General features: G+C 42.0%; 49 protein-coding genes and 1 pseudogene (2 of these 50 running past the window's edge). 30 read left to right on the top strand and 20 right to left on the bottom strand.

Going from position 1 to position 57,671, the window contains the following annotated elements; all coding sequences use genetic code 11:
- On the bottom strand, window positions 1–1,204 hold the 5' portion of the coding sequence (gene recJ / locus DXC10_RS07290) for a single-stranded-DNA-specific exonuclease RecJ (protein WP_117737604.1). It extends 512 nt beyond the left edge of the window; only the first 1,204 of its 1,716 coding nucleotides appear in the window; it begins with the start codon at window positions 1,202–1,204; the stop codon falls past the left edge of the window.
- A gap of 233 nt (window positions 1,205–1,437) precedes the next feature.
- Between recJ and DXC10_RS07295 the strand changes: the two genes are divergently transcribed.
- From DXC10_RS07295 to DXC10_RS07315, 5 genes and pseudogenes are all read left to right on the top strand, one after another.
- A complete protein-coding gene (locus DXC10_RS07295; protein WP_101543724.1) occupies window positions 1,438–2,205 on the top strand; it encodes a YaaA family protein in 768 nt (255 codons plus the stop codon).
- Window positions 2,206–2,309: 104 nt separating this feature from the next.
- Window positions 2,310–2,640 (top strand): annotated as a pseudogene (locus DXC10_RS07300) (ADP-ribosylglycohydrolase family protein); the annotation flags it as partial.
- 190 nt (window positions 2,641–2,830) lie between these two features.
- Window positions 2,831–3,670, top strand: a complete 840-nt coding sequence (locus DXC10_RS07305) for an ROK family protein (RefSeq protein WP_117737605.1) — start codon at window positions 2,831–2,833, stop codon at window positions 3,668–3,670.
- 26 nt (window positions 3,671–3,696) lie between these two features.
- The gene (locus DXC10_RS07310; RefSeq protein WP_117737606.1) at window positions 3,697–6,330 is read left to right on the top strand and encodes a sugar-binding domain-containing protein; all 2,634 of its coding nucleotides are present in this window, start codon (window positions 3,697–3,699) and stop codon (window positions 6,328–6,330) included.
- Window positions 6,331–6,350: 20 nt separating this feature from the next.
- Window positions 6,351–7,511, top strand: coding sequence for a DNA-binding transcriptional regulator (locus tag DXC10_RS07315; protein ID WP_117737607.1), 1,161 nt, complete (start codon window positions 6,351–6,353; stop codon window positions 7,509–7,511).
- A gap of 32 nt (window positions 7,512–7,543) precedes the next feature.
- Here DXC10_RS07315 and DXC10_RS07320 read toward each other — a convergent pair whose 3' ends face one another.
- From DXC10_RS07320 to DXC10_RS07330, 3 genes are read right to left on the bottom strand one after another with little or no spacing between them, the layout of a single operon-like run.
- Window positions 7,544–7,774 (bottom strand): hypothetical protein, encoded by a 231-nt coding sequence (locus tag DXC10_RS07320; RefSeq protein ID WP_101543733.1) that lies wholly within the window; start codon window positions 7,772–7,774, stop codon window positions 7,544–7,546.
- Complete coding sequence (locus DXC10_RS07325) at window positions 7,765–7,971, bottom strand: hypothetical protein (protein ID WP_101543735.1); 207 nt, start codon at window positions 7,969–7,971, stop codon at window positions 7,765–7,767. The genes DXC10_RS07320 and DXC10_RS07325 overlap by 10 nt, the downstream gene beginning before the upstream one ends.
- Before the next feature lie 43 nt (window positions 7,972–8,014).
- On the bottom strand, window positions 8,015–8,452 hold the full coding sequence (locus DXC10_RS07330) for a thioesterase family protein (RefSeq protein WP_101543737.1): 438 nt from the start codon (window positions 8,450–8,452) through the stop codon (window positions 8,015–8,017).
- A 79-nt stretch (window positions 8,453–8,531) separates the two neighbouring features.
- On the opposite strand from DXC10_RS07330, the gene DXC10_RS07335 reads away from it, so the two are divergent.
- From DXC10_RS07335 to glmM, 8 genes are all read left to right on the top strand, one after another.
- On the top strand, window positions 8,532–9,095 hold the full coding sequence (locus tag DXC10_RS07335; RefSeq protein WP_101543740.1) for an L-threonylcarbamoyladenylate synthase: 564 nt from the start codon (window positions 8,532–8,534) through the stop codon (window positions 9,093–9,095).
- A 7-nt stretch (window positions 9,096–9,102) separates the two neighbouring features.
- Complete coding sequence (locus DXC10_RS07340; protein WP_101543743.1) at window positions 9,103–10,893, top strand: chloride channel protein; 1,791 nt, start codon at window positions 9,103–9,105, stop codon at window positions 10,891–10,893.
- A 2-nt stretch (window positions 10,894–10,895) separates the two neighbouring features.
- The gene (gene fmt / locus DXC10_RS07345) at window positions 10,896–11,870 is read left to right on the top strand and encodes a methionyl-tRNA formyltransferase (protein ID WP_187120674.1); all 975 of its coding nucleotides are present in this window, start codon (window positions 10,896–10,898) and stop codon (window positions 11,868–11,870) included.
- A 73-nt stretch (window positions 11,871–11,943) separates the two neighbouring features.
- Window positions 11,944–12,594 (top strand): ribulose-phosphate 3-epimerase, encoded by a 651-nt coding sequence (rpe, locus tag DXC10_RS07350; protein WP_101543746.1) that lies wholly within the window; start codon window positions 11,944–11,946, stop codon window positions 12,592–12,594.
- Window positions 12,595–12,648: 54 nt separating this feature from the next.
- A complete protein-coding gene (locus tag DXC10_RS07355; RefSeq protein WP_117737608.1) occupies window positions 12,649–14,691 on the top strand; it encodes a ComEC/Rec2 family competence protein in 2,043 nt (680 codons plus the stop codon).
- 147 nt (window positions 14,692–14,838) lie between these two features.
- Complete coding sequence (locus DXC10_RS07360) at window positions 14,839–15,876, top strand: bifunctional oligoribonuclease/PAP phosphatase NrnA (protein ID WP_117737609.1); 1,038 nt, start codon at window positions 14,839–14,841, stop codon at window positions 15,874–15,876.
- Between the two features lie 103 nt (window positions 15,877–15,979).
- Window positions 15,980–16,594: a DUF4827 domain-containing protein gene (locus tag DXC10_RS07365; protein WP_101543753.1), complete on the top strand. Its 615-nt coding sequence runs from the start codon at window positions 15,980–15,982 to the stop codon at window positions 16,592–16,594.
- Window positions 16,595–16,618: 24 nt separating this feature from the next.
- On the top strand, window positions 16,619–18,007 hold the full coding sequence (gene glmM, locus DXC10_RS07370) for a phosphoglucosamine mutase (protein WP_101543756.1): 1,389 nt from the start codon (window positions 16,619–16,621) through the stop codon (window positions 18,005–18,007).
- Between the two features lie 106 nt (window positions 18,008–18,113).
- Here glmM and DXC10_RS07375 read toward each other — a convergent pair whose 3' ends face one another.
- Entirely contained in the window at window positions 18,114–18,617 is a 504-nt protein-coding gene (locus DXC10_RS07375; protein WP_117737610.1) for an NUDIX domain-containing protein, read from the bottom strand.
- A 4-nt stretch (window positions 18,618–18,621) separates the two neighbouring features.
- Window positions 18,622–19,851: an S-adenosylmethionine:tRNA ribosyltransferase-isomerase gene (locus DXC10_RS07380; RefSeq protein ID WP_101543762.1), complete on the bottom strand. Its 1,230-nt coding sequence runs from the start codon at window positions 19,849–19,851 to the stop codon at window positions 18,622–18,624.
- Window positions 19,852–20,001: 150 nt separating this feature from the next.
- On the opposite strand from DXC10_RS07380, the gene DXC10_RS07385 reads away from it, so the two are divergent.
- The 3 genes from DXC10_RS07385 (at window position 20,002) to DXC10_RS07395 (ending at window position 24,066) form a co-directional block, all read left to right on the top strand.
- The gene (locus DXC10_RS07385) at window positions 20,002–21,138 is read left to right on the top strand and encodes a DUF2027 domain-containing protein (protein ID WP_101543765.1); all 1,137 of its coding nucleotides are present in this window, start codon (window positions 20,002–20,004) and stop codon (window positions 21,136–21,138) included.
- A gap of 125 nt (window positions 21,139–21,263) precedes the next feature.
- Window positions 21,264–23,186: a histidine kinase gene (locus DXC10_RS07390; protein ID WP_370448207.1), complete on the top strand. Its 1,923-nt coding sequence runs from the start codon at window positions 21,264–21,266 to the stop codon at window positions 23,184–23,186.
- Window positions 23,187–23,313: 127 nt separating this feature from the next.
- Window positions 23,314–24,066 carry a LytTR family DNA-binding domain-containing protein gene (locus DXC10_RS07395; protein ID WP_101544223.1) on the top strand — a complete coding sequence of 251 codons (753 nt, stop codon included), beginning with the start codon at window positions 23,314–23,316 and terminating at the stop codon, window positions 24,064–24,066.
- Window positions 24,067–24,200: 134 nt separating this feature from the next.
- Here the strand turns inward: DXC10_RS07395 and DXC10_RS07400 are convergent, their stop codons facing one another.
- The 6 genes from DXC10_RS07400 to hemW form a co-directional block, all read right to left on the bottom strand.
- Window positions 24,201–24,554: a hypothetical protein gene (locus tag DXC10_RS07400; protein ID WP_101543771.1), complete on the bottom strand. Its 354-nt coding sequence runs from the start codon at window positions 24,552–24,554 to the stop codon at window positions 24,201–24,203.
- A gap of 317 nt (window positions 24,555–24,871) precedes the next feature.
- On the bottom strand, window positions 24,872–25,963 hold the full coding sequence (locus tag DXC10_RS07405) for a DUF4249 domain-containing protein (protein ID WP_101543773.1): 1,092 nt from the start codon (window positions 25,961–25,963) through the stop codon (window positions 24,872–24,874).
- Between the two features lie 12 nt (window positions 25,964–25,975).
- Complete coding sequence (locus tag DXC10_RS07410; protein WP_117737612.1) at window positions 25,976–28,666, bottom strand: TonB-dependent receptor; 2,691 nt, start codon at window positions 28,664–28,666, stop codon at window positions 25,976–25,978.
- A gap of 56 nt (window positions 28,667–28,722) precedes the next feature.
- Window positions 28,723–29,238, bottom strand: a complete 516-nt coding sequence (locus DXC10_RS07415) for a DUF4974 domain-containing protein (protein WP_117737613.1) — start codon at window positions 29,236–29,238, stop codon at window positions 28,723–28,725.
- A gap of 84 nt (window positions 29,239–29,322) precedes the next feature.
- Window positions 29,323–29,871: an RNA polymerase sigma-70 factor gene (locus DXC10_RS07420; RefSeq protein WP_117737614.1), complete on the bottom strand. Its 549-nt coding sequence runs from the start codon at window positions 29,869–29,871 to the stop codon at window positions 29,323–29,325.
- 36 nt (window positions 29,872–29,907) lie between these two features.
- Window positions 29,908–31,041 carry a radical SAM family heme chaperone HemW gene (gene hemW / locus DXC10_RS07425; RefSeq protein ID WP_117737615.1) on the bottom strand — a complete coding sequence of 378 codons (1,134 nt, stop codon included), beginning with the start codon at window positions 31,039–31,041 and terminating at the stop codon, window positions 29,908–29,910.
- Between the two features lie 229 nt (window positions 31,042–31,270).
- Between hemW and DXC10_RS07430 the strand changes: the two genes are divergently transcribed.
- A complete protein-coding gene (locus DXC10_RS07430; RefSeq protein WP_117737616.1) occupies window positions 31,271–34,366 on the top strand; it encodes a glycoside hydrolase family 2 TIM barrel-domain containing protein in 3,096 nt (1,031 codons plus the stop codon).
- A gap of 72 nt (window positions 34,367–34,438) precedes the next feature.
- Here DXC10_RS07430 and DXC10_RS07435 read toward each other — a convergent pair whose 3' ends face one another.
- A complete protein-coding gene (locus DXC10_RS07435; RefSeq protein WP_101543791.1) occupies window positions 34,439–35,068 on the bottom strand; it encodes an HU family DNA-binding protein in 630 nt (209 codons plus the stop codon).
- 728 nt (window positions 35,069–35,796) lie between these two features.
- Here DXC10_RS07435 and DXC10_RS07440 point away from each other — a divergent pair.
- The 3 genes from DXC10_RS07440 to DXC10_RS07450 all read left to right on the top strand — a co-directional run bounded on the left by DXC10_RS07440 (window position 35,797) and on the right by DXC10_RS07450 (window position 40,487).
- Complete coding sequence (locus tag DXC10_RS07440) at window positions 35,797–37,953, top strand: translation factor GTPase family protein (RefSeq protein ID WP_101543793.1); 2,157 nt, start codon at window positions 35,797–35,799, stop codon at window positions 37,951–37,953.
- Window positions 37,954–38,238: 285 nt separating this feature from the next.
- Entirely contained in the window at window positions 38,239–39,780 is a 1,542-nt protein-coding gene (locus tag DXC10_RS07445) for a sensor histidine kinase KdpD (protein WP_101543795.1), read from the top strand.
- Window positions 39,781–39,785: 5 nt separating this feature from the next.
- Window positions 39,786–40,487 (top strand): response regulator transcription factor, encoded by a 702-nt coding sequence (locus DXC10_RS07450; RefSeq protein ID WP_101544225.1) that lies wholly within the window; start codon window positions 39,786–39,788, stop codon window positions 40,485–40,487.
- An 81-nt stretch (window positions 40,488–40,568) separates the two neighbouring features.
- Here the strand turns inward: DXC10_RS07450 and DXC10_RS16400 are convergent, their stop codons facing one another.
- A complete protein-coding gene (locus DXC10_RS16400; protein ID WP_180949210.1) occupies window positions 40,569–40,745 on the bottom strand; it encodes a hypothetical protein in 177 nt (58 codons plus the stop codon).
- Window positions 40,746–40,957: 212 nt separating this feature from the next.
- Window positions 40,958–41,404 carry a MarR family winged helix-turn-helix transcriptional regulator gene (locus DXC10_RS07455; protein WP_101543797.1) on the bottom strand — a complete coding sequence of 149 codons (447 nt, stop codon included), beginning with the start codon at window positions 41,402–41,404 and terminating at the stop codon, window positions 40,958–40,960.
- Window positions 41,405–41,562: 158 nt separating this feature from the next.
- Between DXC10_RS07455 and rpsF the strand changes: the two genes are divergently transcribed.
- Genes rpsF through rplI form a run of 3 tightly spaced genes read left to right on the top strand, consistent with a single transcriptional unit; the run spans window position 41,563 to window position 42,647 of the window.
- Complete coding sequence (gene rpsF, locus DXC10_RS07460; RefSeq protein WP_101543800.1) at window positions 41,563–41,907, top strand: 30S ribosomal protein S6; 345 nt, start codon at window positions 41,563–41,565, stop codon at window positions 41,905–41,907.
- 2 nt (window positions 41,908–41,909) lie between these two features.
- Entirely contained in the window at window positions 41,910–42,182 is a 273-nt protein-coding gene (rpsR, locus tag DXC10_RS07465; RefSeq protein WP_004288442.1) for a 30S ribosomal protein S18, read from the top strand.
- Between the two features lie 15 nt (window positions 42,183–42,197).
- Complete coding sequence (rplI, locus tag DXC10_RS07470; RefSeq protein ID WP_117737617.1) at window positions 42,198–42,647, top strand: 50S ribosomal protein L9; 450 nt, start codon at window positions 42,198–42,200, stop codon at window positions 42,645–42,647.
- 177 nt (window positions 42,648–42,824) lie between these two features.
- Here rplI and DXC10_RS07475 read toward each other — a convergent pair whose 3' ends face one another.
- The 3 genes from DXC10_RS07475 to DXC10_RS07490 all read right to left on the bottom strand — a co-directional run bounded on the left by DXC10_RS07475 (window position 42,825) and on the right by DXC10_RS07490 (window position 45,442).
- Window positions 42,825–43,070, bottom strand: coding sequence for an RNA-binding protein (locus tag DXC10_RS07475; protein ID WP_101543806.1), 246 nt, complete (start codon window positions 43,068–43,070; stop codon window positions 42,825–42,827).
- A gap of 331 nt (window positions 43,071–43,401) precedes the next feature.
- Window positions 43,402–43,611: a hypothetical protein gene (locus DXC10_RS07480; RefSeq protein ID WP_101543809.1), complete on the bottom strand. Its 210-nt coding sequence runs from the start codon at window positions 43,609–43,611 to the stop codon at window positions 43,402–43,404.
- Between the two features lie 157 nt (window positions 43,612–43,768).
- A complete protein-coding gene (locus DXC10_RS07490) occupies window positions 43,769–45,442 on the bottom strand; it encodes a long-chain fatty acid--CoA ligase (protein WP_101543812.1) in 1,674 nt (557 codons plus the stop codon).
- 83 nt (window positions 45,443–45,525) lie between these two features.
- Between DXC10_RS07490 and mtaB the strand changes: the two genes are divergently transcribed.
- The 4 genes from mtaB to DXC10_RS07510 are packed head-to-tail and all read left to right on the top strand — an operon-like array spanning window position 45,526 to window position 49,345.
- On the top strand, window positions 45,526–46,842 hold the full coding sequence (gene mtaB, locus DXC10_RS07495; protein ID WP_117737675.1) for a tRNA (N(6)-L-threonylcarbamoyladenosine(37)-C(2))-methylthiotransferase MtaB: 1,317 nt from the start codon (window positions 45,526–45,528) through the stop codon (window positions 46,840–46,842).
- A 29-nt stretch (window positions 46,843–46,871) separates the two neighbouring features.
- Complete coding sequence (locus DXC10_RS07500) at window positions 46,872–47,771, top strand: lysophospholipid acyltransferase family protein (RefSeq protein WP_117737618.1); 900 nt, start codon at window positions 46,872–46,874, stop codon at window positions 47,769–47,771.
- Window positions 47,764–48,780, top strand: coding sequence for a glycosyltransferase family 2 protein (locus DXC10_RS07505; protein ID WP_117737619.1), 1,017 nt, complete (start codon window positions 47,764–47,766; stop codon window positions 48,778–48,780). Before DXC10_RS07500 ends, DXC10_RS07505 begins: the two co-directional genes overlap by 8 nt.
- Window positions 48,781–48,826: 46 nt before the next feature.
- Entirely contained in the window at window positions 48,827–49,345 is a 519-nt protein-coding gene (locus DXC10_RS07510) for a methylglyoxal synthase (RefSeq protein ID WP_101543818.1), read from the top strand.
- 66 nt (window positions 49,346–49,411) lie between these two features.
- On the opposite strand, the gene folB is transcribed toward DXC10_RS07510, so the two are convergent.
- On the bottom strand, window positions 49,412–49,774 hold the full coding sequence (gene folB / locus DXC10_RS07515; protein WP_117737620.1) for a dihydroneopterin aldolase: 363 nt from the start codon (window positions 49,772–49,774) through the stop codon (window positions 49,412–49,414).
- A 471-nt stretch (window positions 49,775–50,245) separates the two neighbouring features.
- Between folB and DXC10_RS07520 the strand changes: the two genes are divergently transcribed.
- From DXC10_RS07520 to DXC10_RS16505, 3 genes are read left to right on the top strand one after another with little or no spacing between them, the layout of a single operon-like run.
- Window positions 50,246–50,899, top strand: coding sequence for a DUF3575 domain-containing protein (locus DXC10_RS07520; protein ID WP_233519889.1), 654 nt, complete (start codon window positions 50,246–50,248; stop codon window positions 50,897–50,899).
- Complete coding sequence (locus tag DXC10_RS07525; protein WP_117737622.1) at window positions 50,896–51,894, top strand: DUF6562 domain-containing protein; 999 nt, start codon at window positions 50,896–50,898, stop codon at window positions 51,892–51,894. Before DXC10_RS07520 ends, DXC10_RS07525 begins: the two co-directional genes overlap by 4 nt.
- 50 nt (window positions 51,895–51,944) lie before the next feature.
- Window positions 51,945–54,998 (top strand): DUF6562 domain-containing protein, encoded by a 3,054-nt coding sequence (locus DXC10_RS16505; protein WP_233519890.1) that lies wholly within the window; start codon window positions 51,945–51,947, stop codon window positions 54,996–54,998.
- A gap of 601 nt (window positions 54,999–55,599) precedes the next feature.
- Here the strand turns inward: DXC10_RS16505 and DXC10_RS07535 are convergent.
- Window positions 55,600–57,671, bottom strand: the 3' portion of a protein-coding gene (locus tag DXC10_RS07535; RefSeq protein WP_117737623.1) for a 4-alpha-glucanotransferase. Its footprint extends 619 nt past the window's final position; only the last 2,072 of its 2,691 coding nucleotides appear in the window; its start codon lies beyond the right edge, outside the window; it ends in the stop codon at window positions 55,600–55,602.

Here is a 57,671-nt window from a genome sequence, read left to right on the forward strand (position 1 = left end):
CGAAACCAGAAACCGAACGGGCAGACCCCGTCGCCATATTATCCGTCCGCGTCAATACAACGGCAGGGCGATAATATACCTCTGTCAGACGGGAAGCGACGATACCAATGACACCTTTATGCCAGTCTTCGTTATACAGAACAATGGAACGACGGTCTGCTAGTCCATCTAATTCCTCTACAATCCGATTAGCTTCTTCAGTCATGGTTTTGTCAAGGTCTTTACGGGTTTCATTGTATTGGTTTATTTGGCTGGCCTTTTCCAAAGCAAGGGAAAAATCTTTCTCAGTCAGCAGGTCTACAGCTTCTTTCCCATTCTGTATACGTCCGGAAGCATTGATACGCGGACCTATTTTGAATACGATATCACTGACGGTAATATCCTTTTCAGCCAATCCGCAAACGTCGATGATGGCTTTCAGACCTACACTGGGGTTACTGTTCAGTTGTTTCAAACCATGATAAGCCAAGATACGGTTTTCTCCCATGATAGGTACAATATCCGAAGCAATACTGACAGCACAAAGGTCTAACAGCGGAATTAAATGATGAAACTCAATACCATTGCTGATGGCAAATGCCTGCATGAATTTGAAACCGACACCACAACCTGAAAGATGTTCGTAGGGATAAGTATTATCCTCGCGTTTAGCATTCAGGATGGCTACGGCAGGCGGCAGTACTTCATCGGGTACATGATGGTCACAGATGATGAAATCTATACCTTTTTCTTTTGCATATTTAATCTCATCTATGGCTTTGATACCACAATCCAATACAATAATCAATCCTACACCTGTTTCAGAAGCATAATCTACACCTTTAACAGAAACTCCGTACCCTTCGTTGTAGCGATCGGGAATGTAATAATCTATGTTCGAATAGAACTGTTGAATAAACTTGTAGACTAGTGCTACGGCTGTGGTACCATCTACGTCATAATCTCCATAAATCAGAATGCGCTCTTTCTTTCCCATCGCCTTGTTCAGGCGTTCTACAGCTACGTCCATGTCCTTCATTAGGAATGGGTCGTATAAATCCGGCAATTGCGGGCGGAAGAACTTCTTGACAGCTGCTGCTGTTGTTATTCCCCGCTCTATCAGCAGTCTACTAAGTATCGGGCTAATCCCCAATTCTTGGGCTAGTTGTTGGCTAGCTTCTGCTTGTTCGGATGTAATGGGTAGATAATTCCATTTGTGAGTCATTTTATATATTATTTTTCTTTTTTCTATCTCAGAACGTTGGAGAAGGGGAGCTTTCTGCTATCTTAATGCGTACTTTTCTCCAACAAGCTGTAAAGGTATGAAAAACTCTTGAAACGGAGGTGAATTCTATAGAAAATATTCATAACGTCGTATATTCTATAATAAAATCATCTTATTTTTGTATTGTCTAAATAAGTAGGCAACTTTTGAAGTTATTAAAGCGAGGACTAATTATGTTGACTTTTATCTCTTGTGCTAAGACGATGGCATCACGTTACACCTTAACCGTGCCCAAAGTTACTGTTCCATTCTTTGAAACGGAGGCTGTGAGTAATGTATTGGAAATGTCACAATATTCGGTTGGAGAGCTGGAAAAACTATTGCGGGTGAATACCAAGATTGCTACTGAGAATTGGTTTCGGTTTCATGATTTCTGTTCTGAAACTAATCGCCCTATGCCTGCTATCTGTGCCTACACGGGGATTGTATATAAACACATTATGCTGGAAGATTTTACAGTAGATGATTTCCTATATGCTCAGGAACATCTTCGTATTACCTCTTTTCTGTACGGATTACTTTGTCCTCTGGATGGCATTAAACCTTATCGTCTTGAAGGGGATGTGCGTTTGTCGGAGAAAGGTGGTGACTCCATGTTTGATTATTGGAAACTGTTATTGACAGACCTTTTTATTACAACCATCAAAAAACAAGGTGGTATACTCATCAATTTGGCAAGTAGCGAGATGAAAGGCTTGTTCGATTGGAAGCATGTAGAGTCGGAAGTACGTGTCATTACACCTGAGTTCCAGATATGGAAAGGTGGTAAATTAAAAACGATTGTTGTATATACTAAAATGTGCCGTGGTGAAATGCTACGTTATATTATTAAGAATCGGATAGAGCGTCCCGAAGACCTGAAAGCTTTTTCGTGGGAGGGTTTTACCTTTGACGGAAATCATAGTATGGATAATCATTTGCAGTTTACATTGATTTCCTGAAACTTACTTTTGGCTTTCATATTTCTTTTTAGCAACTTTGCAAAGTGAACCATGTATTTGTATCTAACAATCAATGACTTCGAAAATAATGAATATATTAAACGACCTTTGGCTATAACTTTAGTAAGACATGTGATGAAATACGTCCAACTTATCGTATGGATTCAAGTTGCCAAGGAAGCTATAATTGCATTCTTGGAAAGTACGGATTTCGAGGATGCCATTCGTTTGGCAATATCTTTGGGAGGGGATGCGGATACAATGGGAGCCATTACTGGTGGAATATCAGAAGCCTACTATAAGAATGTTCCTATAGGGATAAAACAGGAGGTTATAAAAAGACTGCCGGATGAGTTTATAAATGTCATGTGGCATTTTTCCCGGAAATTTAATAAAGAATCTTATTTATGCCTTTTTGATTCTTCTCGTGTTTGATTTTCATAGTTCTTAGCTTTGCGTAAAATGAAGATTATATTGCGCGAAAAGAGCATGGAAAAAGTAAATGAACACTTATTTTTGTCTCCATAATAATTATTAACTTTAATGCAATAAGGAAGCAAGTGTAAGTGGAAGAAATCCCCCTTGATATTCTTCTACTGGACTTCTTCTGAAATTAATTAAGAAAATGGAGATAGGCATTGATTTAGGTGGAACTAATATAAGGGCCGGTTTGGTAAAAGATGGGGTTATCATCAAGAAAGAAATAGTTCCATGTCCCTCCCAGGCTATTGAACAAGACGTACTGCTTTGTCTGGAAAGTTTGGTTGATCGTATGATGTGTCCCGAAGTAAAGGGAATTGGTGTGGGGGTACCTTCGGTGGTAGATGTTAAAGAAGGTATTGTGTATAACGTGATGAATATTCCTTCGTGGAAGGAAGTACCTTTAAAAGGTTTACTTGAAAAACGCTTTTCGATACCAGTATACATCAATAATGATTCTAACTGTTTTTCTTTAGGAGTGAAACAATTTGGCGAGGGACAGCCCTATCATAATGTGGTAGGTGTAACTCTCGGAACAGGAGTAGGTACAGGTATCATCATTAATGACAAACTGTACGGAGGACAAAATACGGGAGCCGGAGAAATAGGCTCATTACCTTATTTAATCCATGACTTTGAACATTATTGTAGTAGTGCTTTTTTTGTACGCTATTATAATACTACCGGAAAGGAAGTGGCTGCGAAGGCTACGGCTGGTGATGTACATGCGTTGGAGATATGGAAAGAGTTTGGTTCTCATTTGGGAGAATTGATGAAGGCTATATTGTTTACTTACGATCCTGAAGCCATTATCATAGGAGGAAGTATAGCGTCGGCTTTTACTTTTTATGAAACTTCTATGTGGAAAACGATATCTACGTTTCCATATATGGAAACGGTGAAACGGATAAGGATTATTGTTTCGCAGATAAAAGACGTTGCATTGTTGGGAGCTTCTGCTTTGGTGAATAACGCGATGATATAAACATTAATACATAAAAAATAGAAACCATGAAAACTAACTTGATGAGATCGTTGATTTTGTGTGGCTGTATTGGAATGGCTCTGGTATCTTGCCAAAAACAAGGTTTATTGGCGGATGACCTGTTACTCTCTGATGATTGGAAAGTACAATCTTCTGCTAAAACTACTTTGTTGGGAGAGCAACTCTCTATGCCCGAAGCTGAGGTAAAGGGTTGGTATGATGCAGTAGTACCTTCTACTGTAATGGGAGTGTTGACCGATAATGGTGTGTATTCCGATGTTTTGGAGGGTGGAAATTATAAAAATATAGATAAATCTCTTTTTGATACTACTTGGTGGTATCGGAAAGATTTTGAAATTCCTCATCTTGAAGAAGGACAACATGTTGCGTTGATGTTCGATGGAATTAGTTATGCAGCAAATGTTTGGTTGAATGGCAGGCAGATAGTAAATCGCGGTTCTTTGTATGGCCCTTTTCGCCGTTTTAAACTGGATGTAACCGATGATGTTCAGAAAAAAAATGTTTTGGCAATTGAAGTGTATCGTGCCCGGCCTGGAGAACCGAATATAGGTTTTGTAGATTGGAATCCACGTCCTGCGGATGAAAATATGGGTATTTTCCGAGAAGTACGGTTGGTTACCAGTAATGAAGTTGCTATGGAACATTCTGTAGTACATTCAAAAGTGAATACAGAAACATTAGATGAGGCTTGGCTAACAGTGGAAACTGAATTAACAAATCAGTCTGACAAGGCAGTTAGTGGTGAGCTGAAAGGTGAATTAGAAGGAAAAGCTTTCTGTATTCCAGTGTCATTGGCTGCTAATGAAACGTACGTTGTAAAAGTAACATCGGAACAAACGGATGTTTTATATCTGAAAAAACCTCGTCTTTGGTGGTGTCACAATATGGGAAATCCCGAAATGTATAAATTGGATTTGCAGTTTGTGGTAAACAACAAGGTTTCAGATCGGGAGACAGTTGATTTCGGGGTTCGCGAGATAAAAGATTATCTTACGGAAGAGAATGCTCGCGGCTTCCTCTTGAATGGTAAAAAAGTTCTTGTCCGGAGTGCCGGATGGACAGATGATATTTTTCTTCGCGACACTCCGGAAAGCAATGAAACCCAAGTGCAATACGTTTGTGATATGAACCTGAATTCCATCCGTTTTGAGAATATCTGGGGTACTTCGCAGAATGTTTATGACCTTTGCGACCGCTACGGACTGTTGGTACTCGTTGGCTGGAGCTGTCATTGGGAATGGGACAGTTACCTCGGTTCGCCTTGCGACGAATACGGCGGTATCAAGACCGAGCACGACATGGACCTGATAGCCCGTTCGCTGAACGACCAGGTATTGTGGTTGCGCAATCATCCCAGTATCATCGCCTGGTTTGTGGGCAGTGACGTAATGCCGCGTCCCGAACTTGAAAGACGCTACAAGGCATGTCTTGACGAGATAGACGACCGCCCTTATATCACTGCCGCCAAAGAAATGACGAGTGAGATTAGCGGTCCGAGCGGAACGAAGATGGCAGGTCCTTATGAGTATGTAGCGCCTAATTATTGGTATGCCTCAGAAGCTCCCGGCGGTGCTTTCGGCTTTAATACCGAAACCGGTATCGGTGCGCAACTTCCTGTTATCGAGTCTATTCGCAAGATGATACCCGAAGATAAACTCTGGCCGCTGAATGATGTATGGAATTATCATTGTACGGCATCTACCACCGCTATGAATAATCTGGATGTGCTGACGGAGAATATCACCGCCCGTTATGGCGAAGCCAAAGACCTGAATGATTACCTTCGTAAAGCCGATTTATTGAATTATGAGGGCACACGTGCCATGTTTGAAGCTTTCCGTGTTAACGTGCCCCGTACAACGGGTATCGTGCAGTGGATGCTTAATTCTGCCTGGCCTTCTTTCTACTGGCAACTGTACGACCATTATCTGGTGCCTACTGCTGCCTACTATTCCGTGAAGAAAGCAAACCGGACGCAACAGTTGATGTATGATTATGGCAAGAAAGCCGTCTTTGCAGTCAATGAAGGTGTGGAACCTCAACATCTGAAAGGGAAAATGGCTGTTTATGATTTGAACGGTAAGTTGTTGGCAGAGGAAGAAAAAGACTTGGAAGTATTGCCTTACGAGCCGGTTGAGGCATTCAAAGTTCCTGTTCTTGGTGATAATGCTTTCCTTATGTTACAGTTGACGGACAATCAGGGTAAGCTGCTGACTGATAACTTCTATTGCCTTTCCGCTACCGATGATGTGTACGATTGGGCTAAATCCACCTGGTACCAGTCTCCGATTACGAAACCTGCCGATTTTACCAAGTTAGCTTCGATGCCGCAAGCCGAATGCAAGGCAGATGCTGCTTTGAAACAAGAGGGTGACAGTACGTGGGTAGAGGTGAAATTGGAAAATGCTCCTGCTACTGTGGCCTTCTTTACCCGTCTTTCTTTGAAGGATGCGCAGGGAGAATTGATTACTCCGGTATTTTGGGAAGATAATTATCTTTCTTTGGCTCCGGGTGAAACAAGAATGGTAAAATGTTCCATTCCGCGGTCTGTAAGAGTCTCTGCTCCTGTCATTCTGAGTGTTTCCGGCTGGAATGTAGCAGAGAAAAATCTGGAACTAGGCTTGCAAAAGATGAAATAAGTGCCTACCTTGCACTCCGTATGGTTAGGCTGATATTATTGACTGATTTTACGGAAGCTTTTGCTCACAACTTATTGAGGGGCATCCTGGAGTACTCCAAAGGTCGCGAACCTTGGGTGGTATGCCGGATGCCCCCTTCTTATAAAGAAACCTACGGTCTGGAAAGTGTACTGAAATGGGCAAAAAAATGGGAGGCAAATGCTATCATAGCCCAGTTTAACGACGATGATGATGTGGAGGTTTTTCGTCAAAACGGTATAGTTGCTTTGGCGCAGGACTTCAAATCACGTTTCACTTCCATTCCTAATATTACCAGTGAATACAAACTGACCGGACGTATGGCTGCCGATTTCTTCCTCCAAAAAGGTTTCCGTAATTTTGCTTTCTATGGTTATCGGGATGTGGTTTGGTCGGAAGAACGTTGCACGGGTTTCCGTGAACGAATTATTGAGAAAGGTTTTGGCGGTAATTTCTACGATTATCGCAAGCAGCCTTTAGAAAATTTGTGGTACTACGAGTCGGAGCCTTTGGCTAATTGGATAAAATCTCTTCCGCATCCGGTTGCTTTAATGGCGTGCGATGATACGCAAGCCAATCGTATCATGGAGGTCTGCCGGATATTGGGCATTCATATTCCGGAGGAGATTGCCGTATTAGGGGTTGATAATGATGATATTGTCTGTAGCCTTTCAGAGCCGCCTTTGTCCAGTGTCAGCCTGAATATACAAAAAGGTGGATATGAAGCTGCTCGGCTGATTGATGCCTTGATTCATGACAGTACTACAACTTATGAAGATGTAATCATCCATCCGGTCACTATCGTAAACCGCCTCTCCACAGATATTTATGCGACCGATAATCCGTCTATTCTTGCTGTGCTGCGGTTCGTTCATCAGAATTTGGCAAATAAAATCGGAGTGGAGGATGTGGTGAAGCAAGTTCCTCTTTCCCGCCGCTTGCTTGAAATGCGCTTCCGCGAAGCTACGGGAAAATCTATTTACCAATATGTCTTTGACCTCCGTATGGAGCGTTTTTCGCAATTACTACTGGCAAGCGATGCTCCTATTGCCGAAATTGCCGTGCAAGTCGGGCTTCCTGATTCTAAAAATCTGGCACGGCAATTCAAGCAATATAAAGGTTGTGTGCCGGCTGAGTATCGCAAACAAAATCGTATCAAGTAGGTGCTTGCTATTCAAATGCTATTATTGGTGTATTAATCATCACGACTGACAGTACCGTCATAATTATCTTTCCATTGTCGTCCATGGTCATCACGATAGCTACCAAATCCTTGGTCTTTTAATTCGCGTTCAAAACCATTTTCATCAGTAGTCGTTATTCGTTCGGTTTCTTCGTTCGATGAGGAAGAACTGCCGGAAGATGACGTACTGCTGAAAGCTGCTTTACCCAAAATCATCAAAATGAGATAAAGTATTAAAGGCATATAATGACAACGCTTGCTACAGCGCCTATAACCATTGCCAAAGCGCAGGAAACTATCATGAAGACAGATTTCCCGATAATACTGCCTGCACTATCCAGATAGATGAAAGTTTGGAAGATACTGGCGCAAATCAGCATAGATAGAAACATAATGATAGTGAAATTTATATTATCTAGATTTACTTGCGTGTCTATCATCTGTTTGTATAGAAACAAGCAACCAAATATATTGCAAGATTTTTTAATATTTCTTTTTTCTCAAATCTTTTCCTTCGTACTTGCAGATAGCTTCAATCCATTCTTCCGTTAGCGGTTTGGATATATGCTTGTTGAGGTCGTATGTCACCATAATAGAAGTACAGGTACATTTCACTTCACGTGTTTCTGTATCGATAACACGCTGGGCAAGGTGAAAACTTTTGGTTCCTATCTTTGTGACGGCAGTTTGTACAGCGATGTGGTCTGAACCATAAATCTGTGCAAGAAAATCTGCCTCAATGTGGACAACGACAATCCCGTCTTTTTGCCAATCGACGTGAGGACATACGGAAGCAAAATATTCTGTTTTACCTAAATCATAAAAAGAGAAATAGACCGTATTGTTGACATGCCCGAATTTATCAACATCGTTAAAGCGTAGTTGTATAGGCAAGGTGTGGTTAAATTGAATTTCTTCCATTGTTTTCTCTTAAACTTTTCTATTATCGGTGCAAAATTACTAATTTTGCGTGTTAATCACTGTTTTTATACATCAAGAAATGATAGAAGACATTAAAAAAGCCTGCCAAGTGATGAATGAGGGTGGAATAATTTTGTACCCTACGGATACCATCTGGGGTATAGGTTGTGACGCTACCAACGAAGATGCGGTGCGGCGTGTGTATGAGATAAAGCAACGTTCCGATAGCAAGGCGATGCTGGTGTTGGTAGATTCTGCAGTAAAGGTCGATTTCTATGTTCGGGATGTACCGGAAATAGCATGGGATTTGATTGAACTGGCAGATAAGCCGTTAACTATAATTTATTCAGGAGCACGTCATCTGGCCTCTAATTTGGTTGCTGAGGATGGCAGTGTAGGTATTCGGGTGACGGATGAAGAATTCTCGAAAAGACTTTGTCAACAGTTCCGTAAAGCGATAGTGTCTACTTCGGCTAATATCAGTGGTCAACCTTCACCCGCTAATTTCAGTGAGATAAGTGAAGACATAAAGTCTGCGGTAGATTATATTGTAGGAGTTCGTCAGGAGGAAATGGGACATCCGAAACCGTCCAGTATTATTAAATTAGATAAAGGTGGTGTCATTAAAATAATCCGAGAATAAAAAGAAAATGGCAGGAGAAAAAATTAGTTGGTTACAGCGCTTCATCATCTGGCGCGAAAAGAATGTGAAGGAAAAAAGGTTTATTTTGCTCCTCAGCTTCTTGGTTGGCATCTTTACAGCGCTGGCTGCACTGATTTTGAAGGTTCTGATACATTGGATACAGAATTTCCTGACGGATAATTTTAATGCTACAGAGGCAAATTACTTGTATTTGGTTTATCCGGTGGTAGGTATCTTTCTGGCAGGACTGTTTGTACGTTATGTGGTGAAGGACGATATCAGTCATGGAGTCACAAAAATTCTTTATGCCATATCACGCAGGCAGGGACGCATTAAAAGGCATAATACCTGGTCGTCTATCATAGCTAGTTCCATCACCATTGGTTTTGGTGGTTCGGTAGGAGCGGAAGCGCCGATTGTGCTGACGGGTTCGGCTATCGGTTCCAATTTGGGAAGCATGTTCAAGATGGAACACCGCACACTGATGCTGTTGGTGGGTTGTGGCGCCGCCGGTGCGGTGGCGGGCATCTTCAAAGCACCGATTGCGGGACTGGTGTTTACGTTGGAAGTGCTGATGATTGACCTTACTATGTCTTCTTTATTGCCTCTGTTGATTTCGGCGGTAACGGCGGCAACCGTTTCGTACATTATGACGGGAACGGAAGCGATGTTTAAATTCCACCTCGACCAGGCTTTTGAATTGGAACGTATCCCTTATGTTATTATGCTGGGTATATTCTGCGGGCTGGTTTCGCTCTATTTTACGCGCGCAATGAACTCGGTTGAGGGAGTATTCGGCAGGCTGAAAGTGCCTTACAAGAAGTTGCTGGTGGGTGGCGCTATGCTGAGTATCTTGATTTTCCTTTTTCCGCCACTCTATGGTGAAGGTTACGATACGATAGAATTGTTGCTGAACGGTACGAGCAATGCTCAGTGGGATACTGTGATGAACAACTCCTTCTTCTATGGGAACGGGCAGTTGTTGCTGCTTTACCTGATGCTGATTATCCTTTTTAAAGTATTCGCGTCGAGCGCTACAAATGGTGGTGGCGGTTGCGGCGGTATCTTTGCGCCTTCTCTGTATCTGGGATGTATTGCCGGATTTGTATTCTCGCATTTCAGCAATGAGTTTGAGATATCTCCTTTTTTGCCGGAGAAGAATTTTGCATTGATGGGCATGGCGGGAGTGATGAGCGGCGTGATGCACGCTCCGCTGACGGGTGTATTCCTCATAGCCGAGTTGACGGGTGGATATGATTTGTTCCTGCCGCTGATGATTGTTTCCGTCAGCGCTTATCTGACTATCATCGTGTTTGAGCCACATAGTATTTATTCCATGCGTTTGGCAAAGAAAGGAGAACTGTTGACTCATCATAAGGACAAAGCTGTGTTGACTTTGATGAAAGTAGAGAATGTGGTAGAAAAGGATTTTGTCGTAGTACATCCTGAAATGGATTTGAGTGAATTGGTAAAGGCGATTTCTGCATCACATCGTAATATATTCCCAGTAACAGACAATATAGGTAAGCTGATTGGTATCGTATTGCTGGATGATATACGTAATATTATGTTCCGGCAAGAATTGTATCATCGCTTTACGGTGGGCAAGCTGATGACTTCGGCGCCTGCGCGTTTATTTGATACGGATAGTATGGAGCAAGTGATGCGTACTTTTGATGATACCAAGGCGTGGAATTTGCCTGTGGTAGATTGTGAAGGAAAGTATCTGGGCTTTGTCTCTAAATCAAAGATATTTAATTCGTACCGTCAGGTGCTGGTACATTTTTCGGAAGATTGAAAATGGTTATGAAAAAAGAAGATTTGCGAATAGTATATATGGGTACTCCTGATTTTGCGGTAGAACCCCTTCGTTGCCTGATACAAGGTGGATATAATGTAGTAGGTGTGATTACAATGCCGGATAAACCTGCGGGACGTGGACATAAAATCCAATATTCTCCCGTGAAACAATATGCACTCGAACATCGTCTGTCGTTGCTCCAACCGGAAAAGTTAAAAGATGAGACATTTGTGGAGGAATTGCGTGCGTGGAAAGCTGATTTGCAAATTGTAGTTGCTTTTCGTATGTTACCGGAGGTTGTTTGGAATATGCCTCGTTTGGGCACATTCAACCTGCACGCTTCTTTGTTGCCGCAATATCGGGGGGCTGCTCCCATCAATTGGGCAGTTATCAATGGCGATAAGGAAACCGGTATTACTACTTTCTTCTTAAAACATGAAATTGATACGGGTGAGGTTATCCAGCAAGTGCGAGTACCTATTGGGGATACGGACAATGTGGGTATTGTACATGATAAGTTGATGATGTTGGGAGGACGTTTGGTGACGGAAACCGTGGATGCCATTCTTGCCGGTACGGTTGAGAGTATTCCGCAGGAAAAAATGGTTCAGGTAGGTGAATTGCGCCTTGCACCGAAAATTTTTAAAGATACCTGTCGTATTGATTGGAACCAATCTGTTAAACGTATATATGATTTCATTCGTGGCTTGTCTCCATATCCTGCAGCTTGGACTGAATTGGTACAGCCGGACGGAGCAGTAGTGGTCTTGAAAATTTTTGAAACGGAAAAAATCTTTCAGTCCCATCAATTGGAACCCGGAACACTCTTGACGGATGGTAAGACTTATATTCGTGTAGCTACCATGGACGGAATGATAGAAATTCATTCTCTTCAACTTCCTGGTAAAAAGCGGTTGAAAACGGATGAACTGTTGCGCGGCTTTCATCTGACAGAAGAATATAAATTGCGATGAACATTGCTCATATGAAATCTTTTCTGGATATTTATATGTTATACTTTCATATAACCTTTACATTATAACTGTTATGAAAACTATTATATCACCTTCTATCCTTTCTGCCAATTTTGCATATCTGGCAAATGACATTGAAATGATTAACAGCAGTGAAGCTGATTGGGTACACATCGATATTATGGATGGTGTTTTTGTCCCGAATATCTCTTTCGGTTTTCCTGTATTGAAATATGTAGCAAAGCTTTCGGAAAAGCCTTTGGATGTACATCTGATGATTGTACAACCTGAAAAGTTTATACCGGAAGTGAAAGCATTGGGCGCCCATATCATGAATGTGCACTATGAAGCTTGTCCACATCTGCACCGGGTGATACAACAGATACGCGAAGCGGGAATGCAGCCGGCGGTAACGATAAATCCGGCTACACCTGTGGCAATGTTGAAAGATATTATTAATGATGTGTATATGGTATTGCTGATGGGAGTTAATCCTGGCTTTGGTGGTCAGAAATTCATAAAACATACCGTTGAGAAGGTACGTGAGTTGCGTGAATTGATAACACTAACCGGTTCGCAAGCTTTGATAGAAGTAGACGGAGGTGTTAATTTGGAAACAGGAGCTTGCTTAGTAGAAGCTGGTGCTGATGCGCTGGTGGCAGGTAATGCGATATTCTCCGCCCGTGATCCGGAAGAGGCTATCCGTGCTTTGAAAAATGTCTAAGAGACTTTATTGTCAATAAACGGTTTACAACGGTATCCTTACCTTCGACTTTTGATGCCGTTGGCTGGTGGAATTGTATATGGGGAAGCATTTCCTTATGTACTTTCTGTTGGTGTATGGATGTCAGGCTTATTGTTCTTGCTGGGAATTTTGTTCATTTCCTATCGTTATTCATTCCATAGACTGTACGGAGGAACGGTTTTTATTTTTCTGTTTGGTTTAGGAGCTACTTTGGCTGGTCAACAAGTGAAGAAAACAGAATATACCTTTTCAAACGAAGCTTCTGTTTATCGGGTTACTCTTGATGGAGAACCGGAAATTAAAGAAAGTAGTATTTTATTTCGTGGTGTCCTTAATGGGGAAGTGCAAAAAGATACATTTCTTCATGCGACTGCAAAGAATGTTTTCTTGTTATATTTCCCGAAAGATTCTGTTACTTATGCTTTGTGTAGAGGGAATGAATTACTGATATATACCCGTCTGAATCCTCCTGTTAATAATGGAAATCCTGATGAATTTGATTATGCTCGTTATCTGGTTCGTAAAGGAATTAGTGGAACTGCTTATGTGGCTACCGGACATTGGAAAATAATAGGTTATGATGAATCTCATTCTTTCAGACAGATAGCTTTAGATTACAGAAAGAGAGTGATTGCTCTTTATCGGAAATTAGGGTTGAAAGGGGACGAGTTAGCTATCCTTTCTGCACTTACGGTAGGAGATAAAGATGAACTGAGTGAAGATATTGTAGAGACATATTCAGTTACTGGTGCCAGTCATGTATTGGCTCTTTCAGGGTTACATGTCGGATTTTTGTATGTATTGTTTCTCTTTATACTGTCACCATTGTGGCAAAGGTGGAATTATTTAAAGCCTGTTATGCTTTTAGTGATAATTCTTCTTTTATGGAGTTTTGCTTTTTTTACAGGTTTGTCTTCTTCTGTGGTTCGTTCGGTGATAATGTGTTCGCTTTTAGTTATTTCTAAACTACAAACGGAGAATCCTTTGACGATGAATACATTGGCTGTGACAGCATTTTTAATGTTATTGGTAAATCCGGTTTGGCTGTTTGATATTGGTTTTCAACTTTCTTTTGCGGCTGTTGCGACGATTTTACTTTTTCAATCAAAAATGTATGGTTTATTCACAATAAAGAACTACTTCCTGAGAAAAGTATGGGGACTGGTGACAGTGTCTATTACTGCCCAGATAGGTACTGCTCCTTTAGTTATGCTGTATTTTTCTCGTTTTTCTATTTATTTTTTGTTGACAAATTTATGGGTAATTCCGATGGTTACGATTATTATGTATACTGCGTTACTTCTCTGGATTCTTATACCTTTTCCTTTTTTACAGCAAGGAGTGGCAGTGGCATTGGATACGTTAATACACATTCAGAATGTGGTGCTTCATAGGATAGAACAGCTTCCTTTTGCTTCTATTGATAATATATGGATAGATGTGTGGGAAGTATTTTTCTTCTATCTATGTTTCATACTGGGATATCGTGCCCTTACACGTCATACGGTCAAAAATACGTATATTGCTTTATTTGTCATAATGTTGGGGGGCTTCTATCATACTTTTACATTTCTGTCATACGTTCCCCGGCGAAGCCTTGAATTTTACAATGTTCACGGATGTCCGGTTATACATTGTTTGGCGGATAATGCTAATTCTTGGTTAGTATGTACAGATAGTTTGCCGAATATTACGCGTTTGCAACGCACTCTTTCTCCTCATTGGAATCATTTACGTTTGAAACAACCTGTGTTGGTGGCAGGAGATTTCTCTACGGCTGAGATTTCTGTTCATAATCAGATTGTCTCTTATGGTGGTAAACATATCTGTTTATTAGCAGATGGTCGTTGGCATAATAAACAGGCAGATGTACCGATATCTATTGATTATCTTTATGTTTTGAAAGGATATAAAGGTGATATTAAGGAACTTACTTCCTTGTTTACAATAGGAACTGTGGTACTTGATTCTTCTTTGTCTGATTTTTATCAAGAAAAAATTATCAACGACTGCATTCGTTTAGGTATCTCCTATCTTTCTCTTTCAAAAAAAGGTTCTATCCGTATATTATTATAAATCATAAACTTTTTGTACTTTTGTCTGCTCAATTGTTATGGATGAACGGAGTTATACCAATCGTTTAGTCGTAAATCGTCAACGTACCTATGTGTTAAAGATAAAAGATATGTCATGACCGTAGGGAATAAATTGTAAATCAATTATATGTTAACTAAAGTAATAGAACAATCAAAGATAGATCATTTTGCCAAATGGATGGAACGTGCAGAGAAAATAGTCATTGTGTCACATGTCGCTCCCGACGGTGATGCGATAGGTTCCTCTTTGGGATTATGGCATTTCCTGAATACACAGGATAAGGATGTGAATATTATTGTTCCCAATGCATTTCCTGATTTTCTGAAGTGGATGCCCGGTAGTAAGGATATCCTTCTTTACGATCATTATAAAGAATTTGCGGATAAACTGATTGCGGAAGCCGATGTTATTTGTTGCCTCGACTTCAACGCAATTCATCGTATCGACGCTATGGCAGATGCCGTGCTTGCTTCTCCGGCAAGAAAGATATTGGTAGACCATCATTTGAATCCAGAAGATTTCAGTAGAATTATTATTTCCCATCCAGAGATATCTTCTACATCCGAACTTATATTCCGCTTGATATGTAGGATGGGGTATTTCAGCGATATCACAAAAGAAGGAGCTGAATGTATTTACACAGGTATGATGACCGATACTGGTGGTTTTACTTATAATTCCAATAATCGTGAAATTTATTTTATAATCAGTGAGCTGCTTTCCAAAGGGATAGATAAAGATGAAATTTACCGAAAAGTCTACAATACCTATTCAGAAAGCCGTTTACGATTGATGGGATATGTGTTGTCACAGATGACGGTATATCCGGATTATCGTGCTGCATTGATATCTTTGACGAAGAAAGAGCAAAACCGGTTCGACTATATTCGTGGTGATAGTGAGGGGTTTGTAAATATACCTTTGAGTATCAAAAATGTTGTTTTTTCTTGTTTTCTGCGTGAAGATACAGAGAAGCCGATGATCAAGGTTTCTTTGCGTTCGGTAGGTAAGTTCCCTTGTAATAAGTTGGCTGCAGAGTTTTTTAATGGTGGTGGACACCTGAATGCGTCCGGTGGCGAATTTTTTGGAACCATGGAAGAAGCGAAGAAAGTTTTGGAACAAGCATTAGAAAAGTTTAAGCCATTGCTTAATGCGAAAGGATAAAAAAAGTTTAGTTGTAAAGGTTAAAAGATACGAACTTTCGAGCCGTAGCTTTTAACTTACAAGAAAATCAAATACTTTTGTACGAAATTACTAAATAACAGAAATGAAGAAACTTACTTTATTCCTTTTGTCTTTATTGGCATTTAGTTTTGGCTTTCAAGCCTGCGATGATACAAAGACCTATGCAGAGATGCTGGAAGATGAAAAAAAAGGCATCGAAGATTTTATCAGAAAAAATAATTTTACAGTTATTTCTCAATCTGATTTCTATGCGCAAGATTCTACTACCAAGGAAAATGAATTTGTTCAACTTGTTAGCGGTGTGTATATGAATATAGTGTCTAAGGGTTATCCTGATACTGATGACTATGTGAACAAGTATGATACGGTAAAGAGCAATGATGAAGTATTAGTGCGCTTTATGGAATATAGTATTCTTGATAAAGATACTACTTTATCCAATCTGAATGCTACAGAAACGGTGGACGCTTTCAGATATACTGTGACTACTTCTTCTATAGCGGGACTTTTCTTGCAAGGATACATGCTTGCGTATTATGGTTCGTCTGTTCCTGCCGGTTGGCTCGTGCCATTAACTTATGTACGTAATGGTGCACATGTCAGATTAATAGTTCCGTCAAAAATGGGACACCAGACTGCTATACAATATGTTTACCCTTATTATTATGATATTCAGAAATATCAAATCTGGAACTAACCAAACAATTTAAAATATTAACCTATGACTCTAATCAAATCTATCTCTGGAATCCGTGGAACAATCGGCGGTGGTGCGGGCGAAGGATTAAATCCTCTCGACATTGTGAAGTTTACATCTGCGTATGCTACCCTTATCCGTAAAACATGCACTGTAAAAAATAATAAAATTATAGTAGGTCGCGATGCGCGTATCTCAGGTGAAATGGTGAAGAATGTAGTAGTAGGTACCTTGATGGGTATGGGATGGGATGTGGTAGACATTGATCTGGCATCTACTCCGACTACAGAATTGGCCGTAACGATGGAGGGTGCCAGCGGTGGTATTATCCTGACTGCTTCTCACAACCCGAAACAATGGAATGCTTTGAAACTTCTGAACGAAAAGGGTGAATTCCTGAATGCGGCAGAAGGTAATGAAGTACTTCGTATTGCTGAAGCTGAAGAATTTGAATATGCCGAAGTCGACAAACTCGGCTCTTATCGTAAGGACTTGACATACAATCAAAAGCATATTGACAGTGTATTAGCTCTTGACTTGGTAGATGTAGAAGCTATCAAAAGGGCAAATTTCCGTGTTGCCATTGACTGTGTAAATTCTGTAGGTGGTATCATTCTCCCACAGTTGCTCGAACAATTGGGTGTTCAGTATGTAGAAAAGCTATATTGTGAACCAACCGGTAACTTCCAGCACAATCCCGAACCGTTGGAAAAGAACTTGGGTGACATTATGAACCTGATGAAAGGTGGAAAAGCGGATGTCGCTTTCGTGGTCGATCCGGATGTAGACCGTTTAGCTATGATTTGTGAGGACGGTAAGATGTATGGTGAAGAATATACATTGGTAACCGTTGCCGACTATGTGCTGAAACACACTCCGGGTAATACGGTCTCTAACTTGAGTTCTACACGTGCTTTGCGTGACGTAACCCGCAAGTACGGTCAGGAATATTCGGCTTCTGCTGTAGGTGAAGTAAATGTAACTACCAAAATGAAACAGGTAGGTGCTGTTATCGGTGGTGAGGGGAATGGTGGTGTTATCTATCCTGCCAGTCATTACGGTCGTGACGCTTTGGTTGGTATTGCTTTGTTCTTGAGCCACTTGGCACATGAAGGAAAGAAGGTAAGTGAACTACGTGCTTCTTATCCGTCTTATTTCATGGCAAAGAACCGTGTGGATTTGACTCCGGATACTGACGTAGATGCCATTTTGGCTAAAGTGAAGGAACTCTATAAGAAGGAAGAAATCAATGACATTGATGGTGTTAAGATTGACTTCCCTGATAAATGGGTTCATTTGCGTAAGAGTAATACAGAGCCGATTATTCGTGTTTATAGCGAAGCCGCTACACCGGAAGCTGCCGAAGAAATCGGTCAGCAGATTATGAAGGTGATTGAAGACTTGGCGAAATAAGAAGATCTCAATGATAACTGAAAATAGTAATGGCGATAATCGGAAGATTATCGCCATTACTATTTTCAGTTATCATTGAGATTAACTAATCGTGTTGATACATTGATTAGAATAGTTTCACTCGTTCTATTTCTTCTTCGAAATTCGGGGTAAATACTCCTTTCCCGATATTTTTCTTAATTTCTTCAATACTCCAGAAACGTCCGCCATCCAGTTCATCACTGGGATGTATTTCACCATCATACACAGTCTTGTGTACAAATACAAGTTCTTTTTCACGGACAGACTCAAAAACATAGTTCGTAATGGCTTCAGGAGTGAAATCCGTGATACCTAATTCTTCCTGTACTTCCCGTTTTAGCGCTATTTCCACACTCTCACCGAGATCTATATGTCCACCCACGGATGTGTCCCATTTTCCCGGTTGTATCTCTTTCCAAAGTGGACGCTTTTGTAGATAAAGTTCGCCTTTGGAATTGAAAACGTGAAGATGAATGACTGGATGCAGCAGTTTACTACCGTTGTGGCATTCACCGCGAGTTGCTGCACCTATGATATTACCTTGTTCGTCGACAAGGGGGAACATTTCTTGATTGTTGTCGTAGTTCATAAGGTTAAGGTATTAATAATGAAGAATCTCCATAACTTAGAAAACGAAAATCATGACTGAGTGCATAGTCATAAATTTTTCTCCAGTTACCTTCCACAAAAGCAGATACAAGTAGTAATAACGTACTTTGAGGTTGATGGAAGTTGGTGATCATTGCTTTTACTATTCTATAATCATATCCCGGAGCTATGATAATCTGGGTACTGGTATGCAAAGTTTCCATTCCATGACGGTCAAGATAATCTACGATGGCTTGTAAAGCTTCAACAACAGATGTTTTATCTTCTTCGGGAGTCATTTCATAGGGTTGCCATTGTTTTACGTGTAGTTCATTTTCTGTAGCATCAGGCTTTTTTAGCAGAGAAATGCCGATATGATAAAGACTTTCTAGTGTACGAACGGAAGTAGTTCCCACTGCAATTGCTTTACCCTCATGAGCAATCAATTTCTCTAGCGTGGCACGCGAAACGGAAATATATTCCGTATGCATTTCATGTCCTTCTATTTCTTCACTCTTGACAGGCTTAAATGTTCCTGCACCTACATGGAGAGTTAGTTCCTCCAAATCGACTCCTTTATTACGCAATGCATCCAGTACGCGTGGAGTAAAATGCAATCCGGCGGTAGGAGCAGCTACAGAACCTTTTATTTTGGAATAAACAGTCTGGTATGTCTCTTTATCACTTTCCTGCGTTTCTCTATTCAGATAGGGGGGGATAGGTAATTCTCCGAATACTTCAAGAATATCTGCAAAGGTAACTCCAGGATTATCCCAACGAAAATCTATCCAATGGCTGGTTCCATGGCATTTTCCACGTTCAGCGATCAATGTAAGCGACTTTCCTTTTACAATCATTTCCCGTTTTAGGATACCTTCTTTCCATTTCTTCAGATTACCTATCATGCAGAGCCATGCGGCATGTTCCGTTTGTTGGAAATTGAGGGCATAGTCGTTGGGCTGTATCGGTTCTAGGCAGAATACCTCAATCAATGCGCCAGTTTCTTTGCGGAAGTGCAAACGTGCCTGGATAACCTTTGTGTTATTAAATATCATCAAACTGTTGGATGGAAGATATTCAGGTAGCGAAGTGAATTTATCTTCTGAAACTTCACCATGCCGATATAACAATAATTTTGATTGGTCTCGCTCCGGTAAGGGAAATTTGGCTATGCGTTCATCCGGAAGTGGATAGTTGAATTCTCTGATTCGGATATGTTTCGGATCTTCTTTCATTTCTTTATTTCTTTTTACAGGCTGCAAAGGTACAGATATTTATCGTCTTTTTCTATCTTTTTTTATTGAGTTACCGTATCTTTGTGCAGCAGTTGTGACTTTAGTACTTTCAATAGTAAAATAGTAAATTATTAAATCGCGAATAAAAAGATGAAAATAGGAGATAAAGTGCGTTTCCTCAGTGAAGTAGGAGGAGGTGTGGTAACAGGATTTCAGGGGAAAAATATCGTATTGGTAGAAGATCAGGATGGTTTCGATATTCCGATGCCTATACACGAATGTGTGGTGATTGAAACTGATGACTATAATATTCCTACTCCTGCCGCCAAGGCTGCTGCCAATAAGAAAAAAGAAGAACAACAATTGCCACGGAAGGCTTCTGAAACAGCCAAGAAAGCCGCTGTGTTATCGGTATCTCATTCTTCAGAGTCGCAGATCGAATGTTTGCCGAAGCCTCAAATCTCTGTGTATCGTCAACCGGAAATGAAAGGTGGTGATGTGTTGAATGTTTTTCTTGCTTTCGTTCCCGAAGATATAAAGGCTGTAAGTACCACTCCTTTCGAAACCTATCTTGTAAATGACAGTAATTACTATATGTATTATACCTATCTCGGTGCTGAAGGTAAATCGTGGACAGCCCGTTCCTATGGTCTGATAGAACCGAACACTAAGCTTTTATTGGAAGAATTTGAGAAGTCGGAATTGAATGATCGTGAGCGTGTAGCCGTACAATTGGTGGCTTTCAAGGATAACCGTTCCTTTGCCATGAAGCCTGCCATTAACGTAGAAATACGTATTGATACCGTGAAGTTTTATAAATTGCATACTTTCCAAAGTTCGGACTTCTTTGAAACTCCGGCGTTGATATACGATATTGTCAGGAACGATCTTCCTGTTAAACAAGTCTATGTGTCTGCCGAAGAACTGCAAGATGTCCTAATACAGAAAAAAGTGGTAGACGTTCCGGCTAAACCGCAGACAATTATTAAGCGCGGAGGTAAAAATGAAATCATTGAGATTGATTTGCATATCGGGGAGCTGCTCGATGATACTCACGGAATGAGTAACAGTGAAATCCTGAATTATCAGTTGGATAAATTTCGTGAGGTGATGAAGCAATATAAGAATAAGCGTGAACAACGTCTTGTCTTTATACATGGTAAAGGGGATGGTGTACTCCGCAAAGCTCTTTTAGATGAATTGAAGCGTAAATATTCTACCTGTAGAACACAAGATGCATCTTTTCAGGAATATGGGTTTGGGGCAACAATGGTTACTATAAAGTAACGAAAGCTCTATAGAATATGTGTGTGAATCGAAAGAAGGCTGCCCTGCTTTATGTAAGTTTAGGTATATTCCTTTTTATTTGGAGTGCTTGTACATTCTCCCCAAAACGGGGTAATGTGTCGGAAATGCAGGCTTTTGAGACCTTTTTTCGTTTGAATGTTGATTCTATAGCCACTGCTCCCCGATGGATGAGGACTCAGGCATTTCAGCGGATGGAGGAAGTGAGGGATACTTTAGTACGCCATAATTATCTGGCTATAGTCTTGAAAACTTACCTGGCTACTTCTGAGCTTGATTCTGCACAAATTCTGATACGCCAATTGAAAGATTATGTGAAGACACAGCCTTTCTCTCCTCAATTAGCCGATTTGCAATCGGAATATATTAATATGGAGGGGAATATTTATGGTAGGAGAGGGTATATGGATTCGGCTGAGAACTGTTTCCGGAAAGCTTATGAATTACGATTACAAGGTAAGAAAACGGGATTTATACCGGATATTCTGATGAACTTGGCCGATGCCAATAATCGTCAGGGTAAGTTGGATGTCGGAGCATTTTGGTATCGGAAAGCTTTGCTGTTGTGTGACTCTCTGAATTTACCTCCTGAAAAGAAATATCCTATTTACTACGGGTTGGCGCAAGGTTATATGACACTGCGCGATTATGAGCAGTGCGATCGGTATTATAATCTTGCTGCTGCAAGTTATGATGATATGTTACCTGACGAAAAACACTTTTATTTGAACAATAGAGGAAATTCTTATTATTATAGAGGAGACTATATCACTGCCATAAAATATTTCAGGAAAGTGCTGGATCTTGTAGAAGATTATCCGGATATGCTTTGGGCGCTTAATTTGACTTACTTGAATTTAAGTGACTGTTTCTTGAAACTGGATGAAACAGATTCTGCTGCTATTTATCTTGATAGATGTGAACCTTTTTTCAAAGAGTTGGGAGTGACGACTGCACTTTATTACATCGATACACAAAATATAGAACTGGCGTTGAAGCGTCATGACTTTTCTAAAGCTCGCAGACTATTGATGAAGAGTGGCATTCCAACCGATGTTGATCCGGATATGCTGCATATCCGGAATAAAAATTTAGAACTCTTCTTTGAAGAGACTGGCAATTATAAGCAAGCATATAAATACCTGAAAGAGAATAATCGCCTTGATGATTCTATCCGTAATGAGCGTGTAAGGATGCATACGGCAGATCTGACTTTACGTTATCAACAGGATTCTACTTTGATGGCACACAAAGTCCTGTTTCAAAAGAAGGAAAATGAAGTCTTGGTATTGAGACAGACTCGTTTTGTGATACTTGCTGTAGCCATTGTTGCACTGCTGGTTGCTGTTTTCATTTACCTGTATAACAGAAAGAAACGTGCTTTGATACTTGCAAAAAACCGCCGTATTGTTTCTTCGCTTCGTTTGGAGAATATACGTAATCGGTTGTCTCCCCATTTCATCTTCAATGTACTCAATCAGGAAATAGTAAGCCGGAAAGAAAACGAACAGCGAGAATTGGTGGCCTTGGTGAAGTTGATGCGTCGTAATCTGGAACTGGCGGAACAATTATGTGTTACGTTGGCAGAAGAACTTGATTTTGTGAAAACGTATATTGACTTGGAACGTCGTTCTTTAGGAGCTGATTTTCATTTGATAATAGAGATTGGGGAAGATGTACATTCTGAACAAGTCCTGCTTCCTTCCATGTTGATACAAATTCCGGTAGAAAATGCAGTGAAACATGCTTTGCGTGATAAGGAAGGAGAGCGTAATCTTTGGATTTCCATTCATCGTCGGGAAAATGGTATCTGTATCAAAGTTACAGATAATGGTGGCGGCTACCGTCCCGGCAGTCGAAATAGAGGAACTGGTACGGGGATGAAAGTGATTATGCAGACTGTTCAGATATTGAATATGAAAAATAAAGAGTCAATTGATGTTTCCATACACAATATTTCTTTGCCTGGTGGTGAAATCGGCTGTGAGATTGTTTTTTTACTCCCTGATAAATATAATTATGAAATTTAAGAAAGGCTGTTTAGTTCTATTTTTCGGAAGAATAGCCTGGGTTTAGACGGTATAGTTCGTAAATGCTCATTTCCAGCTTTGCATATAAGCGATATAATCTTTATATTCGCCAAGGAAAATGGGTGATATGGATAAATACAAGGTTGCTATAGTGGATGATGATGAGGTGTCTCTCGAGAATTTAAGTTTCGAGTTGAGAAAAGATAACCGCTTTTCTGTGTCGGGAACTGCACGGAACGGCAAGCAGGGGAAGAAGCTCATAACTAAGGTGCAACCTGATTTGCTGTTCCTGGATGTGGAGATGCCTGATATGACAGGATTGGAACTCTTACAGGAAATGCGCGACAGTATTGCTTGGAATATGCGGGTTGTATTTTATACGGCTTATGATAAATATATGATTCAAGCTATTCGGGAAGCTGCATTCGATTATTTGTTGAAGCCTTTTGAGGAACTGGATTTAAGGGAAATTCTTGCACGTTTCGTGAAACAGGTTGAGACAGGACAGAAAAAGTCTTTATCTACCGGAATATCGGTTCAAGCCGGACAGACTTTTATCGTATTTACACCGACCAACGATATGCGTGCACTTCGACCGGCTGAGATTGGTTTCTTTCGTTATTGCTCCGACCGTAAACAATGGGAAGTGATTTTGAATAATCAGCCACCGTTGACATTGCGTCGGGGAATGACGGCAGAACAAATCGTTCAGTATTCATCCGGATTTGTACAGATACATCAATCCTACATTATTAATATTGATTATCTGATGCTTATTAAGGATAATAATTGTGTCCTGTATCCTCCTTTCGATAAAGTAACGGAATTAATTGTTTCTAAAAAATATAAGAAAAAATTGCAAGATCGTTTTTGCTTGTGAAAGTAGAAGCATAACTGGTTAGGGAGTTAACATCGTATGGTTACGGTGTTGACATAAAGGAAAGGCGTTGAACTCATTGTTCAACGCCTTTTATTTTGTAATTAAACGTATTTGCACGTTATCAGTGGCGGATGTTATTCCACCCGGATACCTTTATTCAGCAATGTAATGTTCAAAACTTTAGCATAATCAGCATATTGCTTTTCATTCAAAGTTTTTTTCATTAATTTCAAATTACCATATATCGCGTTGCGAAGCAACTTCTCCTGATTTTTTTTTGAATTTGTGGCACGAGACATCTGTTCGCTGAAATATTCACATATATTAGCCACTTCTTTGTGTTGGTCATCAGACAAATTCAAATATTTACTCAACTTTGATACGTTGATGTTACCTTCCCATTTTGCAGTTGTAGGCTGATTTCCTGCTGCGAATGTTGTAACAGTCAGGCAGACTGCTGCTACTAATGTTAATCCTAATCTTTTCATAATACCTACTTTTTTAATTGTTATACCTAAAAACTAATCTAAACTAATACCTATTGAAAACAGCTCTAAGCGCTTAGCTTTTTCTTTTTACCTATGCAAATATAGAAATGTGTTTTATAGCATAAAAATGAATGAAGAAGAAAATGCATATGATACCTTCATTTTTTGATGTATGTCAATTATATGATGTGAAAATGTTTGTTTTATAGTTGGTTTTGTGATAAAAAATCAGTGTTCTTGGGGTTAAGTATTATTTAGTGATATTATGATATAGTGTATGTGTGTCAAAAAGTAAATGTGAAGTATGAGGGGGTGCATTACTCTGTGTAGCGATGGTATATTGCTGTTTCCGGAAACTGAATTGTCGTTGTACTCTCTGAGCAAATACCCACGAATCCTAATCCGCCTTTTACATTGGAGGGGATACTGATGGGTTCCATTAATATATCATCATAATCATCGGAATTCAGACAATTCAGAGCTTTCAGATAACGATATTCGGCTTCGGTAATACTAAGTATTTGTATGGAAATACTCCCTGTACGGTATATTTGATTAAAGATTTCATCCGGAAGGATATTTTCATAACGCTGGGTATAGACCTTTAGTGTAACATTAGAATTACTGAAACGGTTATCAGTGAAAATATTGTATTTGTTTTTGATATTCGGAAAGAGCTCATTGTTTTCATCATCGCTATTAGTGGGATGTCCGTCGGTTAAAATCACATCATCCCGGTTGATAAGATCCGTATATTGTTTGGTGATGATAACGTCCGGGAAAGTATCGTTGATAGGTTGACATCGGAAACTAAAGTCATTTACAATATTCAGCCGATAATAGTTCTTTTCATTGGAACGGTCTTTTAAAGTTACTTTGAATTGTCGATAAGGTTTCAGGCCATTATATTCTTTGACATAAGCAAGACAAGTGTCTACCTGTATTTTATCTACGGGCTGAGGTACAGTAACTTCTGCTGAAACATGATACTTCCCATTTTCAGCAGTACTTTCCAGGCGAACATTGTCACCGGGATGTAAAATAGTGGTCAGGCGGAATACTTTAAATTTAATACTTTGGAGTATTTGTTCTTTCATTTCCTCAGGATAGTTGTTTTCCAGTCCACCGATTGATTCTGACGGTGATAAAGCTTCCGGTGTTTCTTTCAGTTGTCCGTTTACGTAAAGAGAAAGAGTACCTTCACTCACGCGTCCCACGCCGGTACCTTCACTCAGGTGCAGATAGACCAAATTATCCGTTCGTCCGGCATTTATTAAAGCATTCATAATCAGTTGAGGCTCTTTCTGTGCCGTATCGTAGGGAATTTCATTTTCACAAGCGGATAATAGGAGAAGAAATGTTATATATATAATAAGGTGTAGGCTGGGTTTCATCATTCTTGTTTTCATGTTTTATATCTTTTAAAATCTGTAAGTATAGGTAAAGGACGGGATACAAGGCAGTAACGTCATTTTCTTTATGACGGTTTTTCTTTTATTTTCCTGACCGGTAATAAACATTCCGTTGTTATTATTGCCATAATAGAAATTGCCATTGTCGCGTTTGGTATAGACCAGGTTTGGATTCATAGCATTGTAAACATTATAAATGCTGATATTCCACGTTCGCATACCGTGTTTTGTTTTTTTGTTGAAGTTTACTCCGAAATTCAGTCGATGGCTTGCCGGCAGGCGATAGTTGTTTCGGGAAGAAATGTAAGAAGTTTCTTCCATACTACCGTCCGGTTTGATAATGACTGTTTCCCGTTCGGGTATGGTGATCGTTCCACCTGTATAAAATATCCAAGAGGCTCCTATGTCTATGCGGTTACTGAATTTATGGTTGACGCAAAGGCTGATATTATGGCGGCGGTCGTACTTATAAGGAAAACGTTTACCATTGTTGATCGTACCGTTTTCAAACTGGCGGTCGCTTTTGGCAAGCGTATAAGCCATCCATCCGGTAGTACGACCTGCCGTCTTTTGAATCATGAACTCCAAACCGAAAGAACGGCCTTTACCCACTTCTACTTTTTCTTCCCAGTGGGTGGAAGTTCCGAAAAAACTAGTACCGTCCTGATATTCCAGTACGTTACGCATCTGTTTATAATAACCCTCCAGTGAAAATTCCCATCCGGGGATACCTTCATAATATCCGCCGATGGAATATTGGTTAGAGTACATGGGACGGATATTTTTTGTGATAGGTACCCATAAGTCTGTTGGCATAGAGAGAGGAGTAGACGAAAGCAGGTGTACATATTGTGCCATACACGAGTAAGCGGCTTTGATGGAATATCCCTGTCCCATACGGTAACGGGCTGAAAAACGCGGTTGGGCTGATAAATAGTTCTTGCCCTGTGTATGAAACAACGACAAGCGTATTCCGGTATTCAGGCTGAGGTTACTGCCGATGTCAAAGTTATCTTCCGCATAGAAAGAAACTTCGTGCCCGCGAAGTCTGTTGTTGGGATTGCTGCTATATACTGTATCTTGCTCTATTTTATTTTGTCCGGTTTCTCTGATTTTTGATGTAGTAGTTTCGGGGCTAAAGGTATGGTAGAGATATTCGGCACCAAACTTAATATGATGCTGTGGGAGTGGGGTATAGTCAAAATCCATACGAAAACTCCAGTCGCGGATACCGGAACGGTAATCTGCTCCGTATTGATAAGAATAGTAATTTTGACTGTTTTGGAAACGCCATTCTTCTGCCTCGCTTCTTAAGTTCATTTGATAGCTGTTATAGGCCACAGATGTATTACTGAAAAGTTTATTGTTGAATACATAGTTCCAGCGTCCGGATACTACAGTATTGCCCCAGTTCAATTGGTTTTTGTCACTATAGCTACTTCCAGAATAATATTCAGGTTGTTGTGTGTTGTAACTGTAATTCTCTTTGAATTTAAAATGAAAGTGATCTTTGCCTTTGTAGAAGTTCAGGAATATACGACTTCGGTCATTGAACTTATGATTTACTTTGGCATTGATGTCATAAAAGTAATAGTTATAAAATTCGGTATCGTCACCATCTTTATTCTTAATAAGGTTATTCAAGAAAGCGGTGTGGGTAGCGCGTGCACTAATACTGAAAGAAGTGCGGTTTTTGATGATAGGCCCCTCAAAATGTAACTTATCAGTCAGTGTACCAATACTCAATGTACCGTGATACCGGTTCATATCTCCATCATTGGTACGTACATCCACAATGGATGAAAGTCGTCCGCCGTACCGTGCCGGAAAGGAACTTTTGAATAGCGTGACTTTTTTCACGGCTTCGGGTGTAAAGATAGAGAATACTCCTAAGAAATGGTCGGCATTGTATACCGGAATACCATCCAGTAATATAAGGTTCTGGTCAGATCCTCCGCCACGTACATACAATCCGGAAAATCCCTCCATGCCTGCCTGTACACCGGGCATCAGTTGTACTGTCTTTAGCAGATCTGCTTCACCCAAGATGGCGGGTGTGTGTTTGACTTGTGCCATCGGAATTTCGTGTGCTCCCATGGCAGTGCTTTGGATACCCACTTCTTGTTTGTCTGAAAGTACCACCACTTCTGCCAGCTGGTTATTACTGTTCAGGCTGACGTTGAGTAAAGTGTCTTTTTTCAGTTCAAAACGGCTGTTCCGAGTTTCATAACCCAGATAAGAAAACGTCAATTCAGTTTCACCCTCCGGTAAAGTAAGCGTATAGAAACCGAAAGGATTGGTGGCAGTTCCCGTGGAACGACGACTCTCAAGGATATTGGCACCAATCAGCGTCTCCGAAGACGCCCCGTCTGTTACGTATCCGCTGATAGTGAACTTACGGCTAACGGGTTTCTGCGGCAGAGGCCGTTTATAGAGCAGGATATGCTTTCCGGAAATTTCAAACTTGATAGGTTCGTTTTCAAAGGCACATTGCAATATTTCGCTGATGGTTTGTTTTTCCACCTTCATATTAATGCGGTGGGATAGTTTGACTTCCTCTCCATAGACAAAAGAGAAGCTTGTGGCGTTTTCCAGCTGTTTTATCAGACTTTCCAAAGTCGCGTTGCGTATGTTCAGGCTTAAACGGACTTCTTTATTTTGTCCGTGAACGGATGTGATGTTTAAGAGAACCACGCACATCAGTAGTAAGACTCTGATGTGGTGGCATGAATAGAAAAAAGATTGATTCATTGTGTTTAGTTAGGTTTAGTAATGATAATAGTATTGTTTGTCTCTGTATAGTCAAAGTTGCCTGCGGCTCCTTTCAGTAAATCGAGGATTTCGGTCAGTTCTTCGTCGGTGTCGAAAGTACCCGTCATGCGATAGTTACATAGGTCGTCGTCATTAATGATAATCTCTTTGTGGAAGATTTCAGATAATTGACGCACAATTTCCTGTAAAGGTTGCTGTTGAAAATAAATAATTCCTTTACGATGTTCGGGTTTTGCCGGATTGGCCTGTTGTTTTATCGGTTCGGGTTTTGCCGGTTCAGGGTTCAGGGCGTGGTAGGCTGCCCAACTTGCCAGACACAGCAATACTACTGCTGCGCTACTCGTCATCCGCAACCAGAATATTCTTCTCTTTTTGCGGGCAAGTATTTTCGTCTCCAATAAATTCCAGCTGCTTTCTGCCGAAAAATGTCCACGGGGTGAGCGAGTAGAGGTAACCAACTTGTTTAATACCTTGTCAAAGTCCTTGTTACTTATCTTCATTTTATAGGTTTTTTGTTTTTCATAAGTAAAGACAGGCACTTTGGAAAAACTCCCTACTCAAAATTGCATTTTTTTTCATCTATATCACTCCGCATTCAGCAGCATCTCCTTCAGTCGTGTGATAGCTTTTTGCAGTTGTGCATCTACCGTTTTTGTACTGATACTCAGTTCTTCCGCAACTTGAGCATAACTTTGTTTTTCCTCCCGTATGCGGATAAATACCTCCCTGCAACGTTCCGGCAATCGGTCGAGGGCTTTGACATAACGTGCGAAAAGTTCTTCACTGATAAGGGTGTCTTCCGGTGAGTCTGCCTGTACGGCAGGTTCGGGCAATTGGTCGGCGGATACAGTGGCATGCCGGGTTTCCTTTTCCAGATAGTTCAGGGATGCATTCTTTACGAGGATAAAGCAATAATCTTCAATATTACGTACTTCCGTCAGCGTGTTACGCTGTTCCCAAAGTCGTATAAAGACATCCAGAACAATCTCCTGTGCCCATTCTTCATGTTTCACGTAGTAGAAAGCAATACGGAACAACCGGTCGTATGTCAGGTCATAGAACTCCCGGAAGGCTCGCTGCGAGTCTTCATCCTTCATTTGACGGAGGTATCGTCTGACTTCTTGTTCGGTCATGTCATGCTATATTATCTCGTTTCTTTATAAACAGTCTTATTCTTCGATGAACATCAGGTCGCTTATAATACCGTCCGAAATAAAAATCCCTTCACGCGTCAGGCAAAGATGATTATCTTGTATTTTCAGTTTCCCGCTTTCCAGATAAGGAGTTGCCATATCCATGCAGTATTTCCACATCTCTGTGCCGAACTCCATTTCTATATATTTCAAAGATATCCCCCATAGGGTACGGATGCAAGTCATGATACACTCATTGTAGCAAGTCGTCTTGTCCCGGTATTCCGTTTCAAACTTCCGCCGGTCTGTTTCTATACCCTGCATATATTCTTCCAAAGACGCCACATTCCACTCACGGGTATGAGTGTTGAATGAGTGTGCCGCCGGACCGCAACCCAGATAAGGAATACCTTTCCAATAAGAAGTGTTATGACGGGAATATTTGCCCGGTCGGCAGAAGTTGGATATCTCATAATGCTCATATCCGGCAGCGTCAAGAGTATCTATCAGGACAGAAAAAAAGCGTACACTGCTTTCTTCATCCACTTCCCGGATACGGTGGGCTTGCAGTAATTCATAGATACGTGTCCCTTCCTCATACGTCAGATGATAGGCGGAAATATGCTCCACATTGAGACTGACCGCTTGCTTCAAGTCACGTTCCCAACGTTCATCCGTTTCGCCCGGCAATCCGTAGATGAGGTCGATACTGATATTTTCAAATCCGGCACGGCGGCAACGGTCTACGGCTTCAATGGCTTGCATGGCGTTATGGCGGCGGTTCAGTAATTTCAAAGTTACATCATCGAAGGTTTGTATTCCCATACTGATACGGTTGAAGGGGAGACGGTGTAACCGGGTTACATATTCTTCTGTCAAGTCATCCGGGTTGGCCTCGAGAGTAATTTCCTTGCAATGTTCCATGCCGTAAACCTCTTCGATAGTAGCAAACACCTGCCGGAAGTCCTCTTCATCGAGTTGTGAAGGTGTACCGCCCCCGAAGTAAATGGTTTCGATAGTTGCTCCTTCCAGATAATCCTTGCGTATTCTCAACTCCCGGCACAAAGCACGGATATAGCGCTCTTTCAGGTCGCTACGGGTAGTGGAGTAGAAATCACAATAGATGCAACGTGTTTTGCAGAAAGGGATATGGATATAGATACCTGCCATAAGCTTAGATTGATTGGGGGGCAAATATACAATTATTTTTTCCCTTGAGTTGAATGTTGGCTTGTCTTTGCTCGTATTTTACATAAAAACGAGTCTATATGCAAGTAGTGAACAGATGTGCACCCATTTTTGAACTATAATTCACCTTAGTCTTTTTTATTCCTTCTATCTTTGTGGGCGGTGTAATGATTGTACACCTTGACTAATTTAAACTTATATTATAGATATCATGAAAAAACATCTCATTACCGGACTGTTTGCGGCAATGGCTCTGACTGTGAATGCCCAGTCCTTCAGCGAATGGATTGATCCGGAAGTCAATGCCGTAAACCGTGCTCCGATGCATACCAATTATTTTGCCTATGAATCTACTGGTGCTGCTGATAAAGGAGTAAAAGAACAATCGTCCAACTTCATGACCTTGAACGGTACTTGGAAATTCAATTGGGTGAAAGATGCCGATGCACGTCCCGTCGACTTCTGGAAAGTTGGATTTAACGATAAAGGTTGGACTGATTTTCCTGTTCCCGGCGTTTGGGAACTGAACGGTTTCGGCGATCCTATCTATGTGAATGTGGGGTATGCCTGGCGGAGTCAATATAAAAATAACCCGCCTCAGGTACCTGTTGTAAACAATCATGTCGGCTCCTATCGCCGTGAAATCACAGTACCGGCCAACTGGAAAGGTAAAGATATCATTGCACACTTCGGTTCGGTTACCTCTAATATGTACCTGTGGGTAAACGGTAAGTACGTAGGTTATAGTGAAGACAGTAAGCTGGAAGCTGAATTTGACCTTACTCCTTACTTGAAGCCGGGGCAAAAGAATTTGGTCGCTTTTCAGGTATTCCGTTGGTGTGACGGTACTTATCTGGAGGACCAGGACTTCTTTCGCTATAGCGGGGTAGGACGTGACTGTTATCTGTATGCCCGTGATAAGAAACGTATTCAGGATATCCGTGTCACTCCCGATTTGGATACAGACTATAAAAATGGCTCGTTGAGTGTGAAGTTGGATTTGAAAGGCAGTGGTAATGTCAAGCTTGAATTATTGGATGCTACCGGTAAACAAGTAGCCACTGAAATCGCCAAAGGTAGCGGTACGCTCCTGATGAATGTGGAAAATCCACAAAAGTGGACAGCCGAGACTCCTTACCTCTATACTTTACGTGCCACATTGCAGGGGGGGAATGAAGTAATTCCCGTCAAGGTAGGTTTCCGCAAGATAGAACTGAAGAACTCTCAGATATTGGTAAACGGCCAACCGGTACTCTTTAAGGGGGCCGATCGCCATGAGATGGATCCTGACGGTGGTTACGTCGTTTCTCCCGAACGTATGATTCAGGATATCCAGATTATGAAGCAATTCAATCTGAACGCGGTGCGCACTTGCCACTATCCCGATGATAACCTCTGGTATGACCTCTGCGATCGTTATGGTATCTATGTCGTAGCCGAAGCAAATGTCGAGTCTCACGGAATGGGTTATGGTGAAGAAACCCTTGCCAAACGTGCGGATTATCGGAAAGCTCATCTGGAACGTAACCAACGTAATGTACAACGTGGTTTCAATCATCCCAGTATCATCTTCTGGTCATTAGGTAACGAAGCAGGATATGGTTCTAACTTTGAGGCTGCCTATGATTGGGTGAAATCGGAAGACCCGAGCCGTGCGGTGCAATACGAACGGGCTGGAAAGAATGGCAAGACCGATATCTTTTGCCCGATGTACTATACTTATGATGCTTGCCGGAAGTATTGTGAAGATGATTCCATGACTAAGCCCCTGATACAATGCGAATATGCCCATGCCATGGGTAACTCTCAAGGTGGTTTCAAAGAGTATTGGGACCTGATCCGCAAGTATCCTAAATATCAGGGAGGATTTATTTGGGACTTTGTAGACCAGTCCGTGCGCTGGACCGGTAAAAATGGCAAGATGATTTATGCCTATGGCGGCGACTTCAACCGTTTTGACGCCAGTGATATTAACTTCTGTAACAACGGACTTATCAGTCCCGACCGTGTACCCAATCCGCACATGTATGAGGTCGGCTACTACTATCAGAATATCTGGACTACTCCTGCTGATATCCGGAATGGAGAAATCAACGTTTTCAATGAGAACTTTTTCCGTGACCTTTCTGCCTATTATATGGAATGGGAAGTGTTGAAAGGTGGAAAGGCCGTCCGTAGCGGTCGCGTGGATAATTTGAATGTGGCTCCTCAACAAACTGTTAAGCTCAAACTGGACTTAGGTAAGACCTGCCAATGTACCGAGTGGTTGCTCAACGTTTCCTATAAACTGAAGAACCGCGAAGGTTTGCTTCCCGCCGGTCATGTTGTAGCTAAAGACCAGTTGACGTTGAACTCCTATAAGACACCTTCCATGGATTTGCCGAATTGCGAACTGAGCAATCTCGAGGTCATTGCGCCCGTTGTGCAAGAGAATGACGCGAACTATCTGATTGTTTCCGGTGACGTGTTCCGTGTGGAGTTCAACAAGCATAGCGGTTATCTGACTAAATACGAAGTAGCCGGGTTGGATATGATAAAAGACGGTTCTGCCTTGATCCCCAACTTCTGGCGTGCTCCTACCGATAATGATTTCGGTGCCAATCTGCAACGTAAGTATGTAGCCTGGAAGAACCCCGAAATCAAACTGGTCTCATTCGATCAACGTACCGAGAACAAGCAAGTCATCGTAGAAGCGGCATACGAAATGCCCGGAGTTTCTGCCAAGCTGAACTTGACTTATATTGTCAATAATGTCGGTGCCATCAAAGTTACCCAGAAGCTGACGGCTGATAAGAATGCCAAGGTATCCAATATGTTCCGTTTCGGTTTGCAGATGCCGATGCCCCGTAGCTTTGAGACAATCGAGTACTATGGCCGTGGTCCGGTAGAGAATTATATCGATCGTAACCATTGCACTGATCTTGGTATTTATCGTCAGAGTGTATCCGAGCAGTTCTATTCGTATATCCGTCCGCAAGAAAACGGGACAAAGACTGACATTCGTTGGTGGAAGATGTTGAACCAGGCCGGTAATGGTATCGAAATTATTGCCGCCGCTCCTTTCTCCGCTTCGGCTTTGCACTATACGATTGAGTCTTTGGACGAAGGTTGGAGCAAGCAGCAAGGTCATTCGCCCGAAGTGGAAGAAGCCGATTTGACAAATCTCTGCATAGACAAAGTACAAGCCGGTTTAGGTTGTGAGAATAGTTGGGGACGTATTGCCCGCCCCGAATATCAACTTCCTTACGGAGATTATGAGTTTACATTTATCTTGAAACCGGTGCGGCACAGTATAGAGATAGAGTAAAGTCCACTCTGATAAACTGGAAGTGTCATTTTTCTTCCCCGTTCCCTTGAAGAGAGGGAACGGGTTTTTTGTTTATTCCTCCTTACTGATATATACTTTGTGTGTACCTCGTCCGGATCTGCCGATACCACTGTCCGGTAATTCGGCCCATTGCCGCAGTTCCAGTGAAGCCGCAGTCTTCCTCAGCCCGGTAATTTCGCTGTAGTCGCCGACCGTCATATACGGATGTTTCGCCAAATAATTTTTAGCCCGCTCCAGCCTTTGTCCGGGCGTATAGTGTTGGGATGAACGGTGGAATTTATGTTGCGAACGTTCCAGGTCACAATTCCGGTTTGTTTCTTCCAGTAGAGTTTTGTCGGGGCGAAATTTGATGTCTCCCACGACGATACTCCGTGCGTTTCGTCTGGTTCCTTTTTCCTCGCCTGTTTCCCGCTCTTTACCGTCACGCAGGCAAAGAGAAGCAACGAAGGTTCCTATCTGTTCCAGTTTTACTGATCTTCCTTCACCCATCTGGTATGCCATTTCATCAGCTACCTCGCCCAGCAATCCCAGTATTTCACCCTTGCTGAAGGTCGATTTCTGGGCTATTTTCTTTGCAATGTCTTCCGTTGTAATCTGTCCGCGTTGAACCAGGCGCGGATAAAGCACGCGTTTTCCTTCTTTGTTTGGCAGGTTCATCTCCTGCATTTCATATTCGGCCATATATAATATAGTGTATGTTCTGTATAAAGACAAAACTTTTTTCTTATACAAGACAAACTTCTGTCTTTACTGTTCTAAATTTCTGTTTGATTAATGAAAATCTTTATTCTTAACTTGCGAATATAAGTTCTCAGCCTAAGAATTTATATTTGCAAGTTAAGAATATAAATTCACAATCTAAAATTATAACTTATTATTTATAAAAACAAATTTTCTTGACTATAAAAAGTACTTTTCTTATATACATTGAACAATTTTTATATTAACGGGCAATTTGAAGGGTATATATACTGAATGAAAGCCATATCTATTTGCAAGTAGTACAAACAATTGTATGAATTTTGTATTTCCTTAAAATGGGAATTGTTACCGAAATGGGTCTTGCCAATTTGGGTAGGGCAGATATCAGGACGGTGTGCTTCGAGTGTAGTTTGAATGAGGTATTCTTTTTTACACCTTATTATATTATATAGGTAATATATGAATGGGAGTTTAGGGGGGGACACTCCTAAACTCCCATTTGATTATCATGTTTCCCTTATAGGGAAAAGAGGGAAACTGGTTGATTGTTTGTGTAGTGTCCGTTACTTTTGATTGATGTGTTGAATAACATTGTTTAGTAACACGGCTGATTAATTGCTTTTCTTTTGATTAATTTCTAATTTGCGGCTCACAAAAATAATGGCATACGGAAGCATGCTGAGTATTCACTTTAAATCTTATATATCATGAAAGTATATCAGACGAATGAAATTAAGAATATTGCCCTTCTTGGCAATGATGGCTCGGGTAAAACCACTCTCACGGAAGCGCTGCTCTTTGAGAGTGGTATTATAAAACGTCGCGGCAGGATTACTGCCAAGAACACGGTCAGCGATTACTTTCCGGTGGAGCAGGAATATGGTTATTCTGTGTTTTCCACCGTTTATCATGTGGAGTGGAACGGTAAGAAGCTGAATATCATTGACTGTCCGGGAAGTGATGACTTTGTGGGAGCTGCAATGACTGCGCTCAACGTAACCGATACGGCTATTCTATTGCTGAATGGGCAATATGGCCCGGAGGTAGGTACTCAAAATCATTTCCGCTATACAGAGAAGTTGGGTAAACCGGTTATTTTCCTGGTGAACCAGCTCGACAACGAGAAGTGCGACTATGATATGGTGTTGGAACAACTAACGTCTATCTATGGTTCAAAGGTGGTGCCGGTGCAATATCCGTTGGCTACCGGACCGAACTTCAATTCTCTGATTGATGTACTTCTGATGAAAAAATATTCGTGGGGACCCGAAGGCGGTGCACCCACCATTGAAGATATTCCCGCTGAAGAAATGGAGAAAGCCACCGAAATGCATAAGGCGTTGGTGGAAGCTGCCGCCGAACATGATGAGGGTTTGATGGAGAAATTCTTTGAACAAGATTCTCTGACTGAAGATGAAATGCGCGAGGGTATCCGTAAGGGGTTGGCAAGCCGTGGTATGTTTCCGGTATTCTGTGTTTGTGCAGGTAAGGACATGGGCGTGCGCCGTTTGATGGAATTCTTGGGTAATGTGGTTCCGTTTGTAGACGAAATGCCTCCTGTACATAATACACGTGGTGAAGTGGTGAAACCGGATCCGAATGGCCCGACTTCCCTGTATTTTTTCAAAACGGCTGTAGAACCGCATATTGGTGACGTGCAGTATTTCAAGGTGATGAGCGGCAAGGTGCACGAAGGTGACGACTTTACGAATGCCGACCGTGGTTCCAAAGAACGTATCGCCCAGATTTATGCTTGTGCCGGTGCCAACCGTATTAAGGTAGAAGAAATGTTGGCGGGTGATATCGGTTGTACCGTGAAGTTGAAAGATGTACATACCGGTAATACCTTGAATGGAAAGGGTACTGAGAACCGTTTCAACTTCATCAAATATCCGAATTCTAAATATTCACGTGCCATTAAACCGGTGAATGAAGCCGATACGGAAAAGATGATGGCCATCTTGAACCGTATGCGTGAAGAGGATCCGACTTGGGTTATCGACCAGTCCAAAGAGTTGCGGCAAACGATTGTTCACGGTCAGGGTGAGTTTCATTTACGTACGTTGAAATGGCGTTTGGAAAATAATGAAAAGCTACAAATTAAGTTTGAGGAACCGAGAATACCGTATCGTGAGACCATTACAAAGGCTGCACGTGCAGATTATCGTCATAAAAAGCAATCGGGTGGTGCCGGTCAGTTCGGTGAAGTCCATTTGATTGTAGAACCGTATTATGAAGGAATGCCGATGCCGGAAACGTATAAGTTCAACGGTCAGGAATTTAAGATGAACGTGAAAGGTACTGAAGAAGTTTCATTGGAGTGGGGTGGCAAGTTGGTATTTGTCAATAGTATCGTAGGTGGTTCTATCGACGCACGCTTCATGCCGGCTATTTTGAAAGGTATTATGTCTCGTATGGAGCAAGGTCCGTTGACCGGTTCGTATGCGCGTGATGTACGTGTTATCGTATACGACGGTAAGATGCACCCGGTAGATTCCAATGAAATTTCCTTCATGTTGGCAGGGCGTAATGCGTTTAGTGAAGCATTTAAGAATGCCGGACCGAAGATTTTGGAACCGATTTATGATGTAGAGGTATTTGTACCTTCTGATAAGATGGGTGACGTGATGGGTGATTTGCAGGGACGCCGCGCCATGATTATGGGTATGAGCAGTGAGGCCGGTTATGAAAAACTGGTTGCTAAAGTACCTTTGAAGGAAATGTCTTCTTACTCTACCGCTTTGAGTTCATTGACCGGTGGACGTGCTTCGTTTATAATGAAGTTTGCCAGCTATGAACTTGTGCCAAGTGACGTACAAGACAAGCTGATTAAGGAATTTGAGGCTAAACAGACAGAAGAATAAGTCTTTCTGTTAATAACTATTAGGAAGAAGCACAGCGGTTGAGTAGTTGAGAGACAACTACCCGGCTGCTTGCTTCTTTTTTTTATTAACACTGATTAGGAATATCAGGAAATGTGAATGTTAATGTTTAATTTTTTATTAAATTTGCAAACCAAAGGTGTCTTTTTTTGTTATAATGTTCATAATGCAACTTAAAAAAACACCTACGGTTAATTAACGAGAATAGCCGGTTAAATCAGGTTAATTTGTTAGGAGTGTTAATTAGGGAGTGTTAATTTTGTGACTATGAAAAAGTCGACAATATGGATTTTGGGTGTCGTGATGGGTCTTTCTTTCCTCAGTCTGTTGTATTTGCAAGTCAGTTATATAGAGGAAATGGTGAAGATGCGGAACGAACAGTTTGATGAGGCCGTGAAGCGTGCCTTAATGGCTGCTTCAAAGGATGTAGAGTCTGCGGAGGTTGACCGTTGGTTAAGGGAAGATATCTCCGAGGCAGAGAAAAAGGCGTGGGAACAGAGTTCGCAAGGACAAGGAGCTATACAGACGCAGCGGTTTACGGTAACTTCACCGGATGGTTCTTTATATTCGGCTATCGAGTTGAAGACATTTACCAATAAACCTTCGGAATTGCCCCGGGCGATGATTTCACGTAAGCATGGTACAAAGACTATACCTCAGACTTCACGCTCGATGATAGATGCTATTAAAAACCGCTATCTGTATCAACGGGCTTTATTGGATGAGGTAGCGTGGCAGATGGTTTATAATGCCAGTGACAGACCGATAGAGGAACGGGTTAATTTTAAAAACCTTGACCAGTATCTTGGATCGGGACTGATTGATAACGGTGTTGACTTGAAGTATCATTTCAAGGTGATAGACCGGAACGGAAGAGAAGTGTATCGCTGTTCTGATTATAGTGATGAAGGAAGCGAAAGTTCTTATTCTCAACCTCTATTCCTGAATGACCCTCCGGCACGCATGAGTATCGTCAAAATACATTTCCCGGGTAAAAGGGACTATATCTTCGATTCGGTCAGTTTTATGATACCTTCGATGATATTTACCTTTGTCCTGTTGATAACGTTCATTTTCACGATTTATATTGTGTTCCGTCAGAAGAAACTGACGGAGATGAAAAATGACTTCATCAACAATATGACGCATGAGTTCAAGACGCCGATATCAACCATTTCGTTAGCGGCGCAGATGTTGAAAGACCCGGCAGTGGGTAAGTCGCCGGCAATGTTCCAGCATATATCGGGTGTCATTAATGATGAAACGAAGCGGTTGAGGTTTCAGGTAGAAAAAGTACTTCAGATGTCAATGTTCGACCGGCAGAAGGCTACATTGAAGATGAAGGAGCTGGATGCCAATGAATTGATTACCGGGGTTATCAATACGTTTGCTCTGAAAGTGGAGCGTTATAACGGAAAGATAGAGTCGGACTTGAAAGCGACAGACCCGATTATCTTTGCAGACGAAATGCACATTACAAATGTGATTTTCAATCTCATGGATAATGCGGTGAAGTATAAAAGGCCGGATGTTGATTTGCAGTTGATGGTAAAGACTTGGAATGAATCGGGTAAGTTGATGATTTCCGTGCAAGACAACGGTATAGGTGTTAAGAAAGAAAATTTGAAAAAAATATTTGATAAGTTCTACCGCGTGCATACAGGTAATCTGCACGATGTTAAAGGTTTCGGGCTTGGGTTGGCTTATGTGAGAAAGATTATTCAGGATCATAAGGGAACCATCCGGGCGGAAAGCGAACTGAATGTGGGAACTAAATTTATAATTGCATTACCTTTATTAAAAAATTGATTGATATGGATGAGAAACTGCGTATTTTATTATGCGAAGATGACGAAAATCTTGGCATGCTTTTAAGAGAATATTTACAGGCAAAAGGTTATGCTGCTGAGTTGTTCCCTGATGGAGAAGCCGGCTACAAAGCTTTCCTGAAGAATAAATACGACTTGTGCGTGTTTGACGTAATGATGCCTAAGAAGGATGGTTTTACGTTGGCGCAGGAAGTTCGTGCAGCTAACGCTGAAATTCCTATTATCTTCTTGACTGCTAAAACTTTGAAGGAAGATATTCTGGAAGGTTTCAAAATCGGTGCGGATGATTATATCACCAAACCGTTCAGTATGGAAGAACTGACTTTCAGAATTGAAGCTATTTTGAGACGTGTTCGCGGCAAGAAGAACAAAGAAAGTAATATTTATAAGATTGGTAAGTTTACGTTTGATACTCAGAAGCAGATATTGTCTACTTCCGAAAAGCAGACAAAGTTGACTACCAAAGAATCTGAATTGCTGGGTTTGCTTTGTGCACATGCCAATGAAATTCTGCAACGTGACTTTGCACTGAAAACAATCTGGATTGATGATAACTATTTCAATGCCCGTAGTATGGACGTGTATATCACTAAATTACGTAAACATCTGAAGGAAGACGATTCTATCGAAATCATCAACATTCACGGTAAAGGGTATAAATTGATTACTCCGGAAGCTGAGGCTTGATAAAGCAGGTTTTCTGTGAGGAACTAAAATAAAAAAGACGGTTGCATTGCAACCGTCTTTTTTATTTTCTTCTTTTTGATATCAATCAGCAATTCTCTTGTTGATGGCAATGTAAGAAATCAATCCTACAACAACCAAAACAGCTGAAGTGCCCAAGATGGTATTGTTGTTAACATTACCTGTGAAAGAACATGCAACCAAAATTACAGCTCCTACCAAGATCAATATCAATCCCAGATTTTTTAATAAGCCTTTCATGTGTGTGTATTTTAATTAGATTATTATTTTCTTGTATTCTTGTCACAAAGAAAAGCATAATTCTTTAACAAGCGAAATTATTTTTGCAAAAAAACTATATTTTAATGAAGAATGAAGAATAAGGAGTGAAAAATAGTATATTGGAGTTCATTTATACCATGGAAACTACTTGTACTGTTAATCATTTATCATTAATTGTTTATCACTGGATATTAGTCTTTGGTATTGAAAAATATCTTCCTCAATACTTCCTGACTCACGCTGAGTTCTTCGATGGTGATATCGTGTAAAGCTTCTTTTAAAGTTTGATTAGCAATGACGCGTGCACGTTCTTCCAATTCTTTTCCATCTTTGGTGAGGTGGATAAGATTGGTGCGGCGATCTTTCTTGTCAGAAATACGTACGACCAGATGCTGACGTTCCATATTGTCAATAAGGCGAGTCATGCTGGGCTTATCTTTGAAAGTTGCATTACACAACTCTTGTTGTGTCACTCCATCTTTTTCCCATAAGAAAATGAGGACAGTCCATTGTTCTGGTGTGATTTCTAGACCATTTTGCCGAAAGTTACGGGATAACTTACGGTTAATTGCAGCGGATACTTTACCATTTAGTATGGCAAAAATCAATCGAATATCAAAATTGAATTGCTCTATCATGAAATTATTGTTTAAACAACTTTGCAAAGGTAAGCTACTTCTGTGATAAATCCTACCTCTGGGCATAAAAAAACATTAAATGTTTGTAGTTCAAAATAAAATCCCTACCTTTGCACCGCATTTTTTAAACGAATAATTTATTTTTTAATTAAACGAGTATGAATCAATACGAAACCGTTTTCATTTTAACTCCCGTTTTATCTGATGTTCAGATGAAGGAAGCGGTAGAGAAATTCAAAGGCATCCTTACTGCTGAAGGTGCTGAGATTGTAAATGAAGAAAACTGGGGACTGAAGAAGCTGGCATATCCTATCCAGAAGAAGTCGACCGGTTTCTATCAGCTGATTGAGTTCAATGCAGATCCTACTGTCATTGAAAAGTTGGAAGTTAACTTCCGTCGTGATGAGCGCGTTATCCGTTTTTTGACTTTCAAGCAGGATAAATACGCTGCAGAATATGCTGCAAAAAGAAGAAGTGTTAAATCAACTAAAAAGGAGGATTAATCATGGCACAACAAGTTCAATCAGAAATCAGATATTTAACTCCGCCCTCAGTAGATGTTAAGAAGAAAAAATACTGCCGTTTCAAAAAGAGTGGTATTAAGTACATTGACTATAAAGATCCTGAATTCTTGAAGAAATTCTTGAATGAGCAAGGTAAAATCCTTCCGCGTCGTATCACCGGTACTTCTTTGAAGTTCCAGCGTCGTGTGGCTCAAGCTGTGAAGAGAGCACGCCACTTGGCATTGTTGCCCTATGTAACTGACATGATGAAATAATAGGAGGAGGAAAGTATGGAAATTATATTGAAAGAAGACATCGTAAACTTGGGTTATAAGAACGACATTGTAACAGTAAAGTCTGGTTACGGTCGTAACTACCTCATCCCGACTGGTAAAGCTGTCATCGCTTCACCGGCTGCAAAGAAAATGTTGGCTGAAGAGCTGAAACAACGCGCTCACAAGCTGGAAAAAATTAGAAAAGATGCTGAAGAACTGGCTGCCAAGCTGGGAGGTGTATCATTGAAGATTGCTACTAAAGTTAGTTCCACTGGTACTATTTTCGGTTCTGTAAGTAATATCCAGATTGCTGAAGAGTTGGCTAAATTGGGTCATAACATCGATCGTAAGATTATTGTTGTTAAAGACGCAGTGAAAGAAGTAGGTAACTATAAGGCTATTGTTAAGTTGCACAAGGAGGTTTCTGTAGAAATTCCTTTTGAAGTAGTTGCTGAAGAAGTATAAAAAACTTTATAATATATAAGAAAGCCCGGTTTTATGGAACCGGGCTTTTTTTGTATGGGGGATTTTTTTTAGAAGCTCTCATGAAGAAGGTGTTAAAAATGTGTAGAGATATCAATAAAAAAAGGACATATCCGTTGGGATATGTCCTTTACCTTATTGTCGGTCAGTGAGTTCTTTTTAGCTTCTTGGTAATGCTTCTTTCACTACCATTTGACGACCTACATATTCTGCTCCGTTCAATTTGTTGATTGCTTGTTGAGCTTCAGATGCTTCAGGCATGTCTACGAAGGCAAAACCTTTTGATCTATTTGTATTGCGGTCCATAATCAGTTTTACTGATTCTACTGTTCCATACTCTTCCATTACTTGTCTCAAATCTGATTCCCTAACGTTGTAGCTAAGGTTTCCAATGTACATATTCATAAAATACAAAAATAAAAAATTAATAATTCAATAAAGGGGGATCTTAGGAAGTCGTAGTCAGAAATGAAAATTCTCAATGTGGTTAATCGAGTAGAAACATAATGAAAAGCAGATCGTAATAAACCTCTTATTGTTTTGTTGATACAAAGGAACGACTTTTATTTGGTATTACTACTATACTTCTCTATTTATCTACATATAATACTCTTTTTTGTGAAATAAGACCAAGACTTAACAATTGAGGAATGAAAAAGAGGAGAAAAAGCATAAAAAAAGTCTGTCCGTGCTTATACACGTCAGACTTTCAATTCTCTCTAGTGTTGTACTGAAATTATTCAGCTACAACGGCTGCGCTATCTACTGCTACAGTATCAGCTGCTGCTGCGGCTGCTGCTTCAGCTGCTGCTGCTTCTACAGCTGCGATTGAATCAGCGATACGGATAGAATCTGCAGCTGCTTGTTCTGCGTTAGCTGCTTTGTTGCCACAAGATGCGAAAGATACTGCTACGATAGCTACTGCCATCAAAACTAATTTTTTCATTTTCTTTACTTTTAAAACGTAATACAATCAATTGCTTTATTAAAACGTTGCAAAGGTATGTACTTTTTAAATACGTTGTTCTCTAAACCCCAACTTTTTTTATATTTTTTTTGGAGCTCAGGCTGTTTCTATAGCATTTGGCATGTTTAATAACATATTAATCTTCTGCTATACTATTATATAAGTATCTTTTAATGCTTTTCTTAGGTGTTTTCTCAAATTCAGTGGGGTAGAGTTGAATTTGGCTCACTTTTTCGTAAGCGGCAACACTATTATTCAGGTTCTTCAGGTTTTCGTCCATAATGGTTTTTAAATTTTCCGGCTGGTTCAATCCCAGCGAATCCAGAGATTCGTAATCAGCATAGACCAGAGCGACTAGTCTTTTGTTGCGTTCAATCACCAGACTTTCCAGAATGAAAGGCATATTATTGAGGCGCGCTTCGATTTCTTCGGGGAAGATGTTTTGACCGCTTGAACTGAGGATCATGGTCTTACTGCGTCCACGGATGAACAGATTATTATTTTCATCCAATGTACCCAAGTCACCGGTCCGTAGCCAGCCATCTTCGGTAAACACTTCTTTGGTAGCTTCCGGGTTTTTGTAATAACCGGCCATAACGTTTTCACCACGTACCTGGATTTCTCCGAGAAGAGCTTCCGGATTTTCTTTATAGATACGTGCTTCCATGATGTCGAGCACACGTCCTGAAGAAGTCGGTACAAACTCATTCCACGGTGCATAACTGATGAGTGGCGCACATTCTGTCATTCCGTAGCCGATGGTGAAAGGAAACTTAATACGATGAAAAAATTCTTCCACTTCTGGGTTCATGGCAGCACCGCCAATGATTACCTCCTTGAAACGCCCACCCAAAGCATCTACCAGTTTTTTGCGGATTTGTCCGTAAATCTGTCCGTCGAGTAACGGAATGCTGAGTGCCCATTTCATAGGTTTCTTATTAATGATAGGCTGAATAACATTTTTGTATATCTTTTCAATGACAAGAGGTACAGTAATAATCAGGTTAGGTTTTACTTCCTCAAAAGCTTTCATCAAGATTTTGGGAGAAGGGACTTTTCCTAAAAGAGTGACGTGCGTACCTACGGCAGTTGCGGTCAGGAAATCGAATGCGCAGCCGTATGCATGAGCCAACGGAAGGAATGACAGTACTTTGTCTCCTTTCTCCAGCAAGTGTGTACGTATTCCGAAGGTGACGTTACCCGCGAGGTTGTTTCCTGTAAGCATGACGCCTTTACTGAAACCTGTGGTACCGGAGGTATAATTCAGCAACATAATCTTGTCATTCGACAAGTCGGTATATACAACATCTTCCCGGTGAAATCCTTTGGGGTAAGTTTCTTGCATTTCATTATCCAGATGCTTAAGGAAACGCTGGATCGTTTCACCGTCACGCTGATATAAACAGCGGAAATCGGTCAGCGAGAAAACTCCCCGCAGTCCTGTCAGCCGTTCTTCTTCCAAATGTTCCCAGATGGCGTCGCTGGTGAAGAGGAAAGTCGACTCGGAGTGGTTCACGATGTGATGAACATCGTTCGGGTTAAAGTCTTGCAGGATAGGAACTACGATACCTCCGTATGTAATCGTTGCCATATAAGCAATGCACCAACGGGCATTGTTCTTGCCGATGATGGAAATCTTATCCCCCCGGCGAAGGCTGCAATGCTTGAACAACAAGTGCAATTTGGCAATTTCCTGTGCCACTTGCCCGTAGGTATAACTCTCATCTTCCCCATAATCAGTGTAGCAGGGAAGGTCCCAATTCTCACGGAAACTATGCTCATATAGTTTGATAAAGTTCTCTTGTATCATTGCACAAATATTAGTTGAGTGTGCAAAAGTAGGAAAAATAGATTAATAATGTATATATTTGCACCTGAAATGTGAAGATGCTCATGATAGATACCAATATATTTCAAGATAAGACAGCGGTTTATTATACGTTGGGTTGCAAATTGAACTTTTCCGAAACCTCTACTATCGGTAAGATTTTGCGGGAAGCCGGGGTACGTACAGCACGTAAGGGAGAAAAGGCTGATATTTGTGTGGTGAACACCTGTTCGGTGACGGAAGTGGCGGATAAGAAGTGCCGCCAAGCCATTCATCGGCTGGTGAAGCAGCATCCGGATGCTTTCGTGGTGGTGACAGGCTGCTATGCCCAGTTGAAGCCCGATACGGTAGCAAAGATAGAAGGAGTGGACGTAGTGCTTGGTGCCGAGCAGAAAAAAGATCTGCTTCAATATCTCGGTAATCTCCGGAAACATGAAAACGGGGAAGCCTACACTTCGGCCCTGAAAGATATCCGTTCGTTTGCTCCTTCCTGTTCGCGCGGCGATCGTACCCGTTTTTTCTTGAAGGTGCAAGACGGATGCGATTATTATTGTTCTTATTGTACAATCCCCTTTGCCCGTGGCCGAAGCCGTAACGGCAGCATTGCTTCTATGGTAGAGCAAGCCCGCCAGGCTGCAGCGGAAGGTGGAAAAGAGATCGTGCTGACCGGTGTCAATATCGGTGATTTCGGGAAAACGACCGGAGAGTCCTTTTTCGATTTGGTGAAAGCTTTGGACGAAGTAGAAGGTATCGAGCGCTATCGCATCTCCTCCATCGAACCGAATTTGCTGACGGATGAGATTATAGAATATGTAGCCCGCTCCAGGCGTTTTATGCCTCACTTCCATATTCCGTTGCAGTCCGGTAGCGACGAAGTGCTACAACTGATGCGCCGTCGATATGATACGAAATTATTCGCGTCGAAAGTGAAGAAGGTGAAGGAAGTGATGCCCGATGCATTTATAGGCGTGGACGTCATTGTAGGCACGCGCGGTGAAACGGACGAATATTTTGAGCAGGCTTACGAGTTTATCAAGGGGCTGGATGTGACGCAACTCCATGTATTCAGTTATTCCGAACGTCCCGGTACACAAGCTCTGAAAATAGATCATGTCGTTTCTCCCGAAGACAAGCACCGTCGCAGCCAGCGATTGTTGCAATTATCGGAAGAGAAGACGCATGCTTTCTATGCCCGTCACATCGGGCAGACCATGTCTGTCTTGCTTGAACGTTCCAAGCCCGGAACTCCGATGCATGGCTTCACTTCGAACTATATCCGGGTGGAAGTGCCCCATGATGATGCGTTGGATAATCAGGTAATATCCGTACGTCTGGGTGATTTTAATGAAGACGGTACCGCCCTCTCAGGAGTGATAGAATAATTTATAACTGGTAATTAGTAATTGATAAAGTGAAATCGAAAGTAATCTATTGGCTGACTTATGCAGGTATGTGGCTTTTGGCGCTACTGCCTTTCAGTATGCTTTATGCTCTTTCAGATGGATTTTACTTCCTGATGCGATATATAATCCGTTATCGCAAGCGGGTGATACGTACAAACTTGAGGAACTCTTTTCCTGAGAAAACGGATGCTGAGTTGCTTAATATAGAACGTCGCTTCTACCACTATATATGCGACTACATGTTGGAGGAAGTCAAAATGCTGCGTATGTCTTTCGATGAATTACACCGCAGGATGAACTACAAGAATACGGAAGCCTACCTTTCCATGATAGACAGGTATGGAGGCATTGTAGTGATGATTCCCCATTATGCCAACTTTGAATGGTTGATAGGAATGGGAGCCATCATGAAGCCGGAGGATATTGCCGGACAAGTATACAAACCCCTGCATAATAAGTATATGGATGAAATGTTCAAACTGATCCGCTCTCGTTTTGGCGGTTATAACATTCCGAAACATTCTACGGCTCGTGAAGTGATAAAGTTGCGGCGTGAAAATAAGCGAATGGCGTTGGGGTTGATAACAGACCAGTCTCCCATCCCCAATGAAGCCCATCATTGGACTATCTTCCTCAATCAAGACACCGTTTTCATGGATGGTGCCGAGCGTATTGCCAAGATGATGAACTTTCCCGTGTTTTATGCCGAATTGCGCAAGACGGGCAGGGGATATTGCGAGGTTTCTTTCGATTTATTGACCGAAACTCCCAAACAGACTGCTGACGGGGAGATTACCGAACTTTTTGCCCGTCGTCTGGAGCAAACTATTCACAGAGACCCTCCTTATTGGTTCTGGTCGCATAAGCGCTGGAAACTGAAACGTGAAGATGTGATGCAGCATGGATAAGATAGCTGTAGTCATATTAAACTGGAATGGTTGTGAAATGCTTCGTTCGTTTCTCCCTTCCGTTATTCGTTGTTCTGAAACGGATGGCGCAGTGGTATACGTGGCAGATAACGGCTCTACCGATACATCTGTTGAGACGCTCCGCAAAGAGTTCCCCACCGTACACCTTATTATATTAGAAGAAAACCGGGGATTTGCCGACGGATATAACCTTGCCTTGCAACAAGTGTCTGCCGAATACGTGGTTTTGCTGAATTCCGATGTGGAAGTAACCGAACATTGGCTTACTCCTCTTGCGGCCTATATGGATGTCCATCCCGAAGTTGCCGCCTGCCAACCCAAGATACGCAGCTGGCGGCGGAAGGAATTTCTTGAATATGCCGGTGCCGCCGGAGGATTTATCGACCGCTATGGCTACCCCTTTTGCCGTGGGCGGATTATGGGTGAAGTAGAGGTGGATAAAGGACAGTATGATACTGTTATTCCGGTGTTTTGGGCTACAGGTGCGGCATTGTTTATCCGGTTGAAAGACTATTGGGATGCCGGAGGACTGGATGGGCGCTTCTTTGCCCACATGGAGGAGATTGATTTATGCTGGCGCCTTCGTGCCCGAGGACGTTTATTGGTCTGCATTCCACAGAGTGTGGTGTACCATGTAGGTGGTGCCACCCTTAAAAAAGAAAATCCGCAGAAAACGTTCCTCAATTTCCGCAATAACCTTGTAATGCTTTATAAAAATCTGCCTCAAACGGAACTGGCTTCCGTGATGCGTGTACGTGCTGTACTCGATTATGTTGCCGCACTCAGTTTCGTCTTGAAAGGGCAGATATCCAATGCCTTGGCTGTATTTCGTGCCCGGCATGCCTATCACTCTCTCCGTTCTTCGTTTACAGCGGCTCGTGAGGAAAATCTCAAAAAAACTAGTCTGTCTGTTATTCCCGAACGGATAAAAAACAGTATCTTGGCGCAGTTTTATTTACATGGGAAGAAATTCTTTTCTCAATTATAAGAACTGTTATTCTTTCCGGATTGTTTACTCTTAAAAGCTGTGAATTATGGAAAAGTTAGTTAGAAAGATTGGTTTGGTGGCTCACGATGCCATGAAGAAAGACCTTATAGAATGGGTACTTTGGAATTCGGAACTCTTGATGGGACACAAATTCTATTGTACGGGTACTACGGGAACCCTCATTCTGGAAGCCTTGAAAGAGAAACATCCCGATGTGGAATGGGACTTTACCATACTGAAATCTGGACCGTTGGGCGGTGACCAGCAGATGGGGTCACGTATCGTAGACGGCGAGATAGATTACCTTTTCTTCTTTACCGACCCGATGACTTTGCAGCCTCATGATACGGATGTCAAAGCCCTGACCCGCCTTGCCGGTGTAGAAAACATTGTTTTCTGTTGCAACCGCAGTACGGCAGACCACATCATTTCAAGTCCGCTGTTCGTAGACCCCACTTATGAGCGTACCATTCCTGATTATACCAACTACACTCAGCGTTTTGCCAATAAACAGGTTGTAGCAGAAGCGGTTGAGTCGGCCAAGAAACGGAAGCGGAAGAAATAACTTACCTTAGATTAATGCCAATGTAGTGTCTCTCTAATGCCACTATATTGGCACAGCCTGTCCTTGTTATGCTTTTTCCACGTTGATTTCTACTCCTGCCGCTTCAATATCCGCTCCCATGGGCGGATTTCGTTTAGACAACCTCAATTCTATGTTTTCTATTTGCGGAAATTCCCGAAATAATCGGGACACAATGCGTCCGCATACATGCTCCAGTAATTTGGACGGAATTATCATTTCCGCTTTTACTGCCTCGTATACATCAGCATAGCTGACGGTATCTGCCACGTCATCAGTCTGCATGGCGCATTCAATGTTTACTCTCAACCGTAGGTCGACAATGAACTCATTGCCTACCGTAGTTTCTTGTTCGCCCACGCCATGGTGGGCGAAGAAATGTATCTGATTTAAGAATATATAGCTAATCATTATATTTTGATAACTGTAATGTGTACAAACATATAGATAAAATCTTTGTTCTACAAAGTTCAAGGCGCTATTTCTACATCTTGTGTAAAAAAATGCGTGAGAATTTTCTTTCTAATTATATTTTCATAACTTTGTGAGGTGTTTGGAATACATCCATTCATAAAGTTCGGTGGCGACTGGGACTTGATTTTTTTTTAATAAAATATAGTTAGAAGCGTTGTGCTTTGTCCTCTAAATGGAAACCTAGGAAATTTTCATTATTTAACGAAGGACAGCACAGTGGATTCTCACGTTTATAGCGTGGGACTGCTGTCTGTTTTCGTTAAAAGGCTATTCCTAGGGCCTCCATTTAGAAACAGCACGCAGCTCCACGTTTCTGTTTCTTAACCGGTCCTTTTCGGAGTTTGGAGGACGCATGCTTCCGGTCTGCCTGCGCAGGTGGAAGTTTATAAGACGTATATGCAAGTTAGAATGTTGATGATTCTATTGTGTGCGCTTTTCGTAACTCCGAATGATTCGTATGCGAAAGGGGGGAATGGGGAAGATACTCTGCACCATGTTAAATGGATATTCAGTCCTGATTCGCGCATCGGACGCAATAGCCATTCGCTGCTACTGAAGACGAATGCGGTGGCGTGGGGAATGGCGGTTATAAATGTAGCGGCGGAGTATGATATATCGCCTGCGTTCTCTGTCCTTTTACCTTTTTATTATTCTCCTGCCGATTATTTTACTTCTGCCCGCAAGTTCCGTATTTTCTGTGTGCAGCCCGAAGTGCGTTACTGGTTCAGGCAAGTGGACGGGCTCTTTACCGGTGTACACATCGGCGTAGCTTCTTATAACTATGCCCTCAAGAGTAGTACATATCGTTATCAGAATAGTGATACGGGTGCACCTTTGCTCAATGTGGGGCTCGCTGCCGGCTATCGTCTTCCACTCGACAAGAAACAACGTTGGTGTCTGGAGTTTTCGCTGGGAGTGGGGTATGCATCTCTCAATTATGACCGTTTCTTCAATATCCCCAACGGTGCCTATGTCGATACCCGTCACGGGAACTTCTTCGGTATCGACCATGCGGGCATATCAGTGGGTTACCGTATTGATTGGAAAGGAGGCGGGCGATGAAGAAACTATTTCTTACTATCTGTGGCTTGCTCTCCATAATCCTGTTGGGGGGATGCGGAGTACGCGAACTGCCGGAAGACGGTGGAGTAGACCCAACCACCGTACATACCAAAATCATCTTGTTACCCGGTGCGGACATGACACCGTTTGATATTCCCGATTTCTCTACCCGTACTGCGGATTCGCGCGGATACGAAGTACGCTACACCGTGGAAGTTTATGCCGATGATAAGTTCGACCAAAGTTTACAGTTCCGCCGCCAACTTATTTATCCCGAAGGCAATGCAGGCGAAGTGGCACTGGAATGTGAACTCCATGCGCGTAACTACCGGGTGGTGGTTTGGCGTGACTTTGTACCGACGGGTAACACGGACGACTGCTTCTATACCACTTCCGATTTCTCCGCCATCAAGTTGAAGGGCGATTATGTCGGCGGAACCGACTATAAGGATGTATTCTGCGGGCAAATGAGCCTCGACCTTACGCCTTATCATTGCCGGCTGGAAGCCGAACATCGCGAAGAGATGCAACTGGAACGTCCGTTGGCGAAGATAGAACTGATTACTACCGATGTCATCAAGTACATGGATAAGCTGGAACAGGCAAAAAACTCACGGAGTGAAACCATCGAAGATTTTACGTTGCAAGTGCTCTACACCGGCTATTTCCCTGCGGGCTTCAACGTCAGTTCCAACCGTCCAAACCTGGCGGTTACGGACGTAAAGTTCACGTCTACCCCTGTAACTGTCTCCGATAATGAAGCCTGTCTGGCATTCGACTATGTGCTGGTGAACGGTGAAGAATCCGCCGTCACGTTGGAGATGATTATTTACAACGAGGAGGGACAGGAGGTGAACCGTGTCACCGGGGTGGAAGTACCCGTTAAGCGGAACAAGATAACTACGGTGCGCGATGCGTTCCTTACCCGTGAGTTTGCTCCCGGCATCGGCATAGACCCCGGTTTTGACGGGGAGATTAACGTTGTGATTCCTTGATTTCTTATTCAAACAAAATAAATGTATGTCTCATTTCAAACAAAACTAACATGAAGAAGTATTTCTCATTGGTAGCAGGTTTTATCCTGCTGGCGTTCACGGCTTGTCAGAGTGACGAGCTGGCGAATGGTGGAAGAAACGGTGAAGTGGCCGCCTCTTTCAGTGTGCAATTACCGGATGACGGCAGTGCTGTTGTCACCCGTGCTACGGGTGACGGAACTACGGTGAACCGTTGTATTATGGAAATCTATCTGAATGATGAACTTTACAGTCGGGAGGTAGGCGCTATAAGCGGCTTGACTGCCCAATTTGATGTCCGTCTGGTTACCTCACAGACTTATAAGTTCGTATTTTGGGCAGACCATGTTGCGTCTACGGAAGGCGATGCTATCAAGACTGATTTGCATTACGCCACTGCTGATCTCCGTAATATATCCATGATAGGCGACTATAACGGAAGCAGTAAGGACGATACCCGTGATGCTTTCTTTGCCAATCTGGAGAAGTTGGTGACTAATGCTTTCTCTGAAAGCGTGACACTGACTCGTCCGTTCGGGCAGTTGAATATCAAGACGGAAGACTTGGGCTCGATTCCTGTAAATCAGCAGACGGCATTAACTCCAACTGCGGCTAAATTGTCATTTAAAAATCTTTATACCGGCATTAATGCCGCTACGGGTGACTTGCTTGGTGAACCATCGGCAGTAGACTATGAAAATGCGGCTGATGTGGTAGATGCTAACGGTAATCTGACCGTAGACTATCTTTTTGCACCGAAGACTGCCGGTGAACAGCATTTGGTGAATATGACGCTTGCCGTAAACAGTGCTGATGGAAAGCAGATTACCACCAAAGAATTGAATAATATTCCTGTTCAGCGTAACTACAAAACGAATGTAACAGGTAATTTATTGACGGCTGCAAGTAAATTAAAAGTAATGGTAACTCCTGCATTCTCGTCTCCTGCTTTGAACGAGACAGTGAAAGAGGTAGCGACCGTAGATGAGGTTGCCGAAGCTTTGAAAACCAATACCAACGTGGTTGTTACGACACCCCCGACTGCGGCGGCAACTATTTCATTGCCTAAATATGATCAGGAAGATGTAGCGGTATCCATTACGTTGCCTGCGACTGAACAGGATATTACTATTAGTTATTCATCAGAAACAGGTGGGAATAGCAATGTTCCTAAAGCATTGAATATTACAGCCCCTTCTGCCAGCAAGATAATTATTAACGCTGAACAATCTACTGTTACCTTGAACGGAGAAACTTACACAAACGTTGAAGCCACTACAGCAGATAATACGTTGATTGTGGGTGAAGGTGTTACAGTGGGTACTTTGACCGTTAAGAAGGGTAATGTAGAAATCTATGGAACAGTCGACAATATCACTTTTGAAGCCGGAGGCGGTTATGTCGCTGTTTACAGTGTCTCTACTGCTGCGCAACTCAAAGCGGCAGGCAACTTAGTTACCCAAAAGAAATGCCGAAAGATTGTACTGGCAGCCGATATAGACCTCAATGGCAGCTACAGTAATCTTTGGGTACCGATAGAGGCGGAACTCAAATCAATCAGTGCCGGAGAAACTAATTTTGAAGAGTTTGACGGCGGTAATCATACCATCAGCAACCTTTATATCGACAATGTTACGGCAACGAAAAAAGATTACGGAGGTCTGTTCTATACGCTCAACGGTACCGTGAAGAACCTCATTATTAATGGGGCAACGGTGAAGTGTTTACGTGGTGGAGTGCTGGTAGGACGTATGGATGCCGGATTGGTGGAAAACTGCCATATAAAGAATGCTACGGTATCCAGTGAACAGAAGATTGGCGGGCTGGTAGGTTTTGTAAACTATAGTAGTAAAGACTTGACTATACGTGGATGTTCCGTATCGACTGCTACGCTCGGTAAACTTGATAGCAAAGAAGAGGCCTATCAGATGGGAGGTTTCATCGGTTATTTGCAGTCTGCCAACCGGAATGTACTTATTGAGAATAATAGCGTAAGCGGTATTGTCATAAATGATGTATACAACTCTACAGAGCCTGATCGGATCCATATTATGGAGCAGGCTTATTGCCATGCATTTATCGGTAATGTGGTAAACGTTTCAGATACTGATATATATGATAGTTACAGCGTCACATTGCGGAATAATCAGGTGGATAAGCAGCTTAGTGGCATACCGACCTGTGACCGGACAAACGACTATATAGGTTGGTGGGCAGGAGACTACAATACGGGTAAATCTTACTCTGTCAAGTTGGTGGTCAACGGCGAGGTGATGGACCGATGGATAGAAGTGAAACGTGTGGCAGACCAGCTCAGAACTGGAGGGGATGTTATCATTTATCGCAAAGTAGATCTCACCAAGAATAGTGACTCGAGCCAAGAAATAGACATAACTACAGAAACTACACTGACACTGAACAAGGGTGCAGTGCTTACCGTAGGAAAACAACAAATCTATAATAAGAATAAACTTACTATAAAAGGTGAAGGCTCCATGACGGCAACCGATTATCTGTTTATGAATGAAACCAAAGCGACATTGATTATTGAAAACGGTAATTTCACTGCTACAAGCGCTACTGATGCTAACGGGGTGGCTATTTATAATCAGGGAAACTGTACTATTAACTCCGGAACTTTCGATGCTCCCGGATTTACATTGATGAATACCGGCAGTGCCGATATGACGATTAATGACGGCATCGTGAAATGCGGTGGCATTAAGTCGGGATATGCTTTAATAGCGGCAGGTTCCGGTGCCAAGCTCACTGTAAATGGCGGTAAGATTGAAGCGATACAGTCTGTCGGTGGCGCTCAGGTAAATATTACCGGTGGCTCGATTTATTGTGAAGGGCAGTATTACGCCTTGTATAATGAACACGGTAACACCTCGATTTCCGGCGGCTACTTTTATAGTCCGACTGGTAAAAATATTTATGTAGTGAGTGGAAGCGGAACGGTGAAAACTACCGGCGGTTACTTTAGTGACCAGTCTGCTCCTTTGGAAAGCGGTTATGAATTCCAAAGTATTGACCAAACCGTTGGAGAGTATAAGTATAACTATCAAGTAGTAAAAACGAACTAAGAAGCCTAAGAATATCCCCCTCTTACGAGGGAGATAATGTGGCCTGTGCTTTCCGGATAAGGGAAGCGTTCCGTTATGTCCGGAGCACATGGTTTTTGTTTGTTTGCTTTCCCTGCGTTGTGAAATGCGGGGAAACTTTTTTTATGAAAGTTATCTTGCGCACTAATATGTCAGTCCAAATAACCAAGGTGGAATTTCATTCCTAAATCCGGTTTCAATATTATCTAATACCAAGTAGCCGTTTTCCACTCCTGCCAACTACTGTGAGGTTTTGTTTTTATCTCTAATCTCAAAACTGTATTTCTTATTGACCATGAAATCTATTTTCGGAGAATAAGTGGCGTCATGATTTATTTGCATCTGGTTGAAAAATAGTGTTTTACGGATGTTTCCTGTATCTGTTCTGTTATTTCCAAGGGCATATGTGTAATTCGTGTTCCCCAGATATATTTTTGGGGGTTAGCAAGTTACTTGATGTGGGAAATCTCTTTATCGAAGAGGAGCAGGGCTTGCGCTTTTTTTAGATAGAAAACGTATGAAATTGGTGGGAAATATTGAGGTTTCCACCAATTTCATACGTTTATTTTCAGTCTTATATCGTTTATCTTCCTGTCTGTGCAATCAGTTCCTTGATTTTCTCATTCAGGCTTTCGGCTTTCATCAACTGCTCCAGCGTCAGATGCATGCGGTAGCGCCAGTAATGGCGTGGATTGGCGGGCACGTTAATACGCTCTTCCTGTACATGGGGATTACGCCATTTACCGTCCATTGACATCCAGTCTTGCAGAGAGAGGATGGCGAGAATGGAGTTACTGTAAAGGTGACTGCGTACTACCTCTTCACAAAGCTCGGGTGTTGCTACTGCCGGTGCAGCTCCATAATGTCCCAGCATGTTGTTGTAGTATCGTTGCGTTTGTTGGAAATCTTCTTCCCACCAACCGCGCAGGGTAGACATGTCGTGCGTGGATATGGTACATACAGAACGGTACGGATACCAATCCGGGTGCCCGAACTCCTGTGCGGAATCTTTCGGCATACGTTGGATTTCGAGGGAAAGGATACGAAGGTCGTTCATTACCCATGCCACACAGTCGGGTATCATACCCAAGTCTTCACCACATACCAACATGCGGGTAGATTGGGTGAGTTGCGGCAACTTATTCATGGCTTGTATCCGCCAAAACTCATTGTGACGGTGATAATAGTATTGGTCGTAGAGACGGTTGAATGCCGCCTTTTCCCAATCGTTCAGTGCACGGTAAATATAATCGTGCTGTACGCCGATACGCGGGTGATATTTATTAGGATCTTCCCGGTCGGGAACAAATAATACATCGCTGATTAATGCATACAGTCCGTCGCGGATCCAGATACTGTCTTCGTCCGTTTTTCCTGCAAAATAGGCTTCAACTTTACGTTGAGTGTCAAACTCAGGACGCATGCGGTAAATTTCCCAAGTATCGGTAGGCTCAATGAAAGTCTGTTTTACGTGGTCGGTGTGAGGACCGAATATCTGTCCGAGGAAGTATTCGTGAATATAAGGTTTCAGGAATTCTTCGCGGAATGAAAGCCCGTAGCTTTCTATTTCTTCGCGAGTCATGGGCAGGGCAGGTACGAATTGTCCCAAAAGTCCGTGTACGGCATTCATCGGAATTTCCCAAATGCGGAAGAAACCGAGGATATGATCGATACGATAGGCATCGAAATATTCAGACATCTTGCGGAAGCGCTTCATCCACCAGGAATAATCGTCTTTTTCCATTACGTCCCAGTTGTAAGTGGGGAAACCCCAGTTTTGTCCGCTCACGGAGAAGTCATCGGGTGGCGCACCCGCCTGTCCGTTCAGGTTGAAATAATAAGGTTCTGCCCAGGCTTCTACACTGTTGCGGCTGATACCGATGGGGATGTCTCCCTTTAATACCACACCGTTGGCGCGTGCATGTTCGGTGGCGGCAAGCAACTGCAAATGCAAGTTGAACTGGATGTAATAGTAAATGGCGATATGGGGATAATCGGCTGAATCGGGCTGACACAGCTTTTCAATCTCATTTACATTATAGGTGTTGAACTTAGGCCATTCGCGGAAGTTCGGCGTTTTGTAGGCGTCGCGCAGATAGCTGAACACCGCGTATGGCTGTAACCACTCTTTGTTGGATGCGAAGAAGTCGAGGAAGGCTTTGGATGCCAATACTTTTTCTCCTTCTTGCTTGAAGATGAGATGGAAATATTCCCATTTTGTTTTGTTGACAGCTTCGTAGTCTACGGTGGGCAAGGCATTCAGCTCTTTCTGCCGTTTATTGAATTCGGCCATCATCTTTTTGTCCTTTAGTGTACCCAATTGTTTCAAATCAGTATACATCGGATGGAATGCATAGATGGATATGCTGTTGTAAGGATAAGAATCTGCCCATGTGTGCGTCATGGTGGTGTCGTTGATGGGCAGAATTTGTACGGCTTTCTGCCGGGTACTCACGGCCCAGTCTATCATCCGTTTTAAATCACCGAAGTCGCCTACGCCGAAGCTTTTATCCGAACGAAGGGAAAAGACCGGCACAGCTACGCCGGCACCTTTCCAGGCTGGAAGGTTGAAATATACATAACGGTCGCCAATGGCGAGAGTCTCGTTAATGCCGATTTGCGGATCAGCCATGTAGCGGTTGGGATTGTTTTCCC

Origin of the sequence: Bacteroides sp. OM08-11, assembly GCF_003438665.1 — a bacterium.
Taxonomy (GTDB): Bacteria; Bacteroidota; Bacteroidia; order Bacteroidales; family Bacteroidaceae; genus Bacteroides; species Bacteroides cutis.

What these genes read in the sequence shown, in the direction of transcription:
- DXC10_RS07295 (WP_101543724.1), top strand. Translation starts at nt 1,438, where the DNA reads ATGTTGACTTTTATCTCTTGTGCTAAGACGATGGCATCACGTTACACC.
- DXC10_RS07305 (WP_117737605.1), top strand. Translation starts at nt 2,831, where the DNA reads ATGGAGATAGGCATTGATTTAGGTGGAACTAATATAAGGGCCGGTTTG.
- DXC10_RS07310 (WP_117737606.1), top strand. Translation starts at nt 3,697, where the DNA reads ATGAAAACTAACTTGATGAGATCGTTGATTTTGTGTGGCTGTATTGGA.
- DXC10_RS07315 (WP_117737607.1), top strand. Translation starts at nt 6,351, where the DNA reads ATGGTTAGGCTGATATTATTGACTGATTTTACGGAAGCTTTTGCTCAC.
- DXC10_RS07320 (WP_101543733.1), bottom strand. Translation starts at nt 7,774, where the DNA reads ATGCCTTTAATACTTTATCTCATTTTGATGATTTTGGGTAAAGCAGCT.
- DXC10_RS07325 (WP_101543735.1), bottom strand. Translation starts at nt 7,971, where the DNA reads ATGATAGACACGCAAGTAAATCTAGATAATATAAATTTCACTATCATT.
- DXC10_RS07330 (WP_101543737.1), bottom strand. Translation starts at nt 8,452, where the DNA reads ATGGAAGAAATTCAATTTAACCACACCTTGCCTATACAACTACGCTTT.
- DXC10_RS07335 (WP_101543740.1), top strand. Translation starts at nt 8,532, where the DNA reads ATGATAGAAGACATTAAAAAAGCCTGCCAAGTGATGAATGAGGGTGGA.
- DXC10_RS07340 (WP_101543743.1), top strand. Translation starts at nt 9,103, where the DNA reads ATGGCAGGAGAAAAAATTAGTTGGTTACAGCGCTTCATCATCTGGCGC.
- fmt (WP_187120674.1), top strand. Translation starts at nt 10,896, where the DNA reads ATGGTTATGAAAAAAGAAGATTTGCGAATAGTATATATGGGTACTCCT.
- rpe (WP_101543746.1), top strand. Translation starts at nt 11,944, where the DNA reads ATGAAAACTATTATATCACCTTCTATCCTTTCTGCCAATTTTGCATAT.
- DXC10_RS07355 (WP_117737608.1), top strand. Translation starts at nt 12,649, where the DNA reads ATGCCGTTGGCTGGTGGAATTGTATATGGGGAAGCATTTCCTTATGTA.
- DXC10_RS07360 (WP_117737609.1), top strand. Translation starts at nt 14,839, where the DNA reads ATGTTAACTAAAGTAATAGAACAATCAAAGATAGATCATTTTGCCAAA.
- DXC10_RS07365 (WP_101543753.1), top strand. Translation starts at nt 15,980, where the DNA reads ATGAAGAAACTTACTTTATTCCTTTTGTCTTTATTGGCATTTAGTTTT.
- glmM (WP_101543756.1), top strand. Translation starts at nt 16,619, where the DNA reads ATGACTCTAATCAAATCTATCTCTGGAATCCGTGGAACAATCGGCGGT.
- DXC10_RS07375 (WP_117737610.1), bottom strand. Translation starts at nt 18,617, where the DNA reads ATGAACTACGACAACAATCAAGAAATGTTCCCCCTTGTCGACGAACAA.
- DXC10_RS07380 (WP_101543762.1), bottom strand. Translation starts at nt 19,851, where the DNA reads ATGAAAGAAGATCCGAAACATATCCGAATCAGAGAATTCAACTATCCA.
- DXC10_RS07385 (WP_101543765.1), top strand. Translation starts at nt 20,002, where the DNA reads ATGAAAATAGGAGATAAAGTGCGTTTCCTCAGTGAAGTAGGAGGAGGT.
- DXC10_RS07390 (WP_370448207.1), top strand. Translation starts at nt 21,264, where the DNA reads ATGCAGGCTTTTGAGACCTTTTTTCGTTTGAATGTTGATTCTATAGCC.
- DXC10_RS07395 (WP_101544223.1), top strand. Translation starts at nt 23,314, where the DNA reads ATGGATAAATACAAGGTTGCTATAGTGGATGATGATGAGGTGTCTCTC.
- DXC10_RS07400 (WP_101543771.1), bottom strand. Translation starts at nt 24,554, where the DNA reads ATGAAAAGATTAGGATTAACATTAGTAGCAGCAGTCTGCCTGACTGTT.
- DXC10_RS07405 (WP_101543773.1), bottom strand. Translation starts at nt 25,963, where the DNA reads ATGAAAACAAGAATGATGAAACCCAGCCTACACCTTATTATATATATA.
- DXC10_RS07410 (WP_117737612.1), bottom strand. Translation starts at nt 28,666, where the DNA reads ATGTGCGTGGTTCTCTTAAACATCACATCCGTTCACGGACAAAATAAA.
- DXC10_RS07415 (WP_117737613.1), bottom strand. Translation starts at nt 29,238, where the DNA reads ATGAAGATAAGTAACAAGGACTTTGACAAGGTATTAAACAAGTTGGTT.
- DXC10_RS07420 (WP_117737614.1), bottom strand. Translation starts at nt 29,871, where the DNA reads ATGACCGAACAAGAAGTCAGACGATACCTCCGTCAAATGAAGGATGAA.
- hemW (WP_117737615.1), bottom strand. Translation starts at nt 31,041, where the DNA reads ATGGCAGGTATCTATATCCATATCCCTTTCTGCAAAACACGTTGCATC.
- DXC10_RS07430 (WP_117737616.1), top strand. Translation starts at nt 31,271, where the DNA reads ATGAAAAAACATCTCATTACCGGACTGTTTGCGGCAATGGCTCTGACT.
- DXC10_RS07435 (WP_101543791.1), bottom strand. Translation starts at nt 35,068, where the DNA reads ATGGCCGAATATGAAATGCAGGAGATGAACCTGCCAAACAAAGAAGGA.
- DXC10_RS07440 (WP_101543793.1), top strand. Translation starts at nt 35,797, where the DNA reads ATGAAAGTATATCAGACGAATGAAATTAAGAATATTGCCCTTCTTGGC.
- DXC10_RS07445 (WP_101543795.1), top strand. Translation starts at nt 38,239, where the DNA reads ATGAAAAAGTCGACAATATGGATTTTGGGTGTCGTGATGGGTCTTTCT.
- DXC10_RS07450 (WP_101544225.1), top strand. Translation starts at nt 39,786, where the DNA reads ATGGATGAGAAACTGCGTATTTTATTATGCGAAGATGACGAAAATCTT.
- DXC10_RS16400 (WP_180949210.1), bottom strand. Translation starts at nt 40,745, where the DNA reads ATGAAAGGCTTATTAAAAAATCTGGGATTGATATTGATCTTGGTAGGA.
- DXC10_RS07455 (WP_101543797.1), bottom strand. Translation starts at nt 41,404, where the DNA reads ATGATAGAGCAATTCAATTTTGATATTCGATTGATTTTTGCCATACTA.
- rpsF (WP_101543800.1), top strand. Translation starts at nt 41,563, where the DNA reads ATGAATCAATACGAAACCGTTTTCATTTTAACTCCCGTTTTATCTGAT.
- rpsR (WP_004288442.1), top strand. Translation starts at nt 41,910, where the DNA reads ATGGCACAACAAGTTCAATCAGAAATCAGATATTTAACTCCGCCCTCA.
- rplI (WP_117737617.1), top strand. Translation starts at nt 42,198, where the DNA reads ATGGAAATTATATTGAAAGAAGACATCGTAAACTTGGGTTATAAGAAC.
- DXC10_RS07475 (WP_101543806.1), bottom strand. Translation starts at nt 43,070, where the DNA reads ATGAATATGTACATTGGAAACCTTAGCTACAACGTTAGGGAATCAGAT.
- DXC10_RS07480 (WP_101543809.1), bottom strand. Translation starts at nt 43,611, where the DNA reads ATGAAAAAATTAGTTTTGATGGCAGTAGCTATCGTAGCAGTATCTTTC.
- DXC10_RS07490 (WP_101543812.1), bottom strand. Translation starts at nt 45,442, where the DNA reads ATGATACAAGAGAACTTTATCAAACTATATGAGCATAGTTTCCGTGAG.
- mtaB (WP_117737675.1), top strand. Translation starts at nt 45,526, where the DNA reads ATGATAGATACCAATATATTTCAAGATAAGACAGCGGTTTATTATACG.
- DXC10_RS07505 (WP_117737619.1), top strand. Translation starts at nt 47,764, where the DNA reads ATGGATAAGATAGCTGTAGTCATATTAAACTGGAATGGTTGTGAAATG.
- DXC10_RS07510 (WP_101543818.1), top strand. Translation starts at nt 48,827, where the DNA reads ATGGAAAAGTTAGTTAGAAAGATTGGTTTGGTGGCTCACGATGCCATG.
- folB (WP_117737620.1), bottom strand. Translation starts at nt 49,774, where the DNA reads ATGATTAGCTATATATTCTTAAATCAGATACATTTCTTCGCCCACCAT.
- DXC10_RS07520 (WP_233519889.1), top strand. Translation starts at nt 50,246, where the DNA reads ATGTTGATGATTCTATTGTGTGCGCTTTTCGTAACTCCGAATGATTCG.
- DXC10_RS07525 (WP_117737622.1), top strand. Translation starts at nt 50,896, where the DNA reads ATGAAGAAACTATTTCTTACTATCTGTGGCTTGCTCTCCATAATCCTG.
- DXC10_RS16505 (WP_233519890.1), top strand. Translation starts at nt 51,945, where the DNA reads ATGAAGAAGTATTTCTCATTGGTAGCAGGTTTTATCCTGCTGGCGTTC.